Origin of the sequence: Mesorhizobium sp. M0998 (assembly GCF_040318885.1) — a bacterium.
Taxonomy (GTDB): Bacteria; Pseudomonadota; Alphaproteobacteria; order Rhizobiales; family Rhizobiaceae; genus Mesorhizobium.
This window is the reverse complement of sequence record NZ_JAMYND010000037.1, coordinates 1-49,555: the sequence shown is the minus strand read 5'-3', so window position 1 is coordinate 49,555 and position 49,555 is coordinate 1. Positions and strand designations below refer to the sequence as shown.

The 49,555-nt window shown below is 62.8% G+C and carries 44 protein-coding genes and 1 pseudogene; 30 read left to right on the top strand and 15 right to left on the bottom strand.

The window, feature by feature from the left end; genetic code table 11:
* From NKH59_RS26770 to ssuD, 5 genes are all read left to right on the top strand, one after another.
* Positions 1–272 (top strand): NAD(P)H-dependent oxidoreductase (locus tag NKH59_RS26770; RefSeq protein ID WP_353023532.1); only part of this gene is annotated, 272 nt, incomplete at its 5' end.
* Between the two features lie 258 nt (positions 273–530).
* Complete coding sequence (gene tauA / locus NKH59_RS26765; protein WP_352542464.1) at positions 531–1,538, top strand: taurine ABC transporter substrate-binding protein; 1,008 nt, start codon at positions 531–533, stop codon at positions 1,536–1,538.
* A 68-nt stretch (positions 1,539–1,606) separates the two neighbouring features.
* Positions 1,607–2,401, top strand: a complete 795-nt coding sequence (locus NKH59_RS26760; RefSeq protein WP_352542465.1) for a taurine ABC transporter ATP-binding protein — start codon at positions 1,607–1,609, stop codon at positions 2,399–2,401.
* Positions 2,398–3,246: an ABC transporter permease subunit gene (locus NKH59_RS26755; protein ID WP_352542466.1), complete on the top strand. Its 849-nt coding sequence runs from the start codon at positions 2,398–2,400 to the stop codon at positions 3,244–3,246. The genes NKH59_RS26760 and NKH59_RS26755 overlap by 4 nt, the downstream gene beginning before the upstream one ends.
* A gap of 42 nt (positions 3,247–3,288) precedes the next feature.
* A complete protein-coding gene (gene ssuD, locus NKH59_RS26750; protein ID WP_352542467.1) occupies positions 3,289–4,437 on the top strand; it encodes an FMNH2-dependent alkanesulfonate monooxygenase in 1,149 nt (382 codons plus the stop codon).
* A 269-nt stretch (positions 4,438–4,706) separates the two neighbouring features.
* On the opposite strand, the gene NKH59_RS26745 is transcribed toward ssuD, so the two are convergent.
* The 7 genes from NKH59_RS26745 to secA form a co-directional block, all read right to left on the bottom strand.
* Entirely contained in the window at positions 4,707–5,315 is a 609-nt protein-coding gene (locus NKH59_RS26745; RefSeq protein ID WP_023677966.1) for a hypothetical protein, read from the bottom strand.
* 210 nt (positions 5,316–5,525) lie between these two features.
* A complete protein-coding gene (locus NKH59_RS26740) occupies positions 5,526–6,806 on the bottom strand; it encodes a GNAT family N-acetyltransferase (protein WP_352542468.1) in 1,281 nt (426 codons plus the stop codon).
* Entirely contained in the window at positions 6,806–8,206 is a 1,401-nt protein-coding gene (locus NKH59_RS26735) for a lipopolysaccharide biosynthesis protein (RefSeq protein ID WP_352542469.1), read from the bottom strand. Before NKH59_RS26735 ends, NKH59_RS26740 begins: the two co-directional genes overlap by 1 nt.
* A gap of 265 nt (positions 8,207–8,471) precedes the next feature.
* A complete protein-coding gene (locus tag NKH59_RS26730; RefSeq protein ID WP_353023529.1) occupies positions 8,472–9,536 on the bottom strand; it encodes a serine/threonine-protein kinase in 1,065 nt (354 codons plus the stop codon).
* A complete protein-coding gene (locus tag NKH59_RS26725; protein WP_352542471.1) occupies positions 9,533–10,606 on the bottom strand; it encodes a protein kinase domain-containing protein in 1,074 nt (357 codons plus the stop codon). Before NKH59_RS26725 ends, NKH59_RS26730 begins: the two co-directional genes overlap by 4 nt.
* On the bottom strand, positions 10,603–11,664 hold the full coding sequence (locus NKH59_RS26720; RefSeq protein WP_352542472.1) for a PP2C family protein-serine/threonine phosphatase: 1,062 nt from the start codon (positions 11,662–11,664) through the stop codon (positions 10,603–10,605). Before NKH59_RS26720 ends, NKH59_RS26725 begins: the two co-directional genes overlap by 4 nt.
* Before the next feature lie 542 nt (positions 11,665–12,206).
* The gene (secA, locus tag NKH59_RS26715; protein ID WP_353023527.1) at positions 12,207–14,939 is read right to left on the bottom strand and encodes a preprotein translocase subunit SecA; all 2,733 of its coding nucleotides are present in this window, start codon (positions 14,937–14,939) and stop codon (positions 12,207–12,209) included.
* 252 nt (positions 14,940–15,191) lie between these two features.
* Here secA and NKH59_RS26710 point away from each other — a divergent pair, with 252 nt between their 5' ends.
* Complete coding sequence (locus tag NKH59_RS26710) at positions 15,192–16,109, top strand: peptidylprolyl isomerase (RefSeq protein ID WP_352542474.1); 918 nt, start codon at positions 15,192–15,194, stop codon at positions 16,107–16,109.
* Positions 16,110–16,152: 43 nt separating this feature from the next.
* On the opposite strand, the gene NKH59_RS26705 is transcribed toward NKH59_RS26710, so the two are convergent.
* Entirely contained in the window at positions 16,153–16,809 is a 657-nt protein-coding gene (locus NKH59_RS26705; protein WP_352542475.1) for a TetR/AcrR family transcriptional regulator, read from the bottom strand.
* A 108-nt stretch (positions 16,810–16,917) separates the two neighbouring features.
* Between NKH59_RS26705 and NKH59_RS26700 the strand changes: the two genes are divergently transcribed.
* Entirely contained in the window at positions 16,918–17,154 is a 237-nt protein-coding gene (locus NKH59_RS26700; protein WP_352471336.1) for a putative antibiotic biosynthesis monooxygenase, read from the top strand.
* Positions 17,155–17,157: 3 nt separating this feature from the next.
* Here the strand turns inward: NKH59_RS26700 and NKH59_RS26695 are convergent, their stop codons facing one another.
* Positions 17,158–18,384: a caspase family protein gene (locus NKH59_RS26695; RefSeq protein WP_352542476.1), complete on the bottom strand. Its 1,227-nt coding sequence runs from the start codon at positions 18,382–18,384 to the stop codon at positions 17,158–17,160.
* Positions 18,385–18,563: 179 nt separating this feature from the next.
* On the opposite strand from NKH59_RS26695, the gene argJ reads away from it, so the two are divergent.
* The 5 genes from argJ to NKH59_RS26670 all read left to right on the top strand — a co-directional run bounded on the left by argJ (position 18,564) and on the right by NKH59_RS26670 (position 21,759).
* A complete protein-coding gene (argJ, locus tag NKH59_RS26690) occupies positions 18,564–19,805 on the top strand; it encodes a bifunctional glutamate N-acetyltransferase/amino-acid acetyltransferase ArgJ (RefSeq protein WP_352471333.1) in 1,242 nt (413 codons plus the stop codon).
* On the top strand, positions 19,805–20,584 hold the full coding sequence (locus NKH59_RS26685) for a GNAT family N-acetyltransferase (RefSeq protein ID WP_352471332.1): 780 nt from the start codon (positions 19,805–19,807) through the stop codon (positions 20,582–20,584). Before argJ ends, NKH59_RS26685 begins: the two co-directional genes overlap by 1 nt.
* Positions 20,581–21,003, top strand: coding sequence for a (deoxy)nucleoside triphosphate pyrophosphohydrolase (locus tag NKH59_RS26680; protein WP_023677979.1), 423 nt, complete (start codon positions 20,581–20,583; stop codon positions 21,001–21,003). Before NKH59_RS26685 ends, NKH59_RS26680 begins: the two co-directional genes overlap by 4 nt.
* A 127-nt stretch (positions 21,004–21,130) precedes the next feature.
* Positions 21,131–21,436: a hypothetical protein gene (locus tag NKH59_RS26675; protein WP_352542477.1), complete on the top strand. Its 306-nt coding sequence runs from the start codon at positions 21,131–21,133 to the stop codon at positions 21,434–21,436.
* 143 nt (positions 21,437–21,579) lie between these two features.
* Entirely contained in the window at positions 21,580–21,759 is a 180-nt protein-coding gene (locus NKH59_RS26670; protein ID WP_352453066.1) for a Flp family type IVb pilin, read from the top strand.
* A 50-nt stretch (positions 21,760–21,809) separates the two neighbouring features.
* Here NKH59_RS26670 and NKH59_RS26665 read toward each other — a convergent pair whose 3' ends face one another.
* Positions 21,810–22,682: a methyltransferase domain-containing protein gene (locus NKH59_RS26665; RefSeq protein ID WP_352542478.1), complete on the bottom strand. Its 873-nt coding sequence runs from the start codon at positions 22,680–22,682 to the stop codon at positions 21,810–21,812.
* 54 nt (positions 22,683–22,736) lie between these two features.
* On the opposite strand from NKH59_RS26665, the gene NKH59_RS26660 reads away from it, so the two are divergent.
* Genes NKH59_RS26660 through NKH59_RS26645 form a run of 4 tightly spaced genes read left to right on the top strand, consistent with a single transcriptional unit; the run spans position 22,737 to position 25,134 of the window.
* On the top strand, positions 22,737–23,537 hold the full coding sequence (locus tag NKH59_RS26660) for a ComF family protein (RefSeq protein WP_353023525.1): 801 nt from the start codon (positions 22,737–22,739) through the stop codon (positions 23,535–23,537).
* A 28-nt stretch (positions 23,538–23,565) separates the two neighbouring features.
* Positions 23,566–23,835, top strand: coding sequence for a glutaredoxin 3 (gene grxC / locus NKH59_RS26655; protein ID WP_352491813.1), 270 nt, complete (start codon positions 23,566–23,568; stop codon positions 23,833–23,835).
* A 10-nt stretch (positions 23,836–23,845) separates the two neighbouring features.
* On the top strand, positions 23,846–24,712 hold the full coding sequence (locus tag NKH59_RS26650) for a carbon-nitrogen hydrolase family protein (protein WP_352503211.1): 867 nt from the start codon (positions 23,846–23,848) through the stop codon (positions 24,710–24,712).
* Positions 24,709–25,134 (top strand): DUF1178 family protein, encoded by a 426-nt coding sequence (locus NKH59_RS26645; protein ID WP_352471325.1) that lies wholly within the window; start codon positions 24,709–24,711, stop codon positions 25,132–25,134. Before NKH59_RS26650 ends, NKH59_RS26645 begins: the two co-directional genes overlap by 4 nt.
* 141 nt (positions 25,135–25,275) lie before the next feature.
* Here the strand turns inward: NKH59_RS26645 and NKH59_RS26640 are convergent, their stop codons facing one another.
* Positions 25,276–26,076 carry an SDR family NAD(P)-dependent oxidoreductase gene (locus NKH59_RS26640; RefSeq protein ID WP_352542480.1) on the bottom strand — a complete coding sequence of 267 codons (801 nt, stop codon included), beginning with the start codon at positions 26,074–26,076 and terminating at the stop codon, positions 25,276–25,278.
* A gap of 152 nt (positions 26,077–26,228) precedes the next feature.
* Between NKH59_RS26640 and NKH59_RS26635 the strand changes: the two genes are divergently transcribed.
* A complete protein-coding gene (locus NKH59_RS26635) occupies positions 26,229–27,449 on the top strand; it encodes a helix-turn-helix domain-containing protein (RefSeq protein ID WP_352471322.1) in 1,221 nt (406 codons plus the stop codon).
* 9 nt (positions 27,450–27,458) lie between these two features.
* On the top strand, positions 27,459–28,112 hold the full coding sequence (locus tag NKH59_RS26630; RefSeq protein ID WP_352471321.1) for a Vgb family protein: 654 nt from the start codon (positions 27,459–27,461) through the stop codon (positions 28,110–28,112).
* 54 nt (positions 28,113–28,166) lie between these two features.
* Here the strand turns inward: NKH59_RS26630 and NKH59_RS26625 are convergent.
* Positions 28,167–29,659, bottom strand: a pseudogene (locus NKH59_RS26625) (FAD-dependent monooxygenase).
* A gap of 69 nt (positions 29,660–29,728) precedes the next feature.
* Positions 29,729–30,214 (bottom strand): MarR family winged helix-turn-helix transcriptional regulator, encoded by a 486-nt coding sequence (locus tag NKH59_RS26620; protein ID WP_352542481.1) that lies wholly within the window; start codon positions 30,212–30,214, stop codon positions 29,729–29,731.
* 101 nt (positions 30,215–30,315) lie between these two features.
* Between NKH59_RS26620 and NKH59_RS26615 the strand changes: the two genes are divergently transcribed.
* Positions 30,316–31,206, top strand: a complete 891-nt coding sequence (locus NKH59_RS26615) for a DMT family transporter (protein WP_352542482.1) — start codon at positions 30,316–30,318, stop codon at positions 31,204–31,206.
* 19 nt (positions 31,207–31,225) lie between these two features.
* On the opposite strand, the gene ubiG is transcribed toward NKH59_RS26615, so the two are convergent.
* Positions 31,226–31,975 carry a bifunctional 2-polyprenyl-6-hydroxyphenol methylase/3-demethylubiquinol 3-O-methyltransferase UbiG gene (gene ubiG / locus NKH59_RS26610; RefSeq protein ID WP_254816707.1) on the bottom strand — a complete coding sequence of 250 codons (750 nt, stop codon included), beginning with the start codon at positions 31,973–31,975 and terminating at the stop codon, positions 31,226–31,228.
* Positions 31,976–32,189: 214 nt separating this feature from the next.
* Between ubiG and NKH59_RS26605 the strand changes: the two genes are divergently transcribed.
* The 10 genes from NKH59_RS26605 (at position 32,190) to NKH59_RS26560 (ending at position 47,326) form a co-directional block, all read left to right on the top strand.
* Positions 32,190–32,759: a putative glycolipid-binding domain-containing protein gene (locus tag NKH59_RS26605; protein ID WP_352542483.1), complete on the top strand. Its 570-nt coding sequence runs from the start codon at positions 32,190–32,192 to the stop codon at positions 32,757–32,759.
* A gap of 122 nt (positions 32,760–32,881) precedes the next feature.
* Positions 32,882–35,113: a sensor domain-containing diguanylate cyclase gene (locus tag NKH59_RS26600; RefSeq protein WP_353023523.1), complete on the top strand. Its 2,232-nt coding sequence runs from the start codon at positions 32,882–32,884 to the stop codon at positions 35,111–35,113.
* 163 nt (positions 35,114–35,276) lie between these two features.
* Entirely contained in the window at positions 35,277–36,530 is a 1,254-nt protein-coding gene (locus NKH59_RS26595) for an aspartate kinase (protein WP_352471486.1), read from the top strand.
* A 182-nt stretch (positions 36,531–36,712) separates the two neighbouring features.
* Positions 36,713–38,983, top strand: a complete 2,271-nt coding sequence (ptsP, locus tag NKH59_RS26590; protein ID WP_352471315.1) for a phosphoenolpyruvate--protein phosphotransferase — start codon at positions 36,713–36,715, stop codon at positions 38,981–38,983.
* 8 nt (positions 38,984–38,991) lie between these two features.
* Positions 38,992–40,071: a peptide chain release factor 1 gene (prfA, locus tag NKH59_RS26585; protein ID WP_352542484.1), complete on the top strand. Its 1,080-nt coding sequence runs from the start codon at positions 38,992–38,994 to the stop codon at positions 40,069–40,071.
* Positions 40,064–40,933 (top strand): peptide chain release factor N(5)-glutamine methyltransferase, encoded by an 870-nt coding sequence (gene prmC, locus NKH59_RS26580; RefSeq protein WP_352471313.1) that lies wholly within the window; start codon positions 40,064–40,066, stop codon positions 40,931–40,933. The genes prfA and prmC overlap by 8 nt, the downstream gene beginning before the upstream one ends.
* Positions 40,934–41,273: 340 nt before the next feature.
* Positions 41,274–42,248, top strand: coding sequence for a DUF4167 domain-containing protein (locus tag NKH59_RS26575; RefSeq protein WP_352471311.1), 975 nt, complete (start codon positions 41,274–41,276; stop codon positions 42,246–42,248).
* Between the two features lie 238 nt (positions 42,249–42,486).
* Positions 42,487–45,093: an ATP-dependent chaperone ClpB gene (gene clpB, locus NKH59_RS26570; protein ID WP_352542486.1), complete on the top strand. Its 2,607-nt coding sequence runs from the start codon at positions 42,487–42,489 to the stop codon at positions 45,091–45,093.
* 147 nt (positions 45,094–45,240) lie between these two features.
* Positions 45,241–45,606, top strand: a complete 366-nt coding sequence (locus tag NKH59_RS26565) for an MmcQ/YjbR family DNA-binding protein (RefSeq protein ID WP_352456638.1) — start codon at positions 45,241–45,243, stop codon at positions 45,604–45,606.
* Positions 45,607–45,844: 238 nt separating this feature from the next.
* Positions 45,845–47,326 (top strand): L,D-transpeptidase family protein, encoded by a 1,482-nt coding sequence (locus NKH59_RS26560; RefSeq protein WP_353023521.1) that lies wholly within the window; start codon positions 45,845–45,847, stop codon positions 47,324–47,326.
* Positions 47,327–47,491: 165 nt separating this feature from the next.
* Here NKH59_RS26560 and NKH59_RS26555 read toward each other — a convergent pair whose 3' ends face one another.
* Complete coding sequence (locus tag NKH59_RS26555; protein WP_352542488.1) at positions 47,492–48,124, bottom strand: TMEM175 family protein; 633 nt, start codon at positions 48,122–48,124, stop codon at positions 47,492–47,494.
* Between the two features lie 168 nt (positions 48,125–48,292).
* Here NKH59_RS26555 and NKH59_RS26550 point away from each other — a divergent pair.
* Positions 48,293–49,555 (top strand): MFS transporter (locus NKH59_RS26550; RefSeq protein ID WP_353023520.1); only part of this gene is annotated, 1,263 nt, incomplete at its 3' end.

Genomic DNA, 49,555 nt, shown 5'->3' with positions numbered 1-49,555 from the left:
TGGCGCTCGTCGACCGGCCGGTCCTGATCGGCGCGACGGGTGGTGGCCAGCGCCACGCGCTGGTAGTCGAACATCAGCTTCGCCCACTGTTTGGCTTTTACTCCGCCCTGACGGTGCCGAGCGCCGTCTATGGCAGTGACAGCGACTTTGCCGACGGCAAGCTCGTAGATTCGCTGGTTCTGGCGCGGGCCGGGCAGGCCGTGGATCAATTCGTTGCCCTGCTTTCACCGCGCCAGCCGAAGAGCCAACCGGTCCGGGCGGCTTCGGCCTGACGGATAAAGTGCCAAGGCAAGTGCCTGATGGGCGATATATTGCCAAGGCGCGGCCCGTAAGCACTCCGCATTTTGCGCCTGAATAATCCCGCGGGCGACAGCGTGCCGTCTAAATCCGAATTCTTTTTTAAGCGCGAGCTGATTTTAAGAATTCCATTGCTATCTAAGTCTATAATATCAGTGGACTTTAATCCAACGCTCTTTGAATAGGGCGGGCAGTCGAGGGGTTTGCCCTCTGTTCAAAAGGATTAAGGCTCCATGCGAAAACTTATTTCCGCCGCCCTTGTCGGGCTTGCCATAGCGGCCACATCCGCTGCAGCGCATGCCGACGACAAGAAAGTCGTCATCGCCTACCAGACCGGTGCCAATCCCTACAATCTCGGCATTGCCAATGGCGATCTTGCCAAGAAAACCGGCTGGAACATCGAATACCGCCGCTTCAATTCCGGTGCTGACATCTTTGCTGCCATCGCATCCGGCGACGTCCAGATCGGCGATGTCGGATCAAGCCCGTTCGCCGCAGCCGTCAGCAGGGGCATCGACGTGAAGGCCTTCTACATCTCCTCGGTCTCCCGTGACGGAGAAGCCCTGGTGGTGCGGCCCGATATCAAGTCGCCAGCCGACCTGCGGGGCAAGAAGCTCGCGGCCGCGCCGGTATCGACCGATCATTACCAGCTTCTCGCCGTCCTCAAGCAGGAAGGCATTTCGGAGAAAGAAACCCAGGTCATCGCCATTCCGCAGCCCGAAATCGTCGCTGCCTGGAAGCGCGGCGACATTGACGGGGCCTTCGTCTGGGATCCGGCACTCTCTGAACTCAAAAAGGACGGCAAGGTTCTGCTCACAGCCGGCCAGGTCGCCGACCGTGGCGCGCCGACCTTCAGCGCGCTGGTCGTGACCGGCGATTTCGCCAAGGCCAATCCCGACTTCCTCGGCCAGTATGTCCGGCTGATCGACGGCTACAACACCGCCTACCTGAGCAACCCGGCCGCATGGGGACCGGACTCCGAGAGCGCCAAGCTGATCGCCAAATTGCAGGGCGGCACGGCGGCCGAGAATTCGGAGCAGTTGAAGACAACAGTGGTTCCGCCGCTCGACGAGCAGGTGTCCGACAAATGGCTGGGCGGTGGTGAGAAGAGCGCCGTTGCGAAAATCCTCAAGGACACTGCGGGCTTCCTGAAGGACCAGCACAAGATCACCGCCATCAAGGACAGCTACGCCGCGTTCGCCGATCCGGAATACGCAGACGCTGCCAAAGCCTCGAACTAGAAATCCCTGAACGACATCCGGATCTGGCTGGCGAAAATCTCGCCAGCCAGATCGCTTGGAGGGCCAGTATGCTTCGAATTCACGATGCCAGCGTGACCTTTCCGGCCTCGGATGGCCAGGACGTACACGCGCTTGATCACGTCTCGCTCGATATCGCTCCAGATTCCATCGTTGTCGCGGTTGGTGCTTCCGGATGCGGCAAGTCGACATTGCTCAACGCGATCGCCGGCTTCCTGCCGCTCACCGAAGGCACGATCACACTGGACGGAAAAGAAATTGTCGCGCCCGGCGGCGATCGTGGCGTCGTCTTCCAGAAAGATACCTTGCTGCCCTGGGCCAATGTGCTGGACAATGTCGCTCTCGGCCTGAAATACCGGGGCGTGCGGCGCGGTGAACGCCATGAGCGATCGAGGCGTCTGCTGGAACTGGTCGGGCTCGCCGATTTCGCCGAAAAGCCGCCCTATGAACTGTCCGGCGGCATGCGCCAGCGAGTCGGCATCGCGCGGGCGCTGGCCACCGATCCGAAGATCCTGCTGATGGACGAGCCGTTCGGCGCCCTCGACAGCCTGACGCGCGAGACGATGCAGCAGCTTCTGGCCTCGGTCTGGGCCAAGACCGGCAAGCAGATCCTGTTCATTACCCATTCGATCGAGGAAGCCCTCACGCTCGGCAGCACCATCGTTGTGATGTCGCCTCGACCAGGCCGCATCGTTGCCCGGTTCGACGCCGACTTCGTTCGCGACTTCGCTGAGAGCGGCGACATCGGGCCGATCCAGTCCCACCCGCGTTTCATCGAACTGCGGCAGGAAATCCGCTCGCTCATCCACCAGCCGGAAGGCGCCCGCACAGGAACCTTGCAATGACGCTCGCCGCCAATTCCGGAACCTCTTTTTCGTCTTCGATAGCTCAGCGCGCGCCGTCTCCCAAGACGCGCCGGTCCGCTTCGACAAGCACGCTCGGCATCAGCCTGGTCACCCTGGCGTCGCTCATCGCGTTGTGGTTTTTGGCCACGCGCTTCGGCTGGGCGTCGCCGCTGTTCCTGCCGTCGCCGGCCGAGGTACTGACCCAGTTCAGCGCCGTCTGGGCCGATGGCTATGCCAACGGTACGCTCCTCGAGCACACACTCGCCAGCCTCGGCCGCATCGCCGCGGCGCTCGGTGTCGGCATTTTCCTGGGCATTCCGCTCGGCCTGCTGATGGGACTCAATCGCTGGGTCAAGGGCATCTTCAGCGTTCCGATCGATCTCTACTGGGGTCTGCCGCCTTTGGCCTACCTGCCGCTGCTGATCATCTGGCTGGGCATCGGCGAAACGTCCAAGATCGTGCTCCTGTCGCTGTCGACCTTCGCCCCGATCTGTTTTGCCGCACAGGCCGGCGTCCGGTCGGTGCCGGCCGAACGCATCAATGCCGCGCTGTCGCTCGGTGCGAGCCGGCTGCAACTTTTCACCAGCATCATCCTGCCGTCCGCGTTGCCGGAAATCATGACCGGCCTGAAGATTGCCATCGGCGCCGGATTGTCCACGCTGGTAGCGGCCGAGCTGATCGCGGCCCAGTCGGGCCTCGGCTACATGATCATGTCGGCGGCCAATTTCCTCGCCACCGACGTCGTCTTCGTCGGCCTCATCGTCATCGCCATTCTTGCCTTCGCCTTTACCAGCGGCATGCGCTGGCTGGAGCATCGCCTCATCCCCTGGAAGGGCAAGATCTGACGCTTGCCTAGACATTCCGCAATCGCTGAAGGAAACAATCCGATGTCCAGCAACACCCGTCCGCTCGACCTCTACTGGTATCTGCCGACCCATGGCGATGGACCGTATCTCGGCACGGACGAGCGGCACCGCCCGGCAACCTTCGGCTATCTCAGGGAGATCGCCCAGGCTGCGGACCGGCTTGGCTTCAAGGGTGTGCTCCTGCCCACAGGAACGCGTTGTGAAGACGCCTGGATCGTGGCGGCCGGGCTGATCCCGCTCACCGAACGGCTGAAGTTCCTCGTGGCACTTCGGCCGGGCAGCGGTACACCGGCGCTGTTTGCGCGTCATGCAGCCACTCTGGACCGCATTTCCGGCGGTCGTGTCCTGCTCAATGTCGTCACTGGAGCCGACCCGGCCGATCTCGCCGGCGACGGCAACAAGCTCAGTCATGACGAGCGCTATGCACAGACCGACGAGTTCCTGACCATCTGGCGGCGGATCCTTTCGGGTGAGCCGGCGGATTTCGACGGCAAATATCTTTCCGCCCACGGCACCGACATTTCCTTCCCGCCGGTTCAGCGGCCGCATCCGCCACTCTGGTTCGGAGGCTCTTCGGATGCCGGCATCGCGATCGCCGCCAAGCACGTGGACACCTATCTGAGTTGGGGTGAACCGGTGGACCAGCTTGCCGAAAAGATCGCCCGCGTCAGGGTGGCAGCGGCAGCGAAAGGCCGCACGATGCGCTTTGGCCTGCGCATTCACCTTATCGTACGCGAAACGGAGGATGAAGCCTGGGCTGCAGCCGACCGGCTGATCAGCCACGTAACCGACGACCTGATCGCCGAAGCCCAGAAGGGATTTGTCCACATTTCGGAATCCGTCGGCCAAAAGCGCATGTCGGCGCTGCATCAGGGCCGACGCGATCGGCTGGTCGTCGGCCCGAACCTGTGGGCGGGACCGGGGCTGGTGCGCGGAGGTGCGGGAACGGCCTTGGTCGGCAATCCCGACAATGTTGCCGCGCGCATTCGCGAGTATCAGGAGATCGGCATCGAAACCATCATCGCGTCCGGCTATCCGCATCTGGAAGAGGCGTTCAACGTCGCTGAATTGCTTTTCCCCAAACTCGGCCTGAATGGCGAAGCCGCACCCCAGGAGCGCAGCTGGGACGTCGAGTTCGGACGCCCCAAAGTCACCGCGTCCGCTTCGTGACGACCTGCCGACAGCGTCGGCCAGGGCGATGTCATGTGGCTTCGCGGCGGCGATCGGAGCGAGGCTGCGGCCAGGTCCAATGACACGGCTTTCGGGAAAGTCGACCGAGAGCAAGTAGCGTCCTGGCTAACCGCCGGATAAAGTTAGGATAGGCCATATCCGGCCGCTCAAGCGAGCTCGGCTGGCGTTATCCCAGGAGCCCTCCTGGGATAACTGCTATTGAGGCCGCGGCCGGCCCCTCCGACAGCCTCAGGCGGTAACGAGGTCGCTCACATCGGCCCCGGCACCATCTTGGTCGGCTGCTCAGGCATCGGAAACGGATAGTTGTCGCATTTCACGTCCGGGTTCGTCGGGCTGAACATTCCGAGCGGGTTGTCCTTGAACAGCCAGGCGTGAAGGTCGTAGTGGTGGAACTCCTTGGGGATGAGCGGATAATGCCCCTCCATCGGCCCCTGGAATGTCTGGCCGAAGAGCTTCGGCGGCTCCTTGGTGTCCGGCGTCAAAGGCACGAGCCATTCCGCGCCGACCAGGCGCAATTCGCCGCCCACCGGCTCATAGATCAGCACATTGGGGCGCGTCGGATCCGCGGTCGGGCCGACAGTCGTGACGTTGACGAAATGGATGCCCATCGCGCCCTTCGGGTAGTCCATCGCCCCCTCTACCTTTTCACCGCTGTAGAAGACGCATCCTACCGTCGATAGATAAAGCTCGCGAATGGCAACCTTGTAGTCTTCATACCTGGACAGCGATTTACGCAGGGCATCGATCTCGGCTTTGTCGGGTTCGGCCGCCCGAGGAGTGGCGGCGTTCAGACACGCGCCAACGAGACCTGCCAAGGTGAGGATACCGACACGCCTGAGGTGAGTTGTTTTCATCATGCATTCCTCCCGGATTTTTTTCTTCTGGCCGTGCAGGACCGAGGCGGCAGTGATGCTGGACGCGCGGCCGTAATTGATCGCCTCATCCCGGTTGGGACTGCGTCGATGCTAATCCTTTCCGCTGATCGGGAGAATTAACCCTGACGACCTAGGCCCGAGCGGGCCGACTGTGCAGAGACGGACGGTCGGGCCCCCTTCGGACCCCATGCACTAGCGCCGGCGCAGCAGGCTCCTCATCCGGTTGCGCAACAGGCGCGCCATGTTGCGGGTTTCGCGGTAGAGGTGAAGCTGCGACGCCGCCTGGCGGGCGGGGCGGTCGGCGTCCGGCGTCAGCCCGATCACCAGCGTGCCCATCGGCTTGCGTTCGCTCCACAGCCGGCTCATCACCGGATGGTCGGGCACCGCGCAGGAATCGGTCATCATGATGTTGGGGTCGTCGAGATGCTGCCTGGTCACCTCGATCATCAGCAGCGTGCCCGGCGAATAGGCAGCGAGCGTCTCGTCATAGGCGGTCTTCCAGGTGTAGGCGACGCCGGCCTCGACGAAGACGACCAGGCAGGCGATGGTGCGGCCGTCGAGCGTCAGCGAATGGATGCGGCAGAGATCCTGCTCGGCCAGCCGGTGCACCGCTTCGCGGGCGAAGGCGGCCCGGTAGCGGTCGATCGCCATGGCGGTGCGCTCGCGGCCTTTCCAGCCGGCAGCCTCCAGCGTCAGGAAATTTTCGATGGCGTGGCGGATCTCGTCAGGCCCGCGCGCCACGACATGCTCCAGCCGGCCGAGGTCGGCGAGGCGGCGCTTCAGGCGGCGGAACTCGCGATAATGGTGGGCGCGCAGCGAAGCTTTCAGATATTCCTCGCCGTCGAGCTCGCTTTCGAGCACCGGGCGCTCGGCCTTGCCGGTGGTGACCAGCGTCAGGCCGCGCGTTTCGGCGACGCTGGCGAGCAGGCTGGCCACCGGGCCGTCCAGCCTTATGTCGGGCAGCACGAAGACTTTCGGCAGCTTGAGATGCGGCCGCGACAGCATCGAGAAGAGATCCTCGATCACGCCGATCGGATCGTCGCGGTCGACCAGCGGCGTGCCGATCGGGCCGAACGGGCTCGACCAGGTGCGCATGACTGGAACCCCGAGCGGCACCGCCGGCCGCTCGACCGAGAACGGCACCAGCAGGCGCAGCCGGTTGCGGTACTGGTCGCCGTCCCGGATGACGGCCAGCCGCACCTCGCGGTCCTCGAGCCTGGGCATGGCCGGCGCCAGGAAGCGCGGATTGAAGAAGACGTTGGGCTCGATCGTGCGGGTACAGAGATAGTCGAGCTCCTCGACCAGGTCGAAGCCGGCGGAGGCCGGATAGATGGCAAGCTTGCGCTCGGGCCGGTTGTTGGCGAGGATCTCGACATGGGCGGGGTCGGCTTCGCGGGCAAGCCCGGCAAGGCCGGACACCATGGCGCCGGCCGGGCCGCCGCTGGTTTCCTCGAGCAAGGGGACGGCAGCCATCAGGCGGCTCCTTTGGCGGGCACGAAAATGACCATGGCGATGCCGAGCTTGCGCCAGACCGTAAAGGACAGCGCGCCGGCCTCGAAGATCATGGCGAAGACGGTGGCCATCGCCGCGCCCCACAGACCGAAAAGCGGGATCAGCATGACGCTAAGCGCGATGTTGAAGGCCAGCGTCATGGCGTAGACGGCAGCACAGATGTTCTGGTTGCCGCTCATGGTGAGCAGGCTTTCGCAAGGGCCGACGGCGGCACGCGCGACGACGCCGAACACCAGCAGGAACAGCAGCGGATAGCCGGCGGAAAATTCGGGGCCGAACAGGGTCAGCATCGGCTCGCCCAGGGCCAGAACCAGCAGCGCCATCGCCAGCGACGGCCAGAAGGTCCACGACACGGTTTCGCGGGCAAAGGCGGCGAGCTTTTGCGGCTCGCCATGGGTGAACTGCGCATAGCGCTGGGCGACGCCGGCCTTGACGGCGAAATAGACGAAATGCACCAGCGCCAGCGTCTTGACGGTGGCGAAATAGACGGCGACGTCGTTGGGATCGAGATAGGCGCCGACCATCAGCACGTCGGCATTGGTGAGCAGGAAGAAGAAGCTCTCGACCAGGAAGATCGGCAGCGAGACGATGAACCATTGGCCGAAATGCAGCTTCATCGGCCCGGCCGGAATTCTTTTGTCGATGCGCGAGGTGACGCCGACGAGCTGACCGAGCGTGGTGGCGTAGGTGGCGGCGATCGCGGCGAAGATCGCCGTTCTGGCATCGGGCGCGTAGCCCGCCAGCAGCATCAGCGCCATGAACGCCAGGATCAGCAGCGGCCGCACCAGGAATGTCGGCGACAGCGCAAACAGCGCCCAGGAATTGGCCCGCGCCAGCCCTTGCAGCAGGTCGGACATGGCGATCATCGGCAGGCAGATGATGCCGAGGATGAACGGCACGACATAATAGTTCTCGATAAAGGGCGACAGTAGCCAGACGCCGAGCGCGCCGAGGCCGGCGATCACCGTCGAGGCAACCAGCACGAACAGCCGGCTGGCCCGCACGATGCCGCGCAATTCGGCCAGCATGCCGCGCTCGCGATATTCGGGAATGAAGCGGATGATCGAGGTGTGGAAGCCGAGGCAGGCGAGATTGCCGACGATGACCATCGTCACCCACACGAGCACGAAAATGCCGTATTCGAACGACCCCATCCAGCGCGCCATCAAAACCTGGCTGACGAAGGCGATGACGGCGCTGATAATGCGGACTGAAAAGGCGATCAGCGACATGCGGCCGGCCTCGCCGCGCGCGCCGGCGCTGAACAGCACGGCATCGATCAGGCCAAGCAGCGGCCTGATGCGCAGCGCAAGGCGCTGCGGCAGGAACCGCCCGGCTGTCGTCGCCGCGGAAAAGCGCACCCAATACTCTCCGTTTTCCGCCAATTTACAGGGATTGGGTGTAGCGAAGACACATTAAGAAACGGTTGGGTGGGGAGGAGGCGGGGCGGACGAAAAGCCAACGATTCGGCTTTTCGAGCGATGAACGCTCGGATCCTAGCGGAGGCAGGAGAGCGATACGCCGGCTCCTTACTCCCCTTTGTGGGAGAGGTCGGATCGCCCCCGATGTGCCCTACAAATCCGCAGTCAATCCAGATAAGGGGCAACCACTTCATTTGTTCGCTTTTCAGATGGCCTTCACTATAGGAAAAGCCCTATCCCATGGCGAACCTTCATCACGGCCAAACCACACCCGAGAGCCCTCTTTTACTTTTGATGTGCCGTAGAAACTTTCTGGATGGTACATCAGAATTGTGTTCTGACTATCAGAAATACGCCCCGTATATCCATGCAGCTGGCTAATAATCCCGTAATCGTATCTCGTTATAGAGTAGCATAAATCTTCACAAAGTAGCGCCAATTGAGATGCGGTCGGACGTTTGTTTTCGTCTTTATCTAAGCGGCGACAGATGATTTCAAAAAGTTGTTTTCCTAAACTTTTAAACTGAGCGGAATTTATCTGAGTTGGAGGCTTTGGGGTTTTCGCTGCAATGATATTAGGTATAGACTTAAGGCCCGTTCCAAATGGGAGCTCGCCGACGAGAAGCTCGTAGGTAATTGCTGCTATTGCCCACACGTCCGACGATTTCTTAGGCATTTTGAATTCGTTGATCGCTTCGGGTGACATGTACGGTATTGCTCCGAGGACGGTTTTTGATGAAGTAGAACCTCCGGCTTCAGCCCATGGCCCGATCTCGGCTTCAGCCATCTTGGCAATGCCAAAGTCTGTAATTTTTACATTATCGAACTGGAATCCGCCTACGACCATAATGTTGCTTGGCTTTAAATCTCTATGTACAACTTCTACTGCATGCGAAGCAGCTAATCCCTTTGCCAATTGATGCAATATCCGCGTGCATGTCGAAGGTGGAAGATAAGGAAGGTTGCCTTCCATCACCGCAGCCAAGTCTGCTCCTGGTACAAGTTCTTCAATAATAAAAGGCCGCCCTCCATCTTCGAAGTAATCAAGTGTCTTCGCTACGTTCGGATGATTTACTTTAGCACTGACCACGGCAGATTGCTGAAAGCGCTTTAGTCCAGCGTCATCCTTAGGTGTCTTAAGAGCAACTTGTCGGCCAAACAATTGATCAACTACGCGGTAAACGTGCTGCATGCCGCCTGCTCCGATCCATTCTTCCGGACTGTAGCGGCCGGCAATCGCTGCCGTCCCTTTTGATACCGGGCCCTTCAATTCATCACCTCGGGGTGAGAGATATCTGCCGTAATCGAGGTCCTGAGTCTCCTGTCGCCACTCGGATCCCCCAAAACTATCACCGCGGCTCCCTGCAACCTGTATCCCACAACGACCTGCCGATTGTTGTGTCTCACATGGCCTAATACCTGAGTCACAACAAAATCGAGCCCATCATAACTTATGGTTACTCCGTCGCCCTGTGCAGTAAGAGTGACGGTCCGGTTGGCAGCATCAACGAAATGATCGCTACCCGAATACGTGATCAGCATGCGGTGCTTATCAAATAAGAGATTTTTTCCGAGAGCGGCCCGGAGCGTTTCGGCATTGGGTCGCTCCAATGGATCATAACTCAGCGTCGAATTCAGTAAATAAGCTATTTCAACGGGAACTGAGACGTCGGTGGAATTAAAAGCCAATGACTTTTTAGGTATGGACGGAGGGACATGCCCAAGTTCAGGCGGCAGCTTGCCCGCATTCAGAAGCCATAATGCGGTGACCCCAAATGCGAATATATCTACAGCCGCCGTAAAAATATGGTTCCCGCTGGAATCGGGAATAAAAACCTCAGGTGCTGCATAGAACGGAGTAAAAAATAGTTGTTTTGTTTTTGCCCCATCAGAGAGTTTTGCGAGACCAAAGTCAAATATTTTCAGTACGCCAGAGCTATCGACCTTCATGTTATCCGGTTTTATGTCGCGATGAACACGGCCGTGCTGATGAACGTCGCTAATTCCGGAAATTATGGAGTACAATGAACGAAGTGCCACGCCGGTACCAGACGAGGCTTCAATCGGTTTTAGGTCTGTGCCTTCTATGTACTCTTCGACAAATCCCACGATCTCTAAGTCATCATGGATAACGTCCAAGACTTGGACTACGTACTTCGACCTGATGTCAGCAAGGGCAGATAGCTCATCCATAAGTCTATACTTTTCGATCCCAGGCTTAAGAGATTTCACCACCACTTGACGCTGAAGATTGCTGTCAAAGCAAAGAGCGGTCTCCCCCATTCCTCCTCCGGAAAGAGTCATGACCATCTTGGAATACCTGGTCGGGAGAGTTATCATTCCTGTTTCTTACTCTTGTTATTGAACTCTATATTCAATTGCGGTTTTTCAATTTCATTTTCAGAAACTCGAGCTTTGTTCTCACCCGGTTTCTTGTCGGTCTTTCGAGGAGTTCGAGCGGGTTTCTTTGATTTTACTCCTGTCGATTCTGCAGATTTATTCAATTCTTGTGAGAATTGCCCAATCTGACTAGGCGAAGCAAGCCACATCTCCAGTCGATCGCTGGGGCTCCATATAGTAAGCTCAGTACCTCTCGCGAAGTGCGGTCCAGGGCTAAAGTCATTTGCATAAATCACCACTGCCGAAGAATTATCCTCGACGCCCATCGCTTCCGCGACGTATGTAATCTTGCGCGCAAGTTCCCCGGGGCTTCTAGAGTGGCGATTAATTCTCTCCAGTGCTTTTTTTCCGATACTATGAGCGCCATCAGACGTAATTATAAAAGTCGAACTTAGAGCATCGGACACAGGAAAAATGTGAGGCTCAATAGCCTTTCCAATTCCAACAAACTGAAGAAGACGACTGTCCAAATTATCTTCATTCGCATCGCTGATCTGATGAAGCTGCCCACCGATGGTGTCGTCGCGAGTTAAGAGGTCAAGGCTCCTATCCGGTCTGCTCGCATACAGCCTGCTATCCCCAACGTGCGTAGCCCAGGCTTCTCCAGAACCCCTAATAACCAAAGCAGTAAGAGTAGTGCCGCCATCGCCTCGAAATCTACGATGAACTTCTGCATTGGCGGCATTGATCGCCCCTAACATTTGGCTTGCGATTGGCGCACCTGAGGGCAATGCTAAGCGAGCAAGGAATGTTCCGGCGGCACAACCGGCGGCTGCGCCTCCCTCTTTCATTCCCCCCATTCCGTCACAGATCAATGCAATCAGCAAAGCCTCGCCCGACGGCCTCACGATATAGGCAACCGCCGCTCGATCCTGATTTTCCTGGCGCACCGGTCCCTTCGAGGAACCTACCCCAATACCATCGTTAACCTGCGTGCTGCGGCCGATCGCCTGCTTGGAAATAAAATATTCGATGCGATCTTCAAGTTCGCTACTCACATGTTCTCCATGCGTCTGTCTAAGGCCTAATTCTCTGATGTTTGGGCAACCACGATCTTGGTTCAGCACAATTCCTAAATGCTTAAATCGCCAGAGTTAAATGCTCGCCGGAAAAATAATAGACGAGTTCATTCTTGAAGGCATCCGACAAAGCAGGATTTTCCCCGATCTGCATATGGCACAATATTGTAGTTTGAGCCAACACTGAGGCTTCGTCGGCTTACCGGCGAGGCGCTCCTTGAAAATCGCGAATCGACCATCAAACCTACCGCAAGGTTTTATGAGCCACGCGTCACGCTGAGGATCTATGGATACGACTGTTATACGATGATGGAGCGAGCCGTCTTCTGCAACATGGACGATTTAGTTTTGCTAATCTAGTTTTAGATTGAGCCGAGATGCCTGCCGGGGCGCCCCCCCTCTGGCCTGCCGGCCATCTCCCCCTCAGGTGGGGAGATCGGCTAGTCGCAAGCGCCGGCGCTGCCCCTCATCCGCCCTTCGGGCACCTTCTCCCCGTGAACGGGGCGAAGGAAAGCAGTGCCTTACGCAAACGCCCCATGACAATGCTTGTATTTTTTCCCTGACCCGCACGGGCAAGCCTCGTTGCGGCCGACCTTGCCCCAGGTCGCCGGGTTCTTCGGGTCACGGTCTTCGGGGGCGACAATGGCGTTGGTCTCCTGGCGGACCAGCACGGCCGTCTCGCCGCCTTCGAAATCGTCCTCGCCGGTAAAGCCGTCGATATGGCTGCCGAACATGTCGGGCGCTTCGGGCGGCGGCGCATCGGCCGCCTGGCGGACCAGTTCGACGCGCATCAGTTGCGCGGTGACGGCCTGGCGCAGATTGCCCAGCATCGCCTGGAACAGCTCGAACGCTTCGCCCTTGTACTCCTGCAGCGGATCGCGCTGCGCATAGCCGCGGAAGCCGACGACCGAGCGCAGATGGTCGAGATTGACGATGTGCTCGCGCCACAGATGGTCGAGCGTCTGCAGCACCACCGAGCGCTCGACATAGGTCATCACGTCGGGGCCGAAACGCTCGGCGCGCTCCTTGGCGGCGGCCTCGGCGGCCTGGCTGATGCGCTCGCGGATGTCGTCCTCGGCGATGCCCTCTTCCTTGACCCAGTCCTCGACCGGCAAATCGAGGTTGAGGAATTCGGCGATCTCGGCCTTGAGGCCGGCGACGTTCCACTGCTCGGCATAGGCATTTTCGGGAATGTTCTTGGCGACGATCTCCTCGATGACGCCTTCGCGCATCTCGGTGATGGTCTCGGACAGGCCCTCGCCGTCCATCAGCTCGATGCGCTGCTCGAACACCACCTTGCGCTGGTCGTTCGAGACGTCATCGTATTTCAAGAGGTTCTTGCGGATGTCGAAGTTGCGCGCCTCGACCTTCTTCTGCGCCTTTTCCAGCGCCTTGTTGATCCACGGATGGATGATCGCCTCGTCTTCCTTGAGGCCGAGCTTCTGCAGCATGCCGTCCATGCGCTCGGAACCGAAGATCCGCATCAGGTCGTCCTGCAGCGACAGGAAGAATTTCGACCGGCCGGGATCGCCCTGGCGGCCCGAGCGGCCGCGCAACTGGTTGTCGATGCGGCGCGATTCATGGCGTTCGGTGGCCAGCACGTAGAGGCCGCCGGCGGCGAGTGCCTTTTCCTTCAGCCGGGCGATGTCGTCGCGGATTTCCTTTTCCCTGGCTTCGCGCTCGGGGCCGGCCGGCATGTCGCCAAGCTCCTCGGCGATGCGCATGTCGGCATTGCCGCCGAGCTGGATGTCGGTGCCGCGGCCGGCCATGTTGGTGGCGATGGTGATGGCGCCGGGCTTGCCGGCCTGGGCGACGATCGCCGCCTCGCGCTCGTGGTGGCGGGCGTTCAGCACCTCGAAATCCTTGAAACCTTCCTTGCGCAGGCGTTCGGCCAGCTGCTCGGACTTCTCGATGGAAGTCGTGCCGACCAGCGTCGGCTGGCCCTTGGCGCGGGCTTCCTTGATCTCCTTGACGATCGCCTTGTATTTCTCCTCGACCGTCCGGTAGACCTCGTCGTCTTCGTCAATGCGGATGACCGGCAGGTTGGTCGGGATCTCGGTGACGTCGAGATTGTAGATGTTGGCGAATTCCTCGGCCTCGGTCAGCGCCGTGCCGGTCATGCCGGCGAGCTTCTTGTAGAGGCGGAAATAGTTCTGGAAGGTGACCGAGGCGAGCGTCTGGTTCTCCGGCTGGATCGCCACATGCTCCTTGGCTTCGAGCGCCTGGTGCAGGCCCTCCGAATAGCGGCGGCCGGGCATCATGCGGCCGGTGAACTCGTCGATGATGACGATCTCGCCGTTGCGCACGATATAGTCCTTGTCCCGCTGGAACAGCCGGTGCGCCTTCAGCGCGTTGTTGACGTGGTGGACGATGGCGACGTTCTCGACGTCGTAGAGCGACTCGCCCTTGAGCAGACCCGCATCGCGCAGCATGTTCTCCAGCTTCTCGGTGCCTTCCTCGGTGAAGATCGAGGTCTTCTGCTTCTCGTCGATCTCGTAGTCCTGCGGCTGCAGCTGGATGATGAAGGTGTCGATGGTGTTGTACATTTCCGAACGGTCCTCGAGCGGACCGGAAATGATCAGCGGCGTGCGCGCTTCGTCGACCAGGATGGAATCGACCTCGTCGACGATGGCGTAGCTGTGGCCGCGCTGCACCATCTGGGCGCGCTCGTATTTCATGTTGTCGCGCAGATAGTCGAAGCCGAGCTCGTTGTTGGTGGCGTAGGTGACATCGGCGGCGTAGGCGACGCGGCGCTCCTCGTCGGACAGGCCGTGGACGATGACGCCGACCTTGAGGCCGAGGAATTTGTAGACGCGGCCCATCCATTCGGAGTCGCGCGTGGCCAGGTAGTCGTTGACGGTGACGACATGGACGCCGTTGCCGGCGAGCGCGTTGAGGTAGACCGGCAACGTCGCCACCAGCGTCTTGCCTTCGCCGGTGCGCATCTCGGCGATGCCGCCATTGTGCAGCACCATGCCGCCGATCAGCTGCACGTCGAACGGCCGCATGCCGAGCACGCGGCGGGCGGCCTCACGCACGGTGGCGAAGGCCGGCACCAGGAGGTCGTCGAGACTGGCGCCGTTGGCGATGTCCTGGCGGAACTTGTCCGTGCGGGCCTGAAGCTCGGCGTCGGAAAGCGCCTGCATCTCGTTTTCCATGGCATTGATCGCCTCGACGCGCGGCCGGGTCGATTTGACCCGACGATCGTTGGAGGAGCCGAAAACCTTACGGGCGAGACCGCCGAGACTGACCATCCAATGGCCCTTTCGATAGCATTCCAAGTCATTGCGACGGGCGCCGGCTGGCCCCATCAACTCCACGTGAACGCGGACAAACGCAAAAAGCGCCCGGAAAACGGTTCTGGACGCAAAGTCGTTGGACAGATAAGAGGGGGCTCATTCGATGTCAACGCCGCGCTCGCCCTGTCGACCGCGCCAAATTCCGCCACAATCTTGCTGGTCTGGAAGCCATTCCGCTCTAGCTATCCCGCTTTGGAGATAATCGTAATGTCAGTATTGTTCCGCCGCGCGTCGCTCGCCAGCCTTGGTCTGGCATTCGGGCTATCGGCCCTCTCGCTGTCGCCGCTGATGGCACAGGAGGCCGCCCCTGCCCAGCCGGCAGCACCCGCTCCGGCGGCCAAGCCGGTCGATCCGAACGCCGTGGTCGCCACCATCAACGGCCAGACGCTGACCGAGGCAGACCTTGGGCTTGCCGAGGGCGAGCTGTCACAACAGTTCGCGCAGCTTCCGCCCGAGCAGCGCCGCGCCGCGGCGCTGTCGGCGGCGATCGAAATCCGCGTGATGGCGGCCCAGGCGGTGACCACCGGCCTCGACAAGGATCCCGACTTCCAGCGCCGCATGGCCTTCCTGCAGCAGCGCGCGCTGCATGGCGAAATGGTCGAGAAGGGCGTCGTCGACAAGGTTACCGATGCCGAGGTCCGCGCCCGCTACGACCAGGAAATCGCCAACACGCCGCCCAGCAATGAGGTGCACGCCCGTCACATCCTCGTGAAGACGAAGGAAGAGGCAGACGCCATCATCAAGCAGCTCGACGGCGGCGCCGACTTCCAGAAGCTTGCCAACGAGCACACCAGCGATCCGAGCGGCAAGACCAGCGGCGGCGATCTCGGCTGGTTCGGACCTGGCCAGATGGTGCCGGAATTCGACAAGGCGGTGTTTGCGCTGGCGGTCGGCAAATATACCGACCAGCCGGTGCAGTCGCAGTTCGGCTGGCACGTCATCAAGGTCGAGGACAAGCGCACCAAGCAGCCGCCGGCGTTCGACCAGGTCAAGGACCAGGCGCGCCAGGCGGTCATCCGCGACAAGTATTTCGCGCTGGTCAAGTCGCTGCGCGCCAACGCCAAGGTCGACATCCCCGATGCGAACCTGAAGAAGACGGTCGACGCGCTGGAAAGCGCCAAATAGGCCAGACTGGGCTACGACAGGGCGCGCTGCCGCCCTGTCGCTTCTATTTGGCAGGGCGAGCGATGATGCGTCGACGCCGCCGCCGGACCGCCGTGGCGTGGTCGGCATCGTCAGCGACTATGCCTTTCAAAACATAGCCGACCGCCCTGCGCAGCGTCGCTTCGTCCTCATCCAGGCGGTTCGTCAGAAGATGCGTCCAGGCGAACGAGGCAATCAGGTCGGCGACGACAGTGGCATCGACGTCGGCAGCTATTTCTCCCCTTGCCTTGGCGCGTTCGACCATCTGGCCGGTGTGGACACGACGCCCTCTTGCGTATTCGGCGAGGGCGGCGGCGGCTTTTTCGTCCGACTGCGCCTCGGCAATCAGCGATCTGAACACGCTGCCCGACGACGTGTCGCGCCAATGCGCGAACAAGCTCTTCAGAAAGCCGACGAGATCCTCCGCAAGGTTCCCGGTATCGGGATTGTCGACGCGCTTTTGCCGTTGATAAACGTCGAGCAGCAAGGCGGCCTTGCTTGGCCACCAGCGATAGATCGTCGGTTTTCCGGCGCGTGCGCGGCGCGCCACCGCCTCGATCGAGAAGCCGGAATAGCCAGCTTCGACCAGTACCGCCTCGGCGGCATCGAGAATGGCATCGGCGCTTTCCGGGCTGCGCCGTGCGCCAGCCGACTTGCGCCCGGGATCGGTGATTTCGCCCATCTCTTCTTCCTTACGCGCGATTTCGCAGCCATCATATACAACTCTTGACGAAACGGAACGATCCGTTTTATATGTAACGGAACGTTCCGTAACGATAAGGAGAGTTTGATGAACTCGACCGCCGTGACCCGCTTTTCGCGCCTGCGCTTCGCCCTGCTGGTGCTGCTCGGCGTCTATCCGCTGATCACTGCCATTTTGTACGTGGTTTTTCCGCTGACGCAGGAATGGCAAATCTGGCAGCGCACGCTGGTCATCGCGCCGCTGATGGTCTCGATCATGATCTGGGGGCTGATTCCGGGCGTGCAGCGGGCGTTTCGCGGGTTCATCAACCCAGCGGTCCGCTGATGTTCATTCCAGCGCTTGCGACGTCTCCGAGGCAACGCGCCACGCGCCGTCGGCCAGCACGAGTTCCAGCGTCACCCGCGCCTTGCCGGTCAGGCGCTGCGCCGATTTGTCTTTCGGCACATAGTCGTAGCGCATGGCGAAAACCACGTCGGCACGGTCCTGGCCGTGCGGCGTCACCTCAAGGCTGCCGGGCTCGAGGCCGAACGACCACGATGCCCATTGCGCGAACCAGTCCGTCTTGACCTTGACGATCGCCTCGCTGTCGTAGCGCGTGCCGTAGATGGTGGCCGACGCACCGTAAAGCCGCTTGACGGTTTCGCGCATCCTCTTGGCATCCAGCGCCAGATAGTCCTGGCGCAGAAACTGCTCGATGGCGCTCTTGTCGCCGACGGAGCGCTCGAGCGCTGCGACCTCAGACGCGGGAGCCGGGCTGACGGCCGGTTTCGTTTGCCGGGCAGTGTCTCCGCCCGGAACGAATTCGAAACGCTCGAGCAGCGACCCCTGCTCCCAGGGACGCTGCGCCTCGCGCGTTGCGGAAACGACGTCGCGGCGCACCGCGATCATCATGTCGTTGATGCTTTGTCCGGGCTCGGCCATATGCCGCAAAAGTGCCGCCGCAAAGGGCGAGTTGCGCCCCGTCCCGTCCATTGCGACGGCGCCGGGCGCAGTCGAGAAGGCGATGAATGAGCCGCGTGTCGACTCGAACTGGGCGAGGCCGGCGAGAGCCGTCGCCGAGCGCGTGATGGTGCTGCGGCTGAGGCTTCGGGCAAACGGGTTGTTGCGGCAGGCATCGAGGAAGACCAGGCTGACCTTGGTCTGCTGCTCCATGATGTCGAGAACCTCGTCGATCGGCACCGCCTCGAGCTGCAGCTTGACCGGCATGTCCAGCCGGGCGTCGACCGGCACGATGAAGTTGCGCCCGTCGACCTGCAGGCCGTGGCCGGCATAGTAGAACAGCCCGGCACCGGCGCCTTGCAGCGCATCGGAGAATTCGCCGATCTTGCGTTCGAGCTCGCGCTTGCCGAGATCGTTGCCTTCGATCACCTCGAAGCCGATGGCGCGCAGCTTGTCGGCGATGTCGAGCGCATCGTTGACGGGATTGGCCAGCGTGCCGGCTTCGGCGTAGCTGCCGTTGCCGACCACAAGCGCCACGCGCCGCGCCGTCTGCGCATCGGCGCGCAGCAGCAGAAAGCCCAGAAACGCCAGTGCCAAGACCACAAGCCTGCCCATGGGGCAGGATCATAGCGCTATCGGTCGCAGCGACGCCAACAAATTTGCAACAGCCTGCTTGCTGCATGAGGCGGTGTCAGGCTTCCGGCACCCGTAACGGCTGTGAAACGCCTTGCGCCAGCGCGTGCTATCGGGCAAACCGGCGTTCCTTTCGCGATTTTTCCCGCCCGGGGTCTTCCATGTCCACACAGGTTTCGCCGCTCGCGCCGAAGAAATATCCCAAGATGCCGGTGATCGAGGGCGTGCGCATCGCCACCGCCGAGGCCGGCATAAAATACAAGAACCGCACCGACTTGCTGGCCATGGTGTTCGACGCCGGCACCACCGTCGCCGGCGTGTTCACCAGGTCGAAATGCCCTTCGGCGCCGGTCGATTTCTGCCGGCAGAATCTCGTGGCTGGCAAGGCACGCGTGCTGGTGGTCAATTCCGGCAATGCCAATGCCTTTACCGGCCAGAAGGGCCGCGCCTCGACGGCACTCACGGGCGAGGTGGCGGCGAAAGCGGCCGATTGCACAGCGGGCGAGGTATTCCTGGCCTCGACCGGCGTGATCGGCGAACCGCTCGACGCCGGCAAGTTCAGCCATCTGCTGGCCGGGCTGGTCAAGGACGGCAAGCCGGAATTGTGGACCGAAGCCGCCAAGGCGATCATGACTACCGACACCTATCCCAAACTGGCGACCGCGACGGTCAAGCTCGGCGATGCCGACGTCACCATCAACGGTATCGCCAAGGGCGCCGGGATGATCGCGCCCGACATGGCGACGATGCTTTCCTTCATCGCCACCGATGCGCCGATCGCAGCACCGGTGCTGCAGGACCTCCTGTCGCGCGGCACGGCCAAGACCTTCAACGCGGTTACCGTCGACAGCGACACCTCGACCAGCGACACGCTGCTGATGTTCGCCACGGGTGCTGCCGCCAGGCGCGGCGCGCCGGCAATTTCCGACCCCAAGGATGCGCGCCTCGGCGCCTTCCGCCGTGCCCTCGGCAAGGTGCTGAAATCGCTGGCACTGCAGGTGGTGCGCGACGGCGAGGGCGCCCGCAAGCAGGTCGAGGTCACCGTCACCGGGGCCAAATCGGCCCGCTCGGCCAAGCGCATCGCGCTGTCGATCGCCAATTCGCCGCTGGTCAAGACGGCAGTCGCCGGCGAGGACGCCAATTGGGGCCGCGTCGTCATGGCCGTCGGCAAGGCCGGCGAACCGGCCGACCGCGACCTTCTGTCGATCTGGTTCGGCGATAACCGCCTGGCCTATCAGGGCGAGCGCGACGCCGCTTATTCCGAGGAGGCGACTTCGGCGTATATGAAGCGCGACGAGATCCGCATCCGCGCCGACATCGGCATCGGCCGCGGCAAGGCGACGGTGTGGACCTGCGATCTCACCAAGGAATATGTCGCCATAAACGGCGATTATCGGAGCTGATGGCGTTGGCTTCCAGACATCCGGCAAGCGTGTTGGCGATCGTGCGCCGCTATGAGGCGGCCGGCTTTCGCGCCTGGCCGGCGGCCGCCGTCCATTATGACGGCACCTGGGTGGTGCGGCTGACGGCCGGCCACCCGGCCAAGCGGCTGAACTCGGTCAATCCGCTCGATCCGGGCGACATCCAGCACATTGCCGAGCGCATCGGTCGCGCCAGCCGCCGCTTCGACGCCTATGGCAGGCCGCTGACCTTTCGCATCTCACCGCTGTCGGGGCCTGATCTTTCGAAGTACCTCGACAGCGAAGGCTGGAGTACGTTCGCGGAGTCGCTGGTCATGCGGCTGCCGCTGGCGGACGCCGCGCTCGACGATGCCATGGACCAGATTCCGTTGAAGGACATCAGCCGTTTCATCGGCGCGGCGCTCAAGGTGAGCGGCTCGGATGTGTCGCTGCGTCCGGGCCTGTCGGAGATCATCGGCGCCATCCAGCCGGAGGCCGGGCTGTTTGCGCTGGAGGCCGGCAGCGAACCGCTGGCAACGTTGATCTGCGTGCATGACGGCGACCTTGCCGGCCTGTTCGAGATCGCCACTGACAGGTCGGTGCGCAACCAGGGCCATGGCCGCCATCTCATCCGGTCGGCGCTGAAATGGGCGCGGCTGCGCGGGGCGCGGGAAGCCTGGCTGCAGGTCGAGGCGGACAACGCGCCGGCGCTGGCGCTCTACCGTTCGCTCGGATTCGACGAAGTCTATCGCTATCGCTATCGCCGGCCACCCGGCGCATGAGCGGCTTGGATACGATCGGCAAACGCCTGCTCCTGGTCGCGGCCTGCGCGCTGGTCGATGCCGACGGGCGCGTGCTTTTGGCGCAGCGGCCCGAAGGCAAGCAACTCGCCGGCCTGTGGGAGTTTCCGGGCGGCAAGGTCGAGCCCGGTGAGACGCCGGAACAATGCCTGATCCGCGAATTGTACGAGGAGATCGGCATCGAAACCGACATCCCTTGCCTGGCGCCACTCACCTTCGCCAGCCATTCCTACGATGATTTTCACCTGCTGATGCCGCTGTTCGTCTGCCGTCGGTTCCGCGGCATTGCCCAACCGAAGGAAGGCCAGGTGCTGAAATGGGTGCGGCCGCGCCAGATGCGCGATTTTCCAATGCCGCCGGCCGATGCCCCGCTGATCCAGTTCCTCATCGATCTGCTGTAGCGGCCGACCTGCCGTAAATCGGGCAGCGCCGCAACGCGCCGGCAGCAGCGTTAATGAAAGATTTATCTGACCGTGAAAAATTGACGCTAGGCGGTTTCGCCGATTCCACCGCTGGGGAGCGATTTGCATGAGCCTTGAAAAGGACTGGGACTGGCCTTGGCCCGACCGCCTTCCTGGCGCCGCCAATGCCGGCATGGGAATATTGCGCATCGCCCTCTTGTTCGGCTCGGCCGCGGTGGCTCTGGCCTTGATCGCGACGCCCTACCTCGACAGCCGGACCCGCTCGCAGTTTGCCCGCGACGGGCTTGATACGATGAGCACCGGCTCGATCGGCCAGCGCGACAGCTATACGCTACGCAAGAGCGTGCTGCAGCCGCTGCCCAGTTCGGTCTGCGTTATACGGGCCGATGGCAGAAGCAGCGGCGACTGCTGACTCCTCAACAGATCTCCAGGATTCGGCTGGTTCCTAGAATGCAGCTGGTTCCTAGAATGCAGATGGTTCACCGCGCGTTAAGCCTGTCGCATTAACCTTTCTTAACGGGTCGGCGCTAGGTTCAGGCAAGAGGGATGGCGCCCATGAAAATCTTGCTGCAACGATTTTTAGAAGACGAGAGGGGTGCGACGGCTATCGAATATGGTTTGATCGTCGCCGTGCTGTCGCTTGCCATTGTCGCTGGTATTGGCCAGGCTGCCGGCGCCATCCAGTGGTTGTTCAGCGACAACAGCAGCAAGCTTGCCAACGCTTTTGCACAGTGACCCCGCTAGCTTTTGCGTGGAATACGCTTGGCTTTTGCGCAAGGATGCGCTCAGGGGCCGCCGGGGTTTTCCAGGATTGTCTTCAGCGATATTTTTGCGGAGCCCGGCTTCAGCGGCTTTTGCTGAGAGGCATCGGGCGCCCAGCCTGACATCCAGACCACCGAGAAACTCGCCCTGACGCGGCCATCGGCATCCGAAAACCGCTCCGCATAGATTTCGGCGGCGCGCGCGAACAGCGCTCGCGTGCCCGGCCGCCTGCTGCGGTCGACAAGCGCGCTGGTCTCGCCCATGGCGCGCAGGTCGGCGACCAGGCCAAATAGCGAATCGTAGCGCACCGTGATCGTCTCGACGTCGGCAACCGGCAGTGCCAGGCCGGCGCGCTGCAGCAGCGCGCCGGCGTCGCGGACGTCGGTGAACGGGATCACACGCGGGCTGGCGCCGCCATAGAGTTCGGTCTCGGCGGCAATCAGGCTTTCGCGCAGTTCGGAGAGCGTGCCTGTGCCGGCGAAGGCGCCGAGGAAAAGCCCGTCCGGCTTCAGCGCCCGGCGGACCTGCACCAGCATGCCGGGAATGTCGTTCATCGCCTGCAGCGACAGCAGCGACACTGCGAGGTCGAGGCTTTCCGGCTCGAATGGCACGGTTTCCAACGGCGCCAACAGTCCTGGCTGGCCACCCAGGAAAGCGGCGTCGGCCTCGACGCGCACGTTTTCCGTCACCTTGCCGCTTTCGGCGAGCACCTCTGCTGCAGCCGGCGTCTGGCAAAACAACGAGGCCGCCTTGCCGAACCTGCGTTCGACGGCGCCGAGCCGGTCGGCAAGATCCTCGGCCGCCCGCCGCATGAGGAAATCCGCGCCGGCGATGGGACGGGTCAGTGCCCGGCGCTTGCGCGCCAGCCAGAGCGAGGTGTCAATTACAGGCTGCAATGGGCAGGTCCTTGTGCTTCGCTCTCTGATATAGTGATGCGGAGGACCAACCACATGGCCGATCCCATGCCAGAGATCAAGCGTATTGCGATCAAGAGCATTGCCCGCAAGGCAGTGGGCTGGCCAGCGCGCCTCTTGTTCCCGCCGGTCTGTGCCGGCTGCCGCCGCCATGTCTCGCAGCCCGGCGTGTTGTGCGGCGCCTGCTGGCCGAAACTCAGGTTGCTGGAACGGCCATGGTGCCCGGTGATGGGCACGCCGTTCACCCACAGTATGGGTGAAGGGTTCCTTTCGGCGGAGGCGATAGCCGACCCGCCGCCGTTCGAGCGCGCGCGGGCGGCGGTCGCCTATTCCGGCGTTGCCCGCCAGATGGTGCAAGGGCTGAAATACCAGGACCGCACCGATCTGGCGCCGTGGATGGCGCGCTGGATGCTTCGCGCCGGTGCCGAGCTCATCGCCGAGGCCGACGTGGTCGTGCCGGTGCCGCTGCACTGGCGGCGTTTCTTCCGACGGCAGTTCAACCAGTCGGCGGAACTGGCGCGGGCGGTGGCGCAGCTCGGGGAGCGGCCTTTCGCGCCATCAGCCATCAGGCGCGTCAAACTCACGCGCCAGCAGGTCGGGCTTGAGCGGCGGGAACGCGAGGAAAATGTTCGCGCCGCATTCAAAGTGCCTGATGAGGCGGAGATCGAAATCACCGGCCGCCGGGTGCTGCTGATCGACGACGTCTACACCACCGGCGCCACCGTCCGCGCGGTCGCCAAGGCGTTGAAGAAGGGCGGCGCCGGCGCGGTCGACGTACTGACCTTTGCGCGTGTGCTGCCGGGGGACTTTCGGGCCGACGAATCGGCGCCTATATAGCCTAGGAACGAGGCAGGATTGCTGACCGATGGTCGATGTGACGATCTACACGCGGATGATGTGCGGCTATTGCACCGCGGCCAAGCGGCTGCTCGACAGGAAGGGTGTGACCTACACCGAGCACGACGCCTCGTTCTCGCCGGAGCTGCGCCAGGAGATGATCTCCCGCGCTCACGGCCGTTCCACCTTTCCGCAGATATTCATCGGCGACACGCATGTCGGCGGCTCTGACGATCTCCACGAATTGGAGGCGGAAGGACGGCTGGACAAATTGCTCGCCAACGGCTCGGCCAGATAAGGACATGACGATGGGTGGTTTCAAGGCGGCGGCGATCCAGATGCGTTCGGGAACCAGCCCGGAGCGCAATGCGGTCGATCTGGAACGGCTGGTGCGCGAGGCAGCAGGCCTTGGCGCGACCTATATCCAGACGCCGGAAATGACCGGCGCGCTGATCCGCGACAGCCAGGCGCGGGCCGCTTCCTTCACCTCCGAAGACAAGGACATCGTCGTCTCGACGTCGCGGCGGCTGGCCAGCGAGCTCGGCATTTTCCTGCATATCGGCTCGACCGCCATTCTGCGCGCCGACGGCAAGCTTGCCAACCGCGCCCTTCTGTTCGGGCCGGACGGCGCCAGGATTGCCACCTACGACAAGATCCACATGTTCGACGTCGATCTCGACAATGGCGAGAGCTGGCGCGAATCCGCCGCCTATGAGCCTGGCACCGAGGCCGTCGTCGCCGAAGTCAATGGCGCGAAGCTCGGCTTTGCCGTCTGCTACGATCTGCGCTTTCCGCAGCTGTTCCGTGCCGAGGCGCTGGCCGGCGCCGATCTGCTTACGGTGCCCGCCGCCTTCACCCGCCAGACCGGCGAAGCGCATTGGCATGTGCTGCTCAGGGCGCGCGCTATCGAGAACGGCGCCTATGTGGTTGCCGCCGCGCAGGGCGGCGTGCACGAGGACGGCCGCGAAACCTATGGCCATTCGCTGATCGTCGATCCCTGGGGCCGCATCGTCGCCGAAGCTGCGCATGACGAGCCGGCGGTGATCGTCGCCGAGATCGACCCGGCGCAGTCAGTCGCCGCGCGCAAAAAGATACCGAATCTCAAAAACGCACGCGATTTTGCCGTAAACGCCGGTTCGGCGGAGGCAATGCCGCTGAGGGGTGCCGCCTCTTGATCCGCTTTTCCCTGATCTGCGAGCACGAGCACGAGTTCGAGGCCTGGTTCCGCAGCAACGACGATTTCGACACCCAGAAGAGGCGCGGTTTCGTCGATTGCCCGGCCTGCGGCTCGCACAAGGTCGACAAGGCGCTGATGGCGCCTGCCGTCTCCACCGGGCGCAAGCGCGAAAGCATCGCGCTGGCCATGGGCGAGGCGCAGAAGCAGGCGCTGGCGCAGCTCAAGGCGCTGGCCGACAAGGTGCGCGAGAATGCCGACTATGTCGGCGACAAATTCGCCGAGGAAGCGCGCAAGATCCATTTCGGCGAAAGCGATCCGCGCGGTATCTATGGCGAGGCGACGCTGGACGAGGCCAAGAGCCTCGCCGAAGACGGTGTCGAGTTCATGCCTATTCCAAGCTTCCCCGACGACCGCAACTGATCCGTCAACTTGCTCCAGACATAGCGAGGCATCTCTCCGCCAGGCAGAGCCATGATCTGAAGGTCGGCGCCGTCGTCGGTGACAGGCGACCGGCTGCGTCGTGGAGCCATGCCGCCGCCCCCTGCACAAGCGTCCGCAATTTCAGGCCGAGCAGCAAGGATGGGGCTCGCGGGTAATCGTTTCGCTGCTTCTTTCATGCTCACTGCCTGACGGGCTTGCTTCACTTGACGGAGTTGCTTCCGCATAGGCTGCAAACTGGCGTTCAAGCGCCTTGACTGCACTGCTGCGCCAGCCCTCCGCCAGGGATTCCGACATGGGATCGGGGAAGATTTCCTCTTCGCCGTTCTCCACTCCGTCCAGGATCGCCCGCGCGACAGACTCCGGAGAGGCTTTCGCGATGTCCAGGCCCCGTGTCATGTCCGTGTCCACCGGGCCGGGAAGGACCCTGTGGACGCTGACACCCCGTCCGGCCAAAAGGGTGCGCAACGACTGCGACAGCGAGAACGAGGCCGCCTTCGAGATGGAGTAAGCCGGACTGAACGGCACGGCGGCAATCGAGGCCAGCGACAGAATGTTGACGATGGCTCCCCGCGACCGGGCGAGCAACGGCAGCAGAGCCTGGGTAACGTCGTACGAGCCGAAGAGGTTTACGGCGAGCTGTTGTTCGAGCACACGACGGTCGCTGAGGTCATCGATGGGCGATACGCCGGCGTTGTTGATGAGGATATCGAGAGCATCGATCTTCTCGACGGCCTCCCGGATCTGCGCAGCGTTGGTCACATCCATGGTCAGGGACGTCACACGCCGGTCCGGATGAGCCATCGGTTGGCGGGTTGCGGCATAGACGCGCTTTACGCCTCTGCTCAGGGCTTCCTCGACCAGTGCCCGACCGATGCCCCGATTGGCGCCAGTCACCAGGATGGTTGTACCTTCGATCTTCATTGCGTCTCTCCTAATGCTTATCGTTGTGTTCGAGCGTTGGCGCGCCGCAACTCAGGTTGGCTACAGTCGCCGTTGTCGATACGACTGGTTGGTGAGATGGACTTAGCGCCGGGCATCGAAGCCATGGGAGTGACAAGTGTGACGGGATTCCGATGGACTCGCTGATCACGGCCGCGGCGCATGCGCTTGCGACGGGCGATCCGCTCGGCGCCTTGAAGCGGGTTGCGCTGCGCGACGATGCGCCGGCGCTGGCGTTGCGCGGTATCGCGATGGCGCAGCTTGGCGACCTGGTTCGGGCGAAGGTTCTTCTCAAGAGGGCGGCGCGCGCATTCAGCCCGAGGGAGGCCGTGGCCCGCGCGCGGTGTATCGTCGCCGAGGCCGAGATCGCGCTCGTCTCGCGCGACCTTACCTGGCCGGCCAAGGCACTCGACGCCGCACGGGCGACGCTCGAAAAGCATGGCGACCGCGTCAACGCCGCGCATGCGCGCAACCTCGACGTTCGGCGCCTGCTGCTGATCGGCCATCTCGACGAAGCCGAGCGCAGGCTGGACGGCTTCGATCCGTCGCCGCTGCCGCCGGCATCGCGGGCCGCCCACGAGCTGGCTGTCGCCGGCATCGCCATCCGCCGCTTGCGGACCGGTCCTGCGCGCGCCGCGCTCGGCCTGGCGGCGCGGGCGGCGCGCGCGGCGGGCATCCCCGCGCTGATCGCGGAGGTGGAGAGCGCATCGCTGGTGCTGGACACGCCGGCCGCGCGCCTTGTCGCGCGTGGCGGGGAACGGCCCCTCCTGCTCGATGAAGTCGAAGCGCTCCTGGCGTCGGGGGCGCTCGTGGTGGATGCATGCCGCAATGTCGTGCGTGTCGCAGACACCGTCGTCTCGCTGGCGACCCGCCCGGTGCTGTTCGCGCTGGCCCGCGCGCTGGCCGAAGCCTGGCCGGGGGACGTGGCAAGAGCGACGCTCATTGCGCGCGCTTTCCGCGGAAAGGACGCGGACGAATCACATCGCGCACGATTGCGCGTCGAAGTCGGGCGGCTTCGCGCGGAGCTTCGGAGCTTGGCGGATGTGAGCGCGACGAAGCGGGGCTTTGCGCTGGCCCCGCGCCGCGCAGGTGAGGTCGTCGTGCTGGCGCCACCCGTCGAAGAAGAGCATGCCGCCGTGCTCGCCTTCCTCGCGGACGGCGAGTCTTGGTCGAGTTCGGCCCTGGCGATTGCGCTTGGAGCCAGTTCGCGTACCGTGCAGCGAGCGCTCGAGCAGCTCGCCCAGGCCGGCAAGGTGCAGTCGTTCGGCCGCGGACGGGCGCGTCGCTGGATGACCCCGCCGCTGACGGGTTTCCCGACAATCTTGTTACTCCCCGGCCCACTGCCGGGCTACTAGGATGGAATTATGGAACGATCCGCAGCCGAAATCCTTCGAGAATATGGACCCTTTCCGGGTGTCGACCACGTGGACGGCGTTACCTTCGACGGTGAGCATGTCTGGTTTGCCTCAGGCGACAGATTGAACGCCTTCGATCCGGCGAGCGGCAAAGTGGTGCGCTCGATCGACGTCGCGGCACACGCCGGAACGGCCTTCGACGGCCAGCACCTCTATCAGATCGCCGAGGATCGCATCCAGAAGATCGATCCGAAGAATGGCCAGGTGCTGGCGACGATCCCGGCGCCCGGCAATGGCGGTGATTCCGGGCTCGCCTGGGCCGAAGGAACACTCTGGGTCGGGCAGCATCGGGGCCGAAAGATTCATCAGGTCGATCCCGAGACAGGGGCAATTCTTCGCACCATCGTTTCCAACCGCGTCGTCACCGGCGTCAGCTGGGTCGACGGCGAGCTGTGGCATGGCACCTGGGAGGGTGAGGAGAGCGATGTCAGACGGATCGATCCTGAAACGGGAAAGGTCCTTGAGAAGCTCGATATGCCGCCGGGAACAGGCGTGTCGGGGCTCGAATCCGATGGCGGCGACCAGTTTTTCTGTGGCGGCGGAAACAGCGGCAAGATCAGAGCTGTTCGCCGGCCCAAACGAGGCTCGGCGACCAGGATCTGAGTTTTTGCCGTCCGTAGCCGTTTGACCATTCGAGCTAACTGGTTTTTGCGGTTTTTAGCCCGGTGGTCCGAACCAGGTGTTCATCGCGTCTTGAAGACCATCCTGCGTCCTGTCGCCTACCCAAGCAACATATCCGTCGGGTCGGATTAAAACTGCGGTTGGAGCGGAGACCAAACCTAGCGAAGGCAACTCCCATGGATCGTCGCATTTGGCGTAAACCAACTTAATGCGGTCTGACCACGGCTTGATGTCGAGGCTGCCCGGCGCGTCGAGATTCAAGAGCACTGGCCGCGCATTTTGGAGGAGCGCAAATACGCGCATGGGACCATCAGGCGTGGCCAGGTCGAGGTCGGGCATGCGGCGGCCGACCAGCGGATGCCCCTGGCCGAGGTCGTAATGGATACCAAGTCCGGACATCTCGGCAGCGATCCGTTTGCGAGGCTCCTCCATCCCAAGGAGCTCTGATACGATTTCACGCAAGGCTTCAGTGCGATCATCAGTACGTTGCAATGCGACCTGTGCCATTGTCGTACGCAACACGCGGGCCGCAACCGGATGCCGCTCGATGTGATAAGTGTCGAGCAAGCGTTCAGGCGATGTTCCTTTCACCACTTGGGCCAACTTCCAACCGAGGTTCACCGCATCCTGCACACCGATATTGAGGCCTTGTCCGCCCACCGGGGAATGCACATGGGCGGCATCGCCCGCTAGGAGAACCCGGCCCTTGCGGTAAGCCGCCGCCTGCCGCGACATGTCCGTGAACCTGGAAATCCAGGTTGGCTATGGATTCCGTAATCTGTTCCGCATGCGGCGACGAGCGCTTCGCGGAGATCGCGCAGCGTGGGCTCGGTCGTGGCGCCGACATTCTTTTCAGTGACCATGACGCCTATGGGACCTTTATCGGCAAAGACGACCTTGCCGTCACGAATTTCGTACTCTTCCCTGCCGAAGGCATGGATGCCAAGTGCGGTGCGATGAATGCCCAGTGGCGGCTCCTCCGCCATCTCGGCCTCGGCGAGGATGCTGCTGGTCGTCGCATCCCATCCTCGAAACTCAATGCCAGCAGCTTTGCGGACCAGACTGCGGCCTCCATCACACCCGACGAGATAGCTTGCCCGCAGCGACGCACCATCGGACAGTTCGATGGTGACGCCGGCGTCGTCCTGCACGAAACACGTTAATTCACGGGCGCGATAGATCGGCACTGCCAGCTCGCTGACCCATCCAGCGAGAATGCGCTCAATGTGTTTCTGTCTCAGCGCCAGCCCGTAGTTGTGGCGGGTCGGAAAATCGCTGATGTCTAAACGCATCGCCGCGAATCCCGTGACTTGGGCTATTTGTCCTTCCGCGAGGAACCGGTCCGCGATGCCGCGCTGATCGAAAACTTCGAGAGTGCGTGAGCTCAGACCTCCAGCACGCGAACCGGCAAGCTCCTGGTTCGGGCGGCGTTCGACAATGGCTACTTCGATGCCTGCCAACGCCAACTCGCCTGCCAGGGTCAGGCCCGTCGGACCTCCTCCGGCAATCACGACTGCATGTTCTGTCATCGGCAAACTCCCCTGGCAGTTACGACTCCCAATGCAATGATCGCAGAGTCCCAGTGGTTGCCGTTTCGGTTAGTTCAGGCTCGCTATCAATTTTTCGAGCAGGCGAGCCAGCATGATCTGCTCCGGGCGTATCAGGCCAGAAAGTATCTGGTGCTCGTTGGCGACGTGAGCGGTAACCGCCTCGTCAATCAACGCCAGACCCTTTTTAGTCAGCTGCACGACAATGCCGCGGCGATCGTCGGGGTGCGGCCCGCGCTTGATCAGACCGGATTTCTCGAGCCGATCGAGGCGGTTGGTCATCGCGCCCGACGTTACCATCGTCGCCTCGTAAAGAGCCGTCGGCGTCAGCGCGTATGGCGGCCCGGAACGACGCAGCGTCGCCAGCACATCGAATTCCCCGGATTGCAGCCCGTAACTTGCAAACAGCGGCGCCAGCCGCTCTCGTGCGATCAGCGAGGCGGCCTCGTTCAACCGTCCGAGCACGGCCATCGGCGAGACATCGAGATCCGGCCGTTCCTTTTTCCATTGCCCGATCGCTTTTGCTGCGCGATCCATGTCTCTCACCGTTATGTATCTTGACGTGAAGAATCTTTACCTTATCTTACCTCAGCTTGCGATATTGGCCAAGTGCCGCGAACGGGCGACGGGACGGTGCGATGAAATTTCTCTGGGACTCGGCGCTTGGCCTTCTGGTTGTCACCGGTGGACTGCTCGGCCTGACGCTGCCGTTCGGCAAGATCGCGACGGCGGCCGGCGTGGCCGCCATGATCTGGGCCTTCGTCATCTCGCTTGGTGCCGGCGGCGTGCTTTTGTGCGCATTGCTGCTCAACGGGAAGCGCATGCGGCTTACGCCGCACAGGCTGCGCTATTTCTTCGTCACCGCGGCCGTCTCATATGCAATCCCCAATCTGCTGATGTTTTCAGCCATTCCGCATCTGGGCGCCGGCTACAGCGGCATCATGTTCACGCTGTCGCCGGTCGTCACGCTGGTGTTCTCGATGCTGCTCGGCGTCAGGCGCCCGACCATGCTGGGCATCGTCGGCATAGTCGTCGGTTTCGTCGGCGCAGTCATGGTGGCGGTGACGCGCGGCGAAGCGGGCCAGCCGGCCGAATTTTTCTGGGTTGCGATGGGCCTGCTCATCCCGGTCAGCCTCGCCGCCGGCAACATTTACCGTACCGTCGACTGGCCCGAAGGCACCGGCCCGATCGAGCTCGCCGTCGGCAGCCACCTGGCAGCAGCCTTGATGCTGTTTGCCGGCATTCTGGTCCTGCTTGGCGGCAATGCATTCGGCTCGCTCGGCGGCGTGCCGCTGGTCGCAGCGGCACAGGTGGCATCAGCCTCGGCGATGTTCGCCTTCTTCTTCCGCCTGCAAGCGGTCGGCGGCCCGGTCTATCTCAGCCAGATCGGCTATGTCGCGGCGGCGGTCGGGCTGTTTGCCGGGACCCTCTTCCTCGGCGAGCGCTATCAACTGCTGACCTGGGCCGGTGCCGTCATCATCACCGCCGGCGTGTTCATCACCACCAAGGCGCAAAGCCAGAGGCCATAGAGGCCAGAAGGCGTAAGCTTCAGACGGATGCCTTCTCCGCCAGCACCATGTAGTTGACGTCCATGTCCTTCGAGCGCTGCCAGCGGTCGGCGAGCGGGTTGTAGGTGACGCCGGTGCGGTCGATGACGGTCAGGCCGGCGCCGGCAAGCGCCTTTTCCAGTTCCTCGGGGCGCACCAGCTTGCCGAACTGGTGGGTGCCGCGTGGCAGCCAACGCAGCACATATTCGGCGCCGATGATGGCCAGCCCCAGGGCCTTCAGCGTGCGGTTGATGGTGGCGACGAACATGATGCCGCCGGGCTTTACCATCTCGCCGCATTTGGCCAGGAACAGATCGACATCGGCGACATGCTCGACCACTTCCATGTTGAGGATGACGTCGAATTTTTCGCCGGCATCGGCAAGGTCTTCCGCGGTCGTGGCGCGATAATCCACGCTCACGCCGACTTCCGCCGCATGCAGCTTGGCCACTTCGATGTTGGTGGCGGAGGCATCGGCGCCGACCACTTCGGCGCCAAGCCGCGCCATCGGCTCGCACAAGAGCCCGCCGCCGCAGCCGATGTCAAGGAAGCGCAGGCCTTCGAACGGCCGTGCCGCACGCGGATCGCGGCCGAAGCGGGCCGCCACCTGGTCGCGGATATAGGCAAGCCGGATCGGGTTGAACTTGTGCAACGGGCGGAACTTGCCGTTCGGGTTCCACCATTCGGCGGCAAGGGCGGAAAAGCGTTCCACCTCTCCGGCATCGATCGTCGATCGTCGGGGCTCAGGCATGGCGTGGTCTCCTCGGACGCTAGGAAGTCGGGCGCGAGGCTGCGAATGTCAAGGCGCGAAATTCACCGCCGGCGGTGCGATGCGCGCGATGCCTTCCGGCGCCGCCTTTTGCCGGCTGCATTTGTGTCAGCACGTGTCAGTTGATGGTGTGCCGGAAGGAAACGCCTAGGCTTTGGCGGACGAAGCAGAGACATCGGGTTCGGAGGAGTGCGCAATGATGCGAGCGGTTGCTTCCATTCTTTGGCGCCGGCTTGACCAGGAAGGCCACGACGCTTGCCTTCTGTCGGAAGCGAGTTCCGGGTGGAACCTCAGGGGACACGCGCTTTTCGTCCAGGACGGCGAGCCGTGCAGCATCGCCTACGAGGCGGACTGCGACGCCGATTGGCATACACGATCGGCGCGCGCCGACGGCTTTTTCGGCACGCAACAGCTGCATTACAGGATCGACCGGCTGACCGAGCGCCAATGGACGCTGAACGGCGAGCATCAAGCGGAAGTCGACGGTCTCATCGATGTCGATCTCGGCTTCACGCCCGCCACAAACCTTTTGGCGCTTCGCCGCTTTGCCCTCGATGTCGGTATGGCGACGCCCGCGCCGGCAGCCTATCTGACATTTCCCGAACTCAGGCTCGTTCGCCTCGAGCAAACCTATCAGCGCGTCGATGCTGCACATTACGCCTATGCCGCCCCGATGTTCGGCTACCACGAGACACTGGAGGTCTCGCCGCTCGGTTTCGTCCTCGACTATCCGCGCCTGTGGCAGGCCATCGTGCGGACGGGCTGAACCGCCCGCGTTGGGAGTGCAGCTGGCCGGTGTGGCTTAACGGCAAATTTACGATATTGGCGGTTTCTTAACGTTGGGTCAGTGTTTGGCATTTAGATTGCTGTCCGAGTAGGGGCAGCCCGGTGCGCATAAGAACCCAGATAGTCGCGACATTGTTCAGCGCCGTGGCCTTGATCGGCCTGGTCGGCGGCGTTGCGATCGTCTCGCAGATATCGCTGACCAAATCCGTGGCGCTGGCCGAGGCGACAAGCGTCGCACGGCAGTTGGCCGAAACTATTGCCTTCAGGGCATCGGACGCGCCGCGTTCATTATTCGAGAGACCAGATGGGCTCCGCGAATTCGTGACTTTGCAGCACGGCCGCTCGAAACGCGATCTCGTCATCGTAGACAAAAACAAGGTTATTTTCGCCGACGTTCCGGGAGAAGAGCAAAATATCGGCACGACGTTCGACTACGATCCCGGCAATGAAATCGCCCGGACGATTGACGACGGCGTGCCGCGCAACTTCGTCGAGGCCAGTGCCGACGTGGCCGATCCGATTGACCTGGTTGCGGTGCCGATCGAGGATGCACCCGGCAAGATCGTCGGCGCCGTCCTGTTCGAATATACGCCGCTGCTGCGTGCCGCGCAGCAGCGCACGAACGATATGCTGTGGCTTGTGGGCCTGTGTACCGCGGCAGCCGTGCTGATCGCGGCGGCCTCCGCCTTCCTGTTGTTGCGAGGCTTCAGTAAAGGCCTTGCTGGTCTCAACCGCGGCATCGAATCGCTGGCGCGCGGCGACGCCGGGGCCCGTATCGGCCGCACCTCCGATGACGAGTTCGGACAGTTGGCGCAAGGGTTCGACACTATGGCCTCCGAAATCGAAGCCTCGCGCGCTCAACTTGTCGATCAGAAGGCCTACATCGAAGACATCGTCCAGACCGTTGCCGAAGGCATCGCCGTCATCGACGGCAAGGGTCAGGTCGTGTCCGTCAATCCGGCGGCAGCCGAGATCATCGGGCGGCGCAGCGACAAGGTCGTGGGGCAGGACTGGCAGTCGGCCCTGAATATCAGGGGGCCGTCGGGAGACAAGCCCGCGTCGGGAACATCTCCGGTCGAACTGGCCATGACCACCGGCCGCCGCCACCAGAATGAGGTGAGGCTGGCAAAGCCGGATGGGACCTCCTTGCCCGTGGTCGTCAGCTGCAATCCGCTCAACCGCGCCGATGGCGGCATCGTGCTGACGCTCAGCGACATCAGCGACCTGCGCAGTGCCGAGCGGGCGGTGCACGATCGTGCCGAAGAACTGGCGAGGCTCAATCGTGAACTGAAAGAGACATCGGAGGCCACGACCCGCCTGGTCAAGCTCGGCGAACTGCTTCAGGCCTGCGTCACTTTTCACGAGGCATTTTCCGTCGTCGGCTCCGCCATGCCTGATTTCTTCGGCGGATTGAGCGGAACCGTTCATCTGACCAGTGCGTCGCGCAACCTGGTGGAGGAGATGGCGCATTGGGGCACCATCCGGTCGAGCGTCGGCCAGTTCGGACCGGAAGATTGTTGGGCGCTGCGGCGCGGCCAGGAGCACGTCGCCGGTCCAGGCATGCTGACGCCGCGCTGCAACCACATCACCGAAAATGGCGGCCGCGGTTATGTCTGTATGCCTCTAGCAGCGCAGGGAGAGACACTTGGCATCCTGCATCTGTGCGAGCCGAATGCCGTTGACAAGCCGGAGTGGCTTGCCGAACGGCAGCAGATACTGCGTGGCGTCGTCGATACGCTGGCGTTGGCGCTTGCCAATCTGCGCCTGCGCGAGACGTTGCGGCAGCAGTCGATCCGGGATCCCAACACCGGGCTCTACAATCGCCGCTACCTTGAGGAGACCAGCAGCCGCGAGCTCAGGCGCCTGGAACGTGCCGAGCAGCCGCTGACGTTGATCATGCTCGACGCCGATCATTTCAAGCAGTTCAACGATACGTTCGGCCATGAAGCTGGGGATCTCGTCCTCAAGCAGGTGGCCGCCACGCTGGTCGACCATGTCAGGGAAAGCGACGTGGTTTCGCGCTACGGCGGCGAGGAATTTGCCTTGATGATGCCGGGAACGTCACTGGCCGATGGCGCCGATCGCGCCGAAGCTCTGCGAAAGGCGATCAAGCAGCTGCATGTCACGCATCGCGGCCGCACGCTCGGCACCATCACCGCGTCGTTCGGGGTCGCCGCCTTCCCGGAGCTCGGCGCCTCATGGGCGGAGATCGTCAATGCCGCGGATCGCGCTTTGTATCAGGCAAAGGCTGAGGGCCGTGACCGCGTCATCGCCGGAGCGGGTCTCGCCCGTGTCGAGCAGCAAAAGCCAAAACTCACCAAGAGCGTGGCTTGAAATCTGGTTGATGGACGGGGCAAGGCGACGGAATCCTCACCGCCTTGCGAAACCGCTATCATTTGGCTAAGGAGGCCGCGCATTGAGCGCCCGGCCACAGCTTGGCGCATTTTTCCGCTTTTCGGCCTCCGGTCCGGCATCCAGTCAAAGGCATTTCGCTTCTATGGCGCGCATCGTGATGAAATTCGGCGGAACCTCCGTCGCCGACATCGCCCGCATCCGCAATGTGGCGCGTCATGTCAAACGCGAGGTCGACGCCGGCCATGAGGTCGCCGTCGTGGTCTCGGCGATGTCCGGCAAGACCAACGAGCTCGTGCAATGGACGCGCGAGGCCTCGCCGATGCACGATGCGCGTGAATATGACGCCGTGGTCGCGTCCGGCGAGCAGGTCACTGCCGGCTTGCTGGCGATCGCGCTGCAGAATATCGGCGTGCATGCCCGCTCCTGGCAAGGCTGGCAGATCCCGATCAAGACCGACAACGCGCATGGCGCGGCGCGCATTCTCGATATCGACGGCGGATTCCTGATCAAGCGCTTCGGCGAAGGCCAGGTGGCGGTGGTCGCCGGTTTCCAAGGCATCGGGCCGGACAACCGGATCGCAACGCTCGGCCGCGGCGGTTCCGATACCAGCGCTGTCGCCATCGCGGCAGCGGTCAAGGCCGACCGCTGCGATATCTACACCGATGTCGACGGGGTCTACACGACCGATCCGCGCATCGAGCCGAAGGCGCGGCGGCTGGCCAAGATTTCGTTCGAGGAAATGCTCGAAATGGCCTCGCTCGGCGCCAAGGTCCTGCAGGTGCGCTCGGTCGAGCTTGCCATGGTGCACAGGGTGCGTACTTTCGTGCGGTCGTCCTTCGACGATCCCGACGCACCAGGAATGGGAGATTTGCTTAATCCGCCGGGAACGCTTATTTGCGACGAGGAAGAGATCGTGGAACAGCAGGTCGTCACCGGAATTGCCTACGCCAAGGACGAGGCGCAGATTTCGTTGCGCCGCGTCGGCGATCGGCCGGGCGTCGCCGCCGGCATTTTCGGGCCGCTGGCCGAGGCCAACATCAATGTCGACATGATCGTCCAGAATATCTCTGAGGACGGCAAGTTCACTGACATGACCTTCACCGTGCCATCCGGCGACGTCGACAAGGCGCTCGCCGTGCTCGAGCGGCTGAAGGCGACGATCGGCTACGACGTGGTGCAGTCGGAAGCCGGCATGTCGAAGGTCTCGGTCATCGGCATCGGCATGCGCAGCCATGCCGGCGTCGCCGCTACCGCCTTCAAGGCGCTTGCCGACCGCGCGATTAACATCCGCGCCATCACGACGTCCGAAATCAAGATTTCGATCCTGATCGACGGTCCCTATACGGAACTAGCAGTTCGCACTTTGCATTCCGTGTACGGTCTGGATAAGCAGTAGCGGACTGCAACGGCCCGAAAATCGGAATCGATTTTCGGAAGGCAGGATGCAGCGGATCGAAAATCTTGGAGCGGTCTTTATGCGTCCAATTGGACGATGGCGCTCTAATTGAGTTGTTGCGTTTGTGCCGCTGTGCAGGGCAACCTGCACCGGTTGAAATGCTATTGGAGGAAGAAGCCGCGATGCGTGATTCGGCCAGTGGCCCGCGCGTTTTGCTGAAACGGCTCCGCGAGCTCATGCAAGAGCCGCTGGAGCCGCAGGAGCGGCTTGACCGAATCGTGCGCGACATCGCCTCCAACATGGTTGCCGAGGTCTGCTCGCTCTATGTGCTGCGCGCCGATTCGGTGCTCGAACTCTACGCCACCGAAGGCCTGAACCCGAACGCCGTCCACCTGGCGCAGCTCAGGCTGGGCCAAGGTCTGGTCGGCACGATCGCGGCCTCGGCGCGGCCGCTCAACCTCTCCAATGCGCAGGAGCATCCTGCCTTCGCCTACCTGCCGGAGACAGGGGAAGAGATATACAATTCCTTCCTCGGCGTGCCGGTGCTGCGGGCAGGGCGGACACTCGGCGTCCTGGTCGTGCAGAACAAGACCATGCGCCATTATCGCGACGACGAGGTCGAGGCGCTGGAAACAACGGCGATGGTGATCGCCGAGATGATCGCCACCGGCGATCTGGAGCGGCTGACAAGGCCCGGCCTCGAGCTCGATCTGCGCCGCCCGGTAAGCTTTACCGGCCTGTCCTTCAACGAAGGCGTCGGTCTCGGCCATGTGGTGCTGCACGAGCCGCGCATCGTCGTCACCAATCTTTTCAACGAGGACAGCGAGGAAGAGGTCAGGCGGCTCGACGCGTCGCTCGGCTCGCTCAGGCTCTCCATCGACGACATGCTGGAGCGCCGCGACGTCGCCTTCGAGGGCGAGCATCGCCAGGTGCTCGAAGCCTATCGCATGTTCGCCAACGATCGCGGCTGGGTGCGCCGGCTCGAGGAGGCGATCCGCAACGGCCTGACGGCCGAAGCGGCGGTCGAAAAGGTGCAGAGCGACATGCGTGCCCGCATGCTGCACATGACCGATCCGTATCTGCGCGAACGGATGAGCGATTTCGACGATCTCGCCAATCGGCTGCTGCGGCAGCTGATGGGGCGCGGACCGGAGGACGTCGCGGCCTCGCTGCCCAAGGACGCCATCATCGTCGCCCGCTCGATGGGTGCTGCGGAGCTGCTCGATTATCCCAGGGACAAGCTGCGCGGGCTGGTGCTGGAGGACGGCGCCGCGACCAGCCATGTCGTCATTGTGGCGCGGGCCATGGGCATACCGGTCGCCGGCCAGATGAAGGGCGCCGTTTCCATGGCGGAAAACGGCGATGCCATCATCGTTGACGGCGAGGAAGGCGCTATCCATCTGCGCCCGCAGCCCGACCTCGAGGCGGCCTATGCCGAGAAAGTGCGCTTCAGGGCGCGGCGGCAGGAGGTCTACCGCGAACTGCGCAAGAAGCCGTCGGTGACCAAGGACGGGGTCCAGGTCGATCTTCTGATGAATGCCGGGCTGGCGGTCGATCTGCCGCAACTGGCCGAAGCGGGTGCGGCCGGCATCGGCCTGTTCCGCACAGAGCTGCAATTCATGGTCGCTTCGACCTTTCCGCGCGCCGAAGCCCAGGAGCGGCTCTATCGTGACGTGCTCGAGGCGGCGCGCGACAAGCCGGTGACGTTCCGCACCATCGATATTGGCGGCGACAAGGTGCTGCCCTATTTCAAGGGCTCGATCCAGGAGGAAAATCCGGCGCTCGGCTGGCGCGCTATCCGCCTGACGCTCGACCGGCCTGGATTGCTGCGCACCCAGATCCGCGCGCTGCTCAAGGCGTGCGGCGGGCGCGAACTGAAGCTGATGCTGCCAATGGTGACGGAACTCGGCGAGATCGCGCAGGCGCGCGAGATCATCGATCGCGAGGTGCGGCATTTGTCGCGCTTTGCCCATCATTTGCCGACCAGCCTGAAGCTTGGGGCGATGCTGGAGGTGCCGTCGCTGCTGTTCCAGCTCGACGAACTGATGAAGGCGGTCGATTTCGTCTCGGTCGGCTCGAACGACCTGTTCCAGTTCGTCATGGCGGTGGACCGTGGCAATACCCAATTGTCCGACCGCTTCGACCCGCTGTCGACGCCGTTCCTGCGTGTTTTGAAGCAAATTGCCGACGCCGGGGCGCGCAACCAGACGCCGGTGACCTTGTGCGGCGAACTGGCCGGCAAGCCGATCTCGGCGATGGCGCTGATCGGCCTTGGCTATCGCTCGATCTCGATGTCGCCGGCATCGATCGGCCCGGTCAAGGCGATGCTGACGGAACTGCCGCTCAGCGAACTGGAAGCGTTCTTCGACGATAATCTGATGGCGCCGGCGCATGGCCTGCCGATGCGGGCGCTGCTGCAAGCCTTTGCCGACGACCGCTCTATACCGCTATAGACTTCGCCATGATCAACCTGCCCCGCGACCGTATGGATCAAGTCGTCAAGCGTTTCGACATGCTCGAAGCGCAGATGTCGGCCGGGCCAGCGCCGGACGCCTATGTCAGGATGGCCTCCGAATATGCCGACATCCAGGAGATGGTGGCAAAGATCAGGGCGCTGCGCGCCGCCGAGCACGAACAGGGCGATCTGGAGGCGATGCTCGCCGACAAGGGCACCGACGCCGAGATGCGGGCCTTGGCCGAGGCCGACCTGCCAGGGGTCAAGCATCACATCGAGGCGCTGCAGAAGGACATCCAAATCCTGCTGTTGCCCAAGGATGCTGCCGACGACAAGAACGCCATCCTCGAGATCCGCGCCGGCACCGGCGGCGACGAGGCGGCGCTTTTCGCCGGCGACCTGTTTCGCATGTACGAGCGCTATGCCGCGGCGCATGGCTGGCGTTTCGAGACGGTGTCGGCCAGCGAGGGTGAGGTCGGCGGCTACAAGGAAATCATCGCCACCGTTTCGGGCAAGGGCGTCTTTGCCCATCTGAAGTTCGAATCCGGCGTGCATAGGGTGCAGCGCGTGCCGACGACCGAGGCGGGCGGACGCATTCATACCTCGGCGGCGACAGTCGCGGTGCTGCCGGAAGCCGAAGAGGTCGACATCGACATCAGGACCGAAGACATCCGCATCGACACGATGCGCGCCTCGGGTTCCGGCGGCCAGCACGTCAACACCACCGATTCGGCCGTGCGCATCACCCATCTGCCGACCGGCATCATGGTGGTGCAGGCGGAAAAGTCGCAGCACCAGAACCGGGCGAAGGCCATGCAGATCCTACGCGCCAGGCTCTACGACCTCGAGCGCAGCAAGGCGGACGAGGAACGTTCCGAATCGCGCAAGTCGCAGGTCGGCTCGGGCGACCGCTCGGAACGCATCCGCACCTATAATTTTCCGCAGGGTCGCGTCACCGATCATCGTATCAACCTGACGCTCTATAAGCTCGACCGGGTGATGATGGGCGAACTCGACGAGATCATCGACGCGCTGATCGCCGATCACCAGTCGAAGCTGCTCGCCGATATCGGCATCGATGGCTGACAGCCTGCCCGCCACGCTGGCGCCGCTGCTGCGGGAAGCGCGAAACCGGCTCACCGCAGCCGGGATCGCGGATCCGGCGCTCGATGCCAGGCTGATCGTCGAGCATTTTTCCGGCACCAGTCGCACGCAGGCCATCGCCGATCCCGGGCGCGCTGTCGATACGGACGTGACGGCGGTAATCGAAGCCGCCTTGCGGCGGCGCATCGCTGGCGAGCCGGTACACCGAATCCTTGGCTACCGCGAATTCTACGGCTTGCGCCTTTCGCTTTCGCCGCAAACGCTGGAGCCGCGGCCGGATACCGAAACGCTGGTCGAGGCTATACTGCCCTTCGTCAAGGCAGTGGCGGCACGCGAGGGCTGCTGCCGCATCCTCGATCTAGGGACCGGTACCGGTGCCATCGCGCTGGCGCTGCTCAGCGCCGTTCCGGCCGCGACCGCCACCGGCGTTGACATTTCGCAGGAGGCGCTGGCCACAGCCATGCGTAATGCCGGGGAATTGGGGCTCGCCGGCCGGTTCACGCCGCTCAAATCCGACTGGTTTGAAAAAGTTTCTGGCCGGTACCATGTAATTGTCGCAAACCCTCCCTATATACCCTCAGACGACATTGGAAATCTGCAGGACGAGGTCCGCGGTTTCGATCCACGCCAGGCCCTCGATGGCGGTGTGGACGGTCTGAGCCCCTACAGGAAGATCGCCGCGGGAGCGGCAGCGTATTTGGAAGTCCAAGGCAGGATTGCGGTCGAGATCGGCCATACGCAGCACCAACAGGTTACGGAGATATTCTCCGCGGCCGGGTACCGTTCGGTCGGGGTGTTTCGTGATCTCGGCGGAAACGACAGAGTTCTTGTGTTCGAACGGTGAAAGCCGTGATGCAGTGCGAAAAAAGCGCTTGGCAATACCGGGGAATGCGGCTAGGGTCGCCTTAACCGGATGAGACGAAGCAGGCAGTGCTCTTAGCGATTCGGTTTTCCTTGGAAATAGCTGCCTTCTTGCGCAAACGACGCCCAAGCTTCGTGCGGGAATCGTCCGGCAAGTGAAGTAACCGGAACAGGATGGCACGTGGCGCCAACGCAATTGATGCGGGCGAACGCCGGTGAAGGAACGAAACGGCTGGCCGCATGAGCGCCTCCGTTCGTGAAGAGTTTTTCGAAAATTTCAAAGTGAAGAGAGTCTAATGAGGCCACAACAGCAAAACAGGCGCATGCGCGGTCGCAACAACAATGGCGGCGGCGGCAACAACAATAACAACAACAACCGTAAGGGGCCTAATCCCCTGACGCGCAACTACGAGAGCAACGGCCCGGACGTGAAGATCCGCGGATCGGCTCAGCAGATTGCCGAGAAGTACGCAACCCTTGCCCGTGACGCGCAAAGCTCCGGCGACCGGGTGATGGCGGAAAACTATCTCCAGCATGCAGAGCACTATAACCGCATCATCGCAGCCGCTCAGGCGCAGATGCCGATCCAGAACGCGCAGCAGAATCGCGATGATTTCGACGATGACGGCGACGAGGATCGCGACGAGTTCGACAATGCCGGCAACAACAATGCCAACGAGACGTCGGGTTCGGCGGCCAATCACGGTGCCGGCCCGCAGCCGGTCATCGATGGCACGCCGGCCGAGCTGGCTCTGAACCAGGAAAACAGCCGCGACAATCGGGGCGGCCGCGACAACCGTGACGGCCGCGACAACAATGGCGGACGCCACCGCGACCGTCGCCCCAATGGCGGTTACGGCCAGAACGGCCAGCGCGGCGAGTATGGCGCGCGCGGCGAGCAGGGTGGCCAGCGCGCCGAACAGCCACGGCGCGACGAGACGCCGGCGCAGGCGGAGCCCGTGCCGGCCGCTGGGCCGGTCTTTGTGAGCGAGCCCGCACCGCAATTCGACAACCTTTCGCCGGCGGGTCTCGCCGCCCAGGCCGAGCTCAACGAAGCCGCGGCCGAAAACAGCCCGGCCCGCCGCCCCAGGCGTCCGCGTCGCCCGCGCCTCGATGTCGAACAGGCAAATGGCGGCAACGACAACGCCGGCCCTGACAGTGCCGAGACTGGCAGTGCCGAGACAAGCAGTGCCGAGACAAGCAATGCCGAGACTGGCAATACCGACGCTGGCAATGTCGATGCAGCGCCGGCTGAAGGCCCCGACGGTCAAGCTGTGATCGCAGACGTCGAGAATTGATCGGAAAAACGTTCAGTCGATCTTAGCGCATCCTTTACCCCAGGCGGCGGAGAGAAATCTCCGCCGTTTTTGCTTTGCGCGCTCGGAATATTATGCATTCGCCAGTGTCGAGGCGTCTTGAGGGTCCGTGGTTTGCGTCCCATATCTTGCGTGAACAGGATCCGGCTCGAACGGGCGGGTCCGTCACCGCAATCTGATCCGGTGCCGCGAAGCGGGCCGGTGACGGAAGGAGACAGGCATGAATCTTGAAAAATATTCCGAGCGCGTGCGCGGCTTTATCCAGTCCGCACAAACCATGGCGCTTTCCCGCAATCACCAGCAATTCACCCCCGAGCATATCCTCAAGGTCCTTGTCGATGACGACGAGGGCCTGGCTGCGTCGCTGATCGAGCGCGCCGGCGGCAATGTCCGTGACGTCAAACTCGGCGTCGAAACAGCACTGGAGGCAATGCCCAAGGTCGAGGGCGGCAATGGCCAGCTCTATCTGGCGCAGCCGCTGGCAAAGGTGTTTTCGACCGCCGAGGAACTGGCCAAGAAGGCCAGTGACAGCTTCGTTACCGTCGAACGGCTATTGCAGGCGCTGGCCATGGAAAAATCGGCCAAGACCGCCGACATCCTGTCCAAGGCGGGTGTCACGCCGCAGGCGCTGAACCAGGTCATCAACGACGTACGCAAAGGTCGCACTGCCGATTCGGCGAGCGCCGAGCAGGGCTATGACGCGCTGAAGAAATACGCGCGCGACCTGACGGCGGACGCCCGCGCGGGCAAGCTCGATCCGGTCATCGGCCGCGACGACGAAATCCGCCGCACCATCCAGGTGCTGTCGCGCCGCACTAAGAACAACCCAGTGCTGATCGGCGAACCCGGCGTCGGCAAGACGGCGATCGCCGAAGGGCTGGCGCTGCGCATCGTCAATGGCGATGTGCCGGAATCGCTCAAGGACAAGCAGTTGATGGCGCTCGACATGGGGTCGCTGATCGCCGGCGCCAAATACCGCGGCGAGTTCGAGGAGCGGCTGAAGGCGGTGCTTTCCGAAGTCACGTCTGCCGCCGGCGGCATCATTCTGTTCATCGACGAGATGCACACGCTTGTCGGTGCCGGCAAGGCGGATGGCGCCATGGACGCGTCGAATCTGCTGAAGCCGGCGCTCGCCCGCGGCGAACTGCATTGTGTCGGCGCAACCACGCTCGACGAATACCGCAAGCATGTCGAGAAGGATGCGGCCCTTGCCCGCCGCTTCCAGCCGGTCTTCGTCAATGAGCCGACGGTCGAAGACACTGTCTCGATCCTGCGCGGCCTGAAAGAGAAATACGAGCAGCACCACAAGGTGCGCATCTCGGATTCGGCACTGGTCGCGGCCGCTACGTTGTCAAACCGCTACATCGCCGACCGCTTCTTGCCGGACAAGGCGATCGACCTGGTCGACGAGGCCGCGTCGCGGCTCCGCATGCAGGTCGATTCGAAGCCCGAGGCGCTGGACGAGATCGACCGCCGCATCATGCAGCTCAAGATCGAGCGCGAGGCGCTGAAGGTCGAGAAGGACGATGCCTCGAAGGACCGGCTCGCGCGGCTCGAGAAGGAACTCTCGAACCTCGAGGAGGAATCGACCGAGCTGACCTCGAAATGGCAGGCCGAGAAGCAGAAGCTCGGGCTTGCCGCCGACCTCAAGAAGCAGCTCGACGAGGCGCGCAACGAACTTGCCATTGCCCAGCGCAAGGGCGAATTCCAGCGCGCCGGCGAACTTGCCTACGGCAAGATCCCGGAACTCGAAAAGCAGCTGAAGCAGGCTGAAGCCAGGGACGGCAAGGCCGGCATGGTCGAGGAAGTGGTCGGTCCCGATCATGTCGCCCATATCGTCTCGCGCTGGACGGGGATCCCGGTCGACAAGATGCTGGAAGGGGAGCGCGACAAGCTGTTGCGCATGGAAGACGAGATCGGCAGGCGCGTCGTCGGCCAGGGCGAGGCGGTGCAGGCAGTGTCGAAAGCCGTGCGCCGTGCGCGCGCCGGCCTGCAGGACCCGAACCGGCCGCTCGGCTCGTTCATGTTCCTCGGGCCGACGGGTGTCGGCAAGACCGAACTGACGAAGGCGCTGGCCAGCTTCCTGTTCGACGACGAGAGCGCCATGGTGCGCATCGACATGTCGGAGTTCATGGAGAAGCATTCGGTCGCCCGGCTGATCGGCGCGCCTCCCGGCTATGTCGGCTACGAGGAAGGCGGCGCGCTGACCGAAGCGATACGGCGCCGGCCCTATCAGGTCGTGCTGTTCGACGAGATCGAGAAGGCGCATCCTGATGTCTTCAACGTGCTGCTGCAGGTGCTGGACGACGGCCGGCTGACCGACGGGCAGGGCCGCACGGTCGACTTCCGCAACACGCTGATCATCATGACGTCCAATCTCGGCGGCGAATATCTGGTCAATCTTGGCGAGGACCAGGATGTCGACGTCGTGCGCGACGAGGTGATGAATGTCGTCAGGGCTTCGTTCCGGCCGGAATTCCTCAACCGCATCGACGAGGTAATCCTGTTCCACCGGCTGCGCCGCCAGGATATGGGCCAGATCGTCCAAATCCAGCTCAAGCGGCTGGAAAACCTGCTTGTTGACCGCAAGATATCGCTTTCGCTTGATCAGGAGGCGATCGACTGGCTGGCGGCCAAGGGTTACGACCCGGCCTATGGCGCGCGGCCGCTGAAGCGGGTGATGCAGAAGGAATTGCAGGACCCGCTGGCGGAAAAGATCCTGCTCGGCGAGATCCTCGACGGCTCGACTGTCAAGGTCACCGCCGGCTCCGACCGCTTGAACTTCCGCTCGAAGCCCGCGGTCGTGGCAACCGAGGCAGCCGCCTGAGCTCAAGCCAAAAGCCTGTTCCATCCCGATCGAATCGGGATGGAATTCCTATCTTCAATCTCGACCATGACCCTTTCCGAAAAACCGGCATACCCTTTTGTTACGCCGGCCTTCGGTTCATGGTCCAACATCACTGGCGGGGCGCAGATGACGCTGGACGACTATAACAGCTTCTGCGCCTCGCTGCCTTCGGCGACCCATGTCGTGCAGTGGGGCGGCGCCCATGTCTGGAAGGTCGGCGGCAAGGTCTTCGCGATCGGCGGCTGGAGTGAGGGCAAGGAGCCGTTCGTTACCTTCAAATGCTCCGACATCGCCTATGACGTGCTGAGGGAGCAGCCGGGCCTTCGGCCCGCGCCCTATCTTGCCTCACGCGGCATGAAATGGATCCAGCGCCAGACCGGCGAAAGCATGGATGATGGCGCGCTGAAGGATTACCTGCGCGAAAGCCACCGTCTTGTCGTGCTGAAGCTGACGAAGCAGGCGCGCAAGGAATTGGGACTCGCTGCCGGTTAATCGGTCAGAAATCCGCCATCTTCATGCCCGGTTCATATTGGAACCTTATCGTTGGCAACTGATTTGCTGGCGAGGGGGTTCGCCTACCACATCGGCCCGAAATCGAGTTTTGATTTTCGCAAAGCACGATGCGGAGATTTAAAGCGTTAGAGCGTTCTTTGCGCGTCGAAAAAGACGCGCGGCGCTTTGAAGAGACAATGCCGGCGGCGGCAATTACGGACCGGAGAATTTGGCCATCATGTTGCGCACCATCTTCACCCTTTCAGCGCTTGCTGCCGGGCTGCTGGCGTCGAATGCGATGGCCTCGCCAATAGTGGATGCCGCGCCACGGGTGGTTCGTGCCGCCAATGGAGGCGGCATTCTTGTCGCCCAGAACGGCAATCTCGATATCTACTACGATGCCAGGGGAAACCGCGTCATCGTCGATGCGGAGACCGGCAAGGTCATCGCCATCCAGCCGCCGCAGACCAGGCTCGACCGCCGCGCCTTGCGCCGCGAGCGCTTGCGCAACCTCGGACCGGTCGAGGACGACCCCTATTATCTCGACGACCCTGAGGACACGGCGCGGTTCCGCCGCAGGCAGATGGAAGACGAGGGCAGGGTCATCATACCGCCGGCTGACGAGTACGACCCCTATGGCGACAATTCGGTGGAAGCCTTCCCCGAAGCGCCACGGGATGACGGCTACGGCAACGGTTATCCGGAGGCAGCGCAGCCGGTAAAGCCGCGCACCATCGAGCGCCAGCCGCTCAACGAGGCCTCGATCGAGCCGATCGAGCCGACGGTGCCGAACGAGCAGGTCGCCTTACCGCCAGACACAGCCCCGCCGCCAAGCACTGGCGGCAAGACGGCGGTCGACCCGTCGCTTGCGCTCGGCGCCCGCGAGGACGTGGCGGCACTGCAGGTGCTGCTCGACCGTGCCGGTGCATCGCCCGGCGTCATCGACGGACGCTTCGGCTCGAATGTCGACAAGGCGCTCGCCGCCTATAATGAGATCACCGGCAGCAATCTGAAATCGACCGACGCAATCGGCATCCAGGCGGCCCTGGCGCAATCCGGCGGCGATGCCTTCGCCTCCTATACGATCACGCCCGAGGATGCGGCCGGTCCCTATGTCGCCTCGATACCGGAGGACTACAGCCAAAAGGCCCAGCTCGATCGGATGGGCTACACGTCGGTACCCGAAGCGCTGGCCGAGCGCTTCCATATGGATGAAACCTATCTGAACAAGCTCAATCCGGACGCCAATTTCAATCGTCCGGGCACCATCATCAAGGTCGCCAATTTCGGCAGGCTGGTGGCGACGCCGGTGGCGCGCATCATCGCCGACAAGTCCAATAAGCAGGTCCGCGCCTATGATGCGGCGGGCAAGCTGGTCGCAGCCTATCCGGCGACTATCGGCTCGTCCGACACGCCGTCGCCGTCCGGCACGCATGCGGTGTCGCGTGTCGCATTGGACCCGAACTACACCTACAACCCGAACATCAATTTCAAGCAGGGCGAAAACGACAGGATCCTGACCATCCCGCCGGGGCCGAACGGCCCGGTCGGCTCGGTCTGGATTGCGCTGGACAAGCCGACCTACGGCATCCACGGCACGCCGGATCCGTCCAAGATCGGCAAGACCGAAAGCCATGGCTGCGTGCGGCTGACCAATTGGGACGCGCGCGAGCTTGCCAAGATCGTGACGCCCGGCGTTACGGTGGAGTTCGTCGAGTAGGGCATGTTGATATTCAGGTGATGCCGGCCTGCAAACGGCGGCTTCCTCCGCTTCCGGTGCTCACGTACTCAAAAGTACGCTCCGCTCCGGTTCTCGGAAGCCACCATTTTCGGCTCGGCCTGACCTGAATCTCAACACACCTAAAGCGGACAGGCGTCGCTCCATTCACCCGATGACCTTGCGCAGCAGTGGCGCGCGCGGCGCTGCGGCATAGATCAGCTGCACCACCAGGATGAAGCCGACGCTGAGCAACGGGCTGATCAGGCAGAGTGCAGCGCCGACGGCCCACAGGATCTGTGCCTTGACGATGCGCAGATAGACCGTTCGGGTGGTCTCCGCGTCGACACCTTCGGCCAGAAATCCGTTTTTGTCCGCGTAGCGCCAACTGGCGAGCAGCGTCAGTCCGAGCATCAAAAGATTGAACCAGTAGACGAGCACCGCAGTCCTGAATTCGAGGAAGTCGGCGAGAAGGTCGGTCGAGAACGGCAGCAAGGCGATGAAGCCGAGGAAGCAGAGGTTCAGCGTGGCAAGCCGCCGGTCGGATTTTGCAATCAGCCCGTGTTGCGCCTGCTGGCCGAACCAGAAGATGGTCAGCGTCAGGAAGCTGAGCGCATAGGTCAGGAAGCGCGGCGCCAGTGCTGTGATCGCTGTGATCAACTCGCGTTCGGAATGCACCGTTTCATGCGCCGGCACTCTGATCTCGAGAACGATCAGGGTGAGCGCGATGGCGAACACGCCGTCGGTGATGCCGACAACGCGCCCGCGTCCTTCCGCCGAGGGTTCGAGCGGCCGTTTCATGCGGTATTTCCCCCTTGTCTGTAGCGCTGCGAGAAGCTTAGCACGGCACTTCCCGTTTGCACCCTGAGCGGCGTGATCCTGCCTGTGTGGCCAGGTTGGGCCTGGTTTCAACGAGAACAGCGTGCTGGCCGGTTGTCGGCGGCGCGCCGGCGATCTAGGTAAGGCGGCATGCACACGCCAACCAAAGTCGGTACCGGCGCCGTTCCCCTGACCGGCTCACTTCCCGCCGATACGTTCTGTCCGCAGGCGCAGCGGCGGTTCGTGCTGATCGCCGCGATCCTGGCTTCTGCGCTCGGCTTCATCGACGGGTCGGTCCTGGCCATTGCGACGCCGGCGATCCGCGTCGACCTCGGCGCCAGCCTCGCCGAGGCACAATGGATTTCCAATGCCTACGCATTGACACTCTCAGCCCTCATTCTCGTCGGCGGCGCCGCCGGCGATCGCTTCGGCCTGCGCCACTCCTTCGTCGCCGGCATCGTCCTGTTCATTGCCGCCTCGCTTGCCTGCGCGCTGGCGCCTAACCCGGCGGTGCTTATTGCGTTTCGGGCTATCCAGGGTGTCGGAGCGGCCATCATGGTGCCGGGCAGCCTGGCCATTATCGCCAAAGCCTATCCGAAAAAGGAACGCGGCCGGGCGATCGGCATCTGGGCCGCAGCATCAGCACTGACGACGGCGCTCGGCCCGGTGCTGGGCGGCTTCGTGCTGTCGGCGTTCGGCGCCGGCATCTGGCGGGCGATCTTCGCCATCAATCTGCCGCTCGGCCTTATCTCGGTCTATCTTCTGCTGGCCAAGGTCCCTGCCGACGCGCCGGTGGAAAAGCGCAGCCTCGATCTCGGCGGCGCTGCACTCGCCATATTGGCGTTCGGAGCTCTCGCTTACGGTCTGACCTCGATCAGTGGCGACGGGGAGGGGCTGATGTCCGGCCCGAGTATTGCCGCCGGTGCGGTTTTGCTCGTCGTGTTCATCGTCTTCGAGCGCCGGCGGCGCGAGCCGATGATCGATCTGTCGTTGTTTCGGATCGGCGCGTTCGCGGGCGCCAATGTGGCTACCTTCTTCCTTTATTTTGCGCTGTCGGCCAATCTGTTCTATCTGCCGATGCTCATGATCGCCGGATGGGGGCTGAGCGCGGCCGAGGTCGGTTTCATCTTCTTGCCGCTTTCGGCATTGATCGCAGTGTTGTCCGGACCGGTCGGCCAGTGGTCCGACCGCATCGGGCCTCGCTTTCCGATCGCCAGCGGCAGTCTGGTTGTGGCTCTTGCCTTTGCCGGACTTGCCTTGCTGGCCTATTGGGGCATCCACAATTTCTGGATCGGGGTATTCCCGCTGATGGCTCTGATGGGGTGCGGCAGGCCGCGGGTGGTTTCCCCGCTGTCCACCCCCGCAATGACGGCGGTCGAGGACAAGGATACGGGGGCGGCCTCGGGCATCAAC

Coding starts and splice junctions, on each gene's coding strand:
- tauA (WP_352542464.1), top strand. CDS start 531: ATGCGAAAACTTATTTCCGCCGCCCTTGTCGGGCTTGCCATAGCGGCC.
- NKH59_RS26760 (WP_352542465.1), top strand. CDS start 1,607: ATGCTTCGAATTCACGATGCCAGCGTGACCTTTCCGGCCTCGGATGGC.
- NKH59_RS26755 (WP_352542466.1), top strand. CDS start 2,398: ATGACGCTCGCCGCCAATTCCGGAACCTCTTTTTCGTCTTCGATAGCT.
- ssuD (WP_352542467.1), top strand. CDS start 3,289: ATGTCCAGCAACACCCGTCCGCTCGACCTCTACTGGTATCTGCCGACC.
- NKH59_RS26745 (WP_023677966.1), bottom strand. CDS start 5,315: ATGATGAAAACAACTCACCTCAGGCGTGTCGGTATCCTCACCTTGGCA.
- NKH59_RS26740 (WP_352542468.1), bottom strand. CDS start 6,806: ATGGCTGCCGTCCCCTTGCTCGAGGAAACCAGCGGCGGCCCGGCCGGC.
- NKH59_RS26725 (WP_352542471.1), bottom strand. CDS start 10,606: ATGATAACTCTCCCGACCAGGTATTCCAAGATGGTCATGACTCTTTCC.
- secA (WP_353023527.1), bottom strand. CDS start 14,939: ATGGTCAGTCTCGGCGGTCTCGCCCGTAAGGTTTTCGGCTCCTCCAAC.
- NKH59_RS26710 (WP_352542474.1), top strand. CDS start 15,192: ATGTCAGTATTGTTCCGCCGCGCGTCGCTCGCCAGCCTTGGTCTGGCA.
- NKH59_RS26705 (WP_352542475.1), bottom strand. CDS start 16,809: ATGGGCGAAATCACCGATCCCGGGCGCAAGTCGGCTGGCGCACGGCGC.
- NKH59_RS26700 (WP_352471336.1), top strand. CDS start 16,918: ATGAACTCGACCGCCGTGACCCGCTTTTCGCGCCTGCGCTTCGCCCTG.
- NKH59_RS26695 (WP_352542476.1), bottom strand. CDS start 18,384: ATGGGCAGGCTTGTGGTCTTGGCACTGGCGTTTCTGGGCTTTCTGCTG.
- argJ (WP_352471333.1), top strand. CDS start 18,564: ATGTCCACACAGGTTTCGCCGCTCGCGCCGAAGAAATATCCCAAGATG.
- NKH59_RS26685 (WP_352471332.1), top strand. CDS start 19,805: ATGGCGTTGGCTTCCAGACATCCGGCAAGCGTGTTGGCGATCGTGCGC.
- NKH59_RS26680 (WP_023677979.1), top strand. CDS start 20,581: ATGAGCGGCTTGGATACGATCGGCAAACGCCTGCTCCTGGTCGCGGCC.
- NKH59_RS26675 (WP_352542477.1), top strand. CDS start 21,131: ATGAGCCTTGAAAAGGACTGGGACTGGCCTTGGCCCGACCGCCTTCCT.
- NKH59_RS26670 (WP_352453066.1), top strand. CDS start 21,580: ATGAAAATCTTGCTGCAACGATTTTTAGAAGACGAGAGGGGTGCGACG.
- NKH59_RS26660 (WP_353023525.1), top strand. CDS start 22,737: ATGGCCGATCCCATGCCAGAGATCAAGCGTATTGCGATCAAGAGCATT.
- grxC (WP_352491813.1), top strand. CDS start 23,566: ATGGTCGATGTGACGATCTACACGCGGATGATGTGCGGCTATTGCACC.
- NKH59_RS26650 (WP_352503211.1), top strand. CDS start 23,846: ATGGGTGGTTTCAAGGCGGCGGCGATCCAGATGCGTTCGGGAACCAGC.
- NKH59_RS26640 (WP_352542480.1), bottom strand. CDS start 26,076: ATGAAGATCGAAGGTACAACCATCCTGGTGACTGGCGCCAATCGGGGC.
- NKH59_RS26635 (WP_352471322.1), top strand. CDS start 26,229: ATGGACTCGCTGATCACGGCCGCGGCGCATGCGCTTGCGACGGGCGAT.
- NKH59_RS26630 (WP_352471321.1), top strand. CDS start 27,459: ATGGAACGATCCGCAGCCGAAATCCTTCGAGAATATGGACCCTTTCCG.
- NKH59_RS26620 (WP_352542481.1), bottom strand. CDS start 30,214: ATGGATCGCGCAGCAAAAGCGATCGGGCAATGGAAAAAGGAACGGCCG.
- NKH59_RS26615 (WP_352542482.1), top strand. CDS start 30,316: ATGAAATTTCTCTGGGACTCGGCGCTTGGCCTTCTGGTTGTCACCGGT.
- ubiG (WP_254816707.1), bottom strand. CDS start 31,975: ATGCCTGAGCCCCGACGATCGACGATCGATGCCGGAGAGGTGGAACGC.
- NKH59_RS26605 (WP_352542483.1), top strand. CDS start 32,190: ATGATGCGAGCGGTTGCTTCCATTCTTTGGCGCCGGCTTGACCAGGAA.
- NKH59_RS26595 (WP_352471486.1), top strand. CDS start 35,277: ATGGCGCGCATCGTGATGAAATTCGGCGGAACCTCCGTCGCCGACATC.
- ptsP (WP_352471315.1), top strand. CDS start 36,713: ATGCGTGATTCGGCCAGTGGCCCGCGCGTTTTGCTGAAACGGCTCCGC.
- prfA (WP_352542484.1), top strand. CDS start 38,992: ATGATCAACCTGCCCCGCGACCGTATGGATCAAGTCGTCAAGCGTTTC.
- prmC (WP_352471313.1), top strand. CDS start 40,064: ATGGCTGACAGCCTGCCCGCCACGCTGGCGCCGCTGCTGCGGGAAGCG.
- NKH59_RS26575 (WP_352471311.1), top strand. CDS start 41,274: ATGCGCGGTCGCAACAACAATGGCGGCGGCGGCAACAACAATAACAAC.
- clpB (WP_352542486.1), top strand. CDS start 42,487: ATGAATCTTGAAAAATATTCCGAGCGCGTGCGCGGCTTTATCCAGTCC.
- NKH59_RS26565 (WP_352456638.1), top strand. CDS start 45,241: ATGACGCTGGACGACTATAACAGCTTCTGCGCCTCGCTGCCTTCGGCG.
- NKH59_RS26560 (WP_353023521.1), top strand. CDS start 45,845: ATGTTGCGCACCATCTTCACCCTTTCAGCGCTTGCTGCCGGGCTGCTG.
- NKH59_RS26555 (WP_352542488.1), bottom strand. CDS start 48,124: ATGAAACGGCCGCTCGAACCCTCGGCGGAAGGACGCGGGCGCGTTGTC.